Here is a 54,298-nt window from a genome sequence, read left to right as displayed (position 1 = left end):
TCTATTTTAAAAATTAGGAGTTTTGATTTTTTTGAATGCGGAAGATAATAATTTGTTTTTTAATGGTCTGATGGAACTCACATGTTGCTGAAAATTATTTTCATTCGTGTTTGTGTGCGGAGCAACATGTTCGTTTCATCAGCAGTGTTCTCCTTATTTTTTTGATGATTTGATGAGATACCTCCTAACTCCTCTTTCTGTCAGCTACTTACATCACATCATTTTCTCATCAATTCATCAGTTTTGATTTTCTGGTTTTAAGTAATCCTCATCACTTTTCATTTTGATGAGCCTTTGATGAGGTTTTGATGAGAGGTTATCTTATTTATTTTCAGCAGCATAATCTATTCTCTCATCAATTCATCAAAATTTTCAAGTAAAAAATCCTTTTTCACGGTATAGAAGCGCCCGGTGCTGGTTTCCCGGGTGATATCACCTTTATTCCAAATGGCAAATTTTTCATAGGTAAGTGAGTTTTCTTTCGGGCTTAATCTCCATTCGTTTTTCAGCAACCGCCTGATTTGGGTCAGGTCGGTTTTTACCCTGGTCTGGTTGACGGCGTACATGGCATCCAACGGGCAAAAATCCAGTTCGTCCAAGTCGTATTTCTCCATGACCATTAGCAGGATATTGGCCAGCTCCTTTTCCACCCGGCTCCGGTTGTGTTTCACCAGGTTCAGCAAAGCGCTGGTTCTGATTTTTGACGGAGGAAACCACATCCGGCTGCTTTCTTCGGTACTGAGTTTCCTGCTTTTTAGAAAGAACAGGAAAGCGGGGATTTCCCGGACCAGTTTGCGCAATAAACCGGTGTCTTCCGTTTTGAACTTTGGGATTTTCCTGACCCAAAACCGTTCTTCCGCTGCATCGATTTTAATGAAGTTGTCTTCGTTGTTGCTGCACAGGATAAACTTCCCGAAGAACTCAACTTCAACTTTGTCCTTGCCTTTGGCTTCCAGTTTATTGTAGTTGGTTGTGCTGAGGTATTTGATCCGTTCGGTCAGTTCTTCCTTGTTAAAGAGGACTTCATCGATGCAAATCAGCAGTTTATTGGTCCAATCCGAATTGAACTGGCTGCCAAAACTATCGTTTGTCAGGTAGGTCAGGTTGTTTTCGAAGATGGTTTTCAGCCACTTCAGGAACGTGGTTTTTCCTGTTGACCTTTCCTTTGACACCAGGCACAGGATCGGCAAAATCTGAACGGGCTTTTGATATAACAATTGCAGGTAATCCAGGCCCAGTTCTGATTGGCTTCCAAAAATGTGATTCAAAAAACGCAGAGAAACTTCAATTGGGCCTTCTTCAGGTTTATGACTGAGCGGAGAATAGCGGTTATAGAATCCCGAGCAAACCTGTTTGAAGTTGGTATGGCTGGGAATACAGGTAAAACCGTCATACTTGGGAATTTGCCCGATGAAATCCTTTCCGTAGTCCTGTTTGATGGTATCAATATTCCACGGAACAAGGATCTGGTTGAACTCGCCGGCAATGGTCGGTGCGTTCACTTGTTTGAAATAGGACGTCCCAACCCGGATGTATGCTACCTTTTCCATACGCTACAGGGATTGCCCGAATTTCCTGTTGCTGGAAAGGGACTGGTTAAAAGCTTCTTCTGTTTCCAGGTCTTCGCGGGAAAAGCCCATCAGCCACTCATCGATGTCCTTCTTATAGAAAAACTTCTGGCGGATGTTGGCATTGCTCCCCGTTGGGATGAGTTTCTGGCTAAGCAGCTTGTAGATTTTGCTTTTCGAAAGCCCGGTGTACTGCGAGAGATCTTCAACATTGAAAACCGTCTTGTTCTCGAATAGCAGGCTTTTGATCTGTTTGAGTTCATTTAGAACTGCTTTTGAAATAATTGCTTCATTTTCCATGGCAGATGTTTTTTGATGATTACTCATGTTGCCAGGTGCAACAAATTGTCATCAGCGAATATAGGCTCGCATCTGACTGATCATCAAGAAAGTATTTGCAGTTACGGGGTAATTACGGGAGAAATACCGTCTATTTCCGAAGTGCTTTTTGAAAAGGCTCCAGGTTATTTTGGAATTCCTGTTCCTTTTCGTTGACCAGTTCCGAAAACCGGGAATTAAAACTGGCCCGGTTCACCGGTGATCCATTCAAGGTGAAGTTGGCCTCCACGAATTTAAAGAGCAGTTCCTTTTGTTCCTTTTTGAAATCCCTGATCCCGCCAACAATCAGTAAATGAATAACTCGTAGAAGTTTTTTATAGTCTGCTGCAATCCGGTTGTCGGAAACCAGTTTGAAATCGATTTTACTTTTGGGCTGAAGGTTATTGAGCACAAGGTTCAGGTTTTCACGGTCCGTTTCTGAAAAGCCCAATTCTGAAATGAGGATGCCATTCATGTTGGAGCGGGTGAAATGAAAGCACGAGTTGAGTTCATTGGCTTGTAAGCGTTTTGCTTCGTAGTATGCCCCCATTAAAACCAGCATAATGAAGAACACAACGCTTAACCCAATGGAATACATAATCGCTTTTTCGGATGGATATCCCAGTCCCCACAATACCGTCAAAAAAATTACCGTCAGGAAAATCCAAATAAAAAGAATCATGGAGGTATGGTTTCGAAGGATCCTGTAATAAAGCAGCTTCCTGATCCTTAAATCCAACAGGTACAAAATCTGGCCGGCTTTGCGTATTAGTGCATCCATTTTCCTGTCATTTTTGTTTTCAACAGCCCTGGTTATGAAGGATTAAACTTAATAAATAAAATAAATGCAGTCAAATGAAAATTGCGCCGGTGTATGGTTTGGTGGATTTTGGGTTGAATTGGGTGGGGGGTGGGAAATTTGGAGAATAGGCAAGCTACAACCATACGAAGATCATCGCAGCGAGAATGATTTGATAATAGCCGAGAATCGTGAGACTATATTTGTTGATGAAATTATTAAAAACCAACAACGAATTGAATAAAAAAAATTGGGCCTTGGAAGCTACTTTTGAGGCTGTAAAATTAATCCTGAAAAAATAAGAAGGTAACCTCTGTTTTTTCACGTTAAATAACATATGATGCTTTTTTTATTCTTTTTGGTCGTCACGACTTCCAAACTGTTTGGAAAGAAACAAAAATTAAGTGTGCTATGTTTTAAAACACAGTAGTTTATGTCAAAGATATTAAGAGGCTTCTACTGTCCTTTAGCGCTTCTGCTACAACCTGATCCATATTGTAATACCGGTATGATCCAAGTCTTCCCCCAAAATGAACTTGTGGGAGCTTCTTCGCTTCTTCTTTGTATCGTTGATAAAGCGTATTGTTTTTTTCGTCATTTATGGGATAATATGGTTCAAGTCCGTCTTTAAAATCAGCTGAATATTCATAAGAGATGAAAGTGTCCTTCTGTGTCCCAAAGTCGAAATGTTTGTGTTCTATAATCCGGGTATACGGCACTTCTGCATCGGTGTAATTAATAACGGCATTGCCTTGGTAATTTGATGTTCCGGTTAAAAGTTTATGCTCAAACTGTAAACTTCGATATTCCAGCTTGCCTAATTTGTAATTGAAGAATCGATCTATTTCACCCGAGAAAATAATTTTCCTCGCCACCGTCATCCAATGATCCCGATTTTCCAGGAAATCGGTTTTTAGATGAACTGTAATATCCTCTAACAGTCTTTCTATAATCACATTATACCCACCTTTTGGAATTCCCTGAAATGGATCATTGAAGTAATTATTGTCAAAAATAAACCTTAAAGGAATTCTTTTGATAATAAAAGCCGGTATTTCAGTGGCCTTTTTTCCCCACTGTTTTTCAGTATATCCCTTGACAAGCTTGAAATAAATATCTTCTCCAACCATCTGCAAAGCAGCCTCTTCAAGGTTTGCCGGGAGGGCACCTTTATGTCGGGCTGTTTGTTCCTCAATTTTGAGACGGGCTTCAGCAGGGGTTTTTGTCCCCCAAAGTTGATAGAAAGTATTCATGTTAAAAGGAAGATTGTAGAGGTTTTCTTTATAAAAGGCCATAGGAGAATTAGTGTACCGGTTAAATTGAGCAAATTGATTCATGTAATCCCAGATCTCCGGACTGGAAGTGTGGAATATATGCGCGCCATACCAGTGAACCTCGATGTCATTGACATTTTTGCAGTAAAGATTTCCACCAATATGGTCCCTTCTCTCAAGAACAAGACATTTAAACCCCTTTTTCCTGCATTCGTGAGCGAAGACTGCTCCATATAAACCTGAACCTACAATAAGAAAATCAAACATTTCAATTTTGTTTATGAGTATAAACTTGTATTAGGATGTATTAGTTATCGAGAAACAAAGATTAAAAAAATATTTTTTATCATTCTGGTAGTATATAATATGACTGTTGTTTTTTATCCTAACTAAAGTTAACTATTTACGATGTATTTCTCTGTGCTAATGCCAACCTATAACCAAGCCTCTTTTATCCGACGTGCTATTGTCAGTCTGCAAGGCCAAACCTATGGCAAATGGGAGCTAATTATTATCAATGATGGCTCCACCGACGAAACGGAGTTTTATGTCTCGGATTTTCTTAGCGATAAGCGAATTCGTTATTTTAGAAATGAAAAAAATACGGGATTGGGAGCTGCCCTTAATCAAGGACTTATTCAAGCGAAATATGACTATATTGCTTACCTGCCTTCTGATGATTATTACTTTGAAAGTCATTTGGAAACATTGGCAGAAAAGTTTGCCGAGTCTCCCGATATTTCGTTGACATTTAGTGGCGTTAAATACGAGACTTCTGATACGATGTCTTTCTCTGCCAACCAATCGTGTATTACAATAAAAAAAGGTTATTGTCTCCAGTTGGTGCAAACATCACATCGAAAATCAAATCACAAATGGTTGGAGAGGAGTGAGTGGGTTACGGAAAACCTGGCTTCTATGTATTGGCATAAGTTACTTAGAGATGGAATATTTGCTCCAACCAGGAAGGTAACCTGTTATTGGACTAATCATCCCCATCAAAGACATAAAATTTTAGGTGAGAAATATGGTGGGGGCTTAAATTATTTCAGGAGCTATTATGGTGTATCAGAACCAATAAGGCTAAAGGTTTCAAAATATAAATTTGTTGATGAGGAAAAGCTCTATGGTTCTTTTAGAAAGCAGTCCCAAGCTATTGCACACTCATTAAAGATATTGATTGTTGGCGAACTGGCCTACAACCCGGAACGAATTTACGCATTGGAAGAGGCTGGTCATAAGCTATATGGATTATGGGTTCAAAAACCCTCTTTTAGCTTCAATACTGTTGGGCATTTGCCTTTTGGACACGTTGAGGATATTCCTTATCGCGACTGGAAAAACAAGGTCGAAGAAGTAAAGCCGGATATTATTTATGGGCTGTTGAATTTTGGAGCAGTCCCTCTTGCCTATGAGGTTCTTACAAGTTGTCCGCAAATCCCTTTTGTTTGGCATTTTAAGGAAGGGCCTTCAGTTTGTTTGCGACAGGGAACCTGGAATGAGTTACTTCATTTGTATAGCCATGCAGATGGGAGGATATATTTGAATGAAACCATTCGGATATGGTATGAACAGTTTATCCCCTCATCAAATGCGTCCTATATATTGGATGGCGATTTGCCGAAAGCCGATTATTTTACAACTAACTTCTCACCAAAGCTGTCAGCTAAAGATGGAGCCATACATACCGTAATTGCGGGAAGAATGGTCGGCATATCTACAAAGGACCTTCTGGAACTATCGAAAAATAACATCCACATCCATCTTTATACAGAGAATTATCATGACTCGAGAGAAAAGCAGATTAATGAATACAAAAGAGTGGCTCCCAGTCACTTTCATGTCCACCCGCATTGTTCCCATTCAAACTGGGTAAAAGAATTCTCACAATACGATGCAGGCTGGCTACATAGTTTTGAGAGTCAAAATCAGGGAAGCCTGATGAAAGCTTCATGGGACGACCTGAATATACCTGCCAGGATAAATACATATATGGCAGCCGGACTTCCTGTTATTCAAAAAAATAACAAGGGTCACATTGTTGCGACAGAAACAAAGATCAAGAAGTTTGACATTGGAATCTTATTTAAAGATTGCGAGGATTTATGTTTGAAACTCAGAGATCAGGATTTGATGGAGAAATTAGCATGCAACGTTATGGACAAAAGGATGCTATTCTCGTTTGACTATCACGTTCCTGCCTTAACTTCCTTTTTTAGAAAAGTTATCGAACAAAAAAAGAATTGACATGAAAAGATTATTACAGAAAATCGCCAATACATTAATGATAAATATTCAAGATATTTCTCAGGTTGGACTGTTTGAGGGGAGAATAGGCATAATTGTCTTTTTTTATCACTATGGTCGATTCATAAAACAGCCAATTTATACTAAGGTCGCAGATGAAATGCTTGACGATGTTTTCACGGAGATACAAGATAATAAGCTTCCTATCCTTTCGCACGAATTATTTGAAGTTGGCATCGGCACCAACCATTTAATCAAAGCAAATTTCGTAGAAGGTGATCCTGATGATATTCTTTATGACATTGACCAAAGACTACAAACCTCTGTTTCGAATAATAAACCACCCGAAAATACACAAATGCTTTATTGGTTATGTCGGTGGGACAATAGACAGTCTCAGCACGACTGGCTTCAGGATCTAATTGTTCAGGTGCTTGAAGGAATCAACAAACATCTGGATAATTCAACACAAGGTTTAGCCTATTACAACTGTGTTGTTTTCTTGCTGACTCGACTGTGTGTATCAGGCTTTGAAAATGAAATAGTTAAAAATGTCTTAGTCAAATCTCTAAAATGCTTGATTGGAAAAGACCTTTCCAGTTTTCCAAATGAAGATTTAATAATTTTCAGAAAGCTTTTGAAGAACGTAGATAGTTCAATAATAGAGCGATCAACTTTAGTGCAAAAATTGGAAACAATGATGAAACCCGAAAAGAAGGAATATGAAATAGAAAATATCTGGCAAAACCTACTCTATTTGCCAAATGAGAGTCCAGCAATCGACCTCAAAGTTGCCAATGAATATTTTAACGCTATTATTACTGATTTGACCGTATCTGATCTTTTTTTTAAAAGAGGCTTGACCGGTCTTGGTTTGGGGTTGATCAAAGATGCGATAATGTTTACCGAACATAAAGGAAGTGTAAAGAATTGGCTCTGCTTCTTTAAACTAAACGTTGAGTTGGAGAAGCAAATGAGTTAAAATTTTATATAGAATCATAAAAGAACCGGGTCAGGCTCGCCCCCTTCGCCGGTTCCATAAGCATAATAACCACAAATCAATGTAGTTGCCGGCAAAGATACACAAGAAATACGATCAGCAAACAGGAAGAATCTTTTTACCTATTTGTCATGGCTAAGCCTGGTGTGCCGTGTAGTCAACAGGCCGATTGGTTAACAAAGTCCTGCGATAGTGGAAATTAAAAAACGAATTATCAATCCATAAAAATCTTGTTATGGAAAAGAAAAAGTTGAAAAGATTAGAATTGAAGAAGCAGAGAATTGTAGAACTCAACGATGTTCAACAGTCAAATGTTGTGGGGGGTACTAGCCCTATTACAACAGTTACGTATTCTTCTAACTTGTGCGTAGCTACTATTTCTGCAATAGTCGGTTCTGTTATTGGCTATACGATCGGAGGTGGTGATGAACCACCAGCTCAACCATCAGATCAGTTAATCTATACCGGACCAAATGGAGAGCCGATATGTGAAATAACGGGAGTTGATGTTTATGGCTCTGCTCAATATTGTTAAATACGCATGACAGGGTGGAATATTCCATCCTGTTTTCATATTTCGAATCACACGTGTTATGAAAAAAAAGATATTATCTATCATTATATTTCCATTATCTGTATTCTTTTTGTCGTGTACCTTGAATGAAAATACTGATTTGTCTTTTCTCGGAAATTATAATGATAAAGAATTAGAGCATTTTATTATGACTGGATTCGTTAATGAAAAGTTTATCGTTAAATGGAAATCCGAAATGAGAATCGAAGCAGCCGGTCTCTTTTATGAAGAAGATATAAAAATGATCGATGATTTTATTGCGTTAATACATAGTTTAGTCCCTAAATTACCTATAATGAGAGTTAATTCTAACGGGAATGTCAAAGTTGACTTTAGTGATCCACCCAAAGGCTATTCGGCTTTGACTAGACGAAAATGGACTGCCCTGGGTTATCTTTACAAGTGTCATGTTTGGATATCCCCTATAAATAGTGGGGGCACTCGAAAGAAGCTTTTCTATCATGAAATGATGCATGTTTTAGGATTCGATGACCCCGATCCACTTATATACCACAACGGAGTTCTGGGTTTTCCCCCTGTAAAAACTTTTGAAGAACGAGATTCTTCATTAGAACATTTTGAGTTAAAAGAGCTGGCGAAGTCTGCAATAGAAATATTGTACAACGAGAATGTTAAGGGCAAAATGAATAAAAGAAGGTTTACAGGTGTCATAGAACACCTTCAATCGCAAAAATGTATGAAAAAGCCTCCTTCAACTAATAATGTCATTCATGATCAATAAAATCAGTGATATTGCTAACGAGGTGACGAAAGATAATTTGAGACAGATTGGGCTTCTTGAAGGGGAGATAGGAAAGATCTTGTTTTTGTCTGAGTATTTGAACTTTCAAGAAGATAAAAACATTACAAATTATTTAAATCAATCTATACCGAGGGTTATAGGGGAAATTGAATCCAGACCTTATACATATAATTATGCGAATGGTCTTTGCGGCATATTAACAGCATTTTGCCTGATAAACAAGACGTTGGAGATACCATTAGAGGTAACCTATGACACAGATAATCAAATGTTTTCAACTTTTAAAAAGTCGTTGAAGCCAAATAACTATGAATTCCTTTTCGGGGGACTCGGGTATATGTTTTATTTCTTGAATCGCCCTGATGACGTAGCAGTTCCATTTCTCGAAGAAATGATCAATGATTTACTAGCATTTCGCAACAAAAATGGACATGGTATATTTTGGAAATCATATCATAGGGTAACTTTTGATAAAAGCTACGTTAACCTCGGATTAGCACATGGAATGGCCGCAATAGTCGGAATTATGGCAGAGACTTACTTCAAATATCCCAATTTTTGGCACGCAAAAAGAATAGTCGAGCAAATCTACCAGTTTTACTTAAGTAACGAGAATCACACGAGTAAAAACACCTCTTTGTTTGCTTATGGTATATCTTCCAAAAATCGAATTGATAAAAATTGTCGTTTAGCATGGTGTTATGGAGATGCTGGAATCGGTATAACTTTCCTAATTTCCGGCAATAAAATAGGTAATACGGAAGTCTACGAATTCGGCAAAGAGATTCTTTTACATTCTGCAATCAGGAGAGATGTCTCGGACAGTCAGGTCGATGACCCATATTTTTGTCATGGAAGTGCTGGACTGGCTATAATATTCTTAAATGCGTATAAGCTTACTAAGGACAAACGATTTGAAGAAACAGCTTTTTACTGGTTAAATACTACGTTAAGGTTTCTTAAAGAGAAGAAGTATTCTCGCACCGGCTTTCTTACAGGGCTAAGCGGGGTAGGTCTCGTACTCTTAAGCTTTTTAAAGAATGACCATCTACAATGGGAAAAATTAATGTTGTTAAAATAGTAATTATGAATAATATAGTGATTTGCAGTAACAATGTGGTTGAGGGTTCCGTTAAATATCTTGACCATTTCTTTTTAGAGAAGGTAAGGATACCCATCGCTATTGTAGACCAGAAAGAGCCTATATTCTTAGGCGAAGAAAATGGTGGCAATCTTGTTCTGTTAAAAAAGAATGCCTTTTCTCTTAACTACAGAGACAAAGCTCTTCTTTTTGAATTCTTGAATAGGATGAAAAAACAAATGAGCGGTGAGGATGCCATGTATAGTGCTATAGGATCTGAATTTGTTGGCACAGTTATAAAAAAGGGAATTAATGTAACAGAGATAAATGTTGGTGATAGAGTAATACCCGTTGCACCCTATCCATTTCACTTTAATAAAAGTTTACTTCCTGGAATACCATCAAATACATCTTCTAAGCGCTATCAACTTTTTCATAAGGACCAGTTAATCAGAATTCCAGAACATATGCCTGATGAAATAGCGGCTGCTTTTACCATAGCGGGACATACGATCTATAATATTAGAGAGAAAGCTCAAATAAGAGAAAAGGAAAATATATTGATAACATCATTGAAATCAAACACATCACTCATATTTGCTGAAGCTATAAAAAACTTGGACTGCAATGTATATGGGCTAACGACAAGTGATAATTTTGGTGAAGAATTTGAAAGGCTAGGGGTCAAAAAAGTTTTTAAGTTGGAAAAACATCTTACAAACCTGATGCACTCTCAGGAAATTACACAGTTTGTAAGACAAACTGGAGGTTTTGATGTTGTCTTTGATCCTTTCTCTGATTTGCATTTCGGGAGACTGATTGATTGTATGGGCTTTAATTCTAGGTATTTGACATGTGGTTTCTCAGGTCAGTGTAAAACAGTTGAGCAAAATAACAACGAATATATTGGGAAAACACTACCCGAAGCTATTCCGTATTTAATTATAAAAAATATATCACTCATTGGGAGTTGCTTAGGAGAACGTAGGCACCTAAAGCAAGCTATTAATGATTATATATCTGGCAATTTTAACATTCCAGTCGACAGTGTAGTGTCTGGTCCGGAATTGTCATACTTTTTTGACCGTACATTTAATGACCCTGCCCGATTTGGCAAGGTAGTATATAAATATGATGACTAATCCAAATTACTGATATGACAAGCGTAAGCGAGAAACTGTTTACCGTCGATCTTATAGATCATCGGTGTTTTATAGAAAGTATGAGTCATAAACTCACAAGCAGTTTAATCCTCTTAATGATGGGTGGTTTTTTATCGGTATAGCTACTATTTCTGAAATGTAGCAAATATATTGAGATCAAAAATCAGAGATGCGAACTAAACAATATAACTTTTATTCTTTTTATTTGAAAACAATGAGTGGCAAATTTAAAGCAACTTTTCAAAAATTTCATTCATTCATTTTTAGAACATCTATTTGTCCTTTGAATATTTTGAATGAAGAATGTACTACAGTTGACTCTTCATGGGCAAACAATAGCATATTTCACGAAGCCACATTTTTAGCTTCACCAGTATTGACTAACGAAATTCAACCGGAATTAGTAAGAAAGAAGGCAAGTATTAAACTTCTAAAATCGCGAATTTCCTTATTAAAATATTATGTACGCATGCATACCCGTTGTACACCTTTTGGTCTTTTTGCTGGATGTGGCGTTGGAGAAATTGGACAACATAGTTATATTGAGCTTGCAGAACTGAATAAATTCAAGAGCAGCACCCGCCTGGATATGAGCTATCTTTGCGCTTTAATTCAGGATGTCTCCAAAACTGAATTGATAAAAAATCAAGCCCGATACTATCCTAACACCAGCCTTTATGAATCGGGTAAAGATTTGCGCTATACGGAATATCATTTTTTTAAAGCCAAAAGGAAATTTACTTTGTCACAAGCGGAGCAGACTGAGTATTTGCAGAAAGTTCTGCAAAAAGCAGCAAATGGGGAAACGATTGACGGCATGGCGAATTTACTAGTTGATGAAGATATTACCATTGAATACGCCAGGGAGTATATTAATGAGCTAATCAATAACCAGATTCTAGCCAGTGAATTGGATCCGTCTGTTACGGGAGATGATTTGTTGACACAATTCATTGGTAAGCTGGAAGATTTTGATGGAACAGAAGAAATAATCTCTTCGTTAAAGGAGATTGAAGCTTCATTACAGAATATAGATAACAACCCTATTGGCAGACCGATTGCCCTTTACGAAAGCGTAAAAGAACAGCTTAAACCATTCGAAACCAACTATGATGAAAAATACCTGTTCCAGTCAGATTTATTTGTAGCACCCAAACAAGCATCGGTCAGTGATACGATATGTAATACCGCTTATCAGGCTATCAAAGCCTTTAACCGTTTAACCCCTCCATATGAAAATCCATTGTTAGAAAAATTTCGGAAAGACTTTTATAAGAAATACGAAGATGAAGAAATATCTCTACTTCAGGCCCTTGACGTTGAAGCCGGGGCTGGATTCGGAAAAATAGACGGACAGAACGGAGATATAGCGCCGTTATTGGAGGGAGTATTTTTTGCCGGTCAGCAATTCATTGTACAGGACATAAAAATCACACCGGTACAACGGATGCTTCTAAAAAAATACGATGATTTTCTAAAAGATGGTCAGACGAAGGAGATTAGAATTACCGATCAAGATTTAGAACCTTTTCCTGAAACTTGGGATGATTTGCCTGATACGATTTCCGTCATGATCGAGGTGATTCGAACAGAGGAATGCTTTGAAGACCCACTTATTACAATGGGACAGGCAGGAGGATCATCCGCATCCAGCTTGCTGGGGCGCTTCTGCTATTTGGATGAAAAAATTCATAAGCATGTAAAACAAATAACAGAAAAAGAACAGGAACTAAATCCGGATAAGGTTCTGGCGGAAATTGTCCATCTGCCAGAATCCCGGATAGGCAACATATTAATGCGTCCCGTGTTACGGGAATACGAAATCCCATATTTGGCTAATCCTTCGGTTGGAAGCAATGTTATCCCGTTAGCGGACTTGATGGTCTCAGTTCCCCACGGCAAATATATAAAATTGTGGTCAAAACGATTGAATAAAGAAGTTTTACCCAGACTTTCCTGTGCACATAACTTCCCTAGCAATTCATTGCCCGTTTATCATTTTTTATGTGCGATGCAAACACAAGGGTTACGAAGCTGGATTGGGTTTAACTGGGGCCCAATCTTGGAAAGTAAACCCTTTCTGCCACGAGTTAGATACGAGAACAGTATTTTCTCTCCCGCGATATGGAATATAGTTCCTGATGATACAAAACAAGTTCCGAAAATAGCAGATAAACATTTCCACAAAAGAGCTTTAGAGTTCAAAAAGAAAAGAAACATACCGGACAAAGTTTTATTGGTTCAAGGTGATAATAAACTACTGATCGATTTTAACCATGAATTATCTGTTCAGATGCTATTCTCTGAGGTTAAGAAAAAACCTTTCAGGCTCGAAGAGTTTTTATTTGATGACCAATACCCATTGGTAAAAAGGGATGAAGAGGTATTTACCAACCAGGTGATTTTGAGTTTTTACAAGGACAAAAAGCCGACCAATGAATAATGAAGTACAGAGAAGGTTTATTTTAGGTGATCAATGGGCATATTTTAAGATTTATTCAGGCCCTAAAACTCTGGAAACCATTTTGACTCGGGAATTACATCAGGTTGTGACGGAGTTGTTTCAAACTAAAATAATTGATAAATTCTTTTTTATCCGATATACAGATCCTGATTATCATTTGAGAATCCGTTTTCATTTGCGGGATGTGTCTAAACTAAATGTGGTGATCAGGCTTTTAAATAACAGTTTAAAATATTACTTGGACAACAGGTTGGTCTGGAATGTTTCTGCTGATACCTATAGCCGAGAACTGGAAAGATATGGGAAACTAACCATAACAGAAATGGAAAGCCTGTTCTGCTTGGATAGTTTAGCAATCGTTAATTTTTTAAAGGAAACCGAAGAAGCTGGAAATGATCTAATCAAGTGGTTGTGGGGTGTAAAGTGTATGGATGTATTACTGGAACAATTTGGTTTATCATTATCAGACAAGATAAAATTCTACAAAATGCTCAATGATGGTTATTCCTCGGAATTTCAAATAAATAAGTCCATGAGAATACAACTGGATAAAAAGTACAGGAAGGAAATAAAACACATAACCAATATTATTGATTTAGAAAATGGGAAAAACTTTCCGGGGTTAGGACATATTTCGGGATATATGAGTAGTGCCCAGCCAATAATCCAAGACATTGTGAAGATATCTGATCAAGGGAAAATAGAAATGCCCCTGAATAACTTGTTGTCCAGTTTGGTTCATATGCACTTTAACCGTTTGTTTCGGACCAAACAGCGGATGCATGAACTGGTAGTATATTATTTTATGTGCAAGTTTTATAGTTCGCAGGCAGCCAGGTTACAGTATGGAGTTGAAAACAAAGTTAATAAATGAAAAGGTTCCCTCACTATAAACAACCTGATGCCATGGACTGTGGTCCGACTGCCTTGCGGATTGTGGCCAAATATTATGGGAAACACTATAATCTGCATGTTTTACGAGAGCTGACGTATAAATCTCGCGAAGGAGTTTCTTTATTGTCGTTAAGCGACGCTGCTGAAAAGATCGGATTTCGAACGCAGGGCGTGCGCCTAGGATTTGAGCAGTTAGAAGAAGCAACATTTCCTTGCATTCTGCACTGGAATCAAAACCATTTTGTCGTAGTCTATAAAATTAGATCAAACAGAAGTGGAGCTGTCGTATTTATTTCTGATCCGGCTGTCGGGTTGTTACAATATTCCAAAGATGAATTCCTGAGATGTTGGGCCAGCACTAAAGAGGACGGAGAACAAAAGGGGATTGCCCTGTTTATGGAACCAACGCCTGATTTTTATAGTGAGAAGGGGGAAAAAGTGAATAAAGCGGGGTTTAGGTACCTTTTGAAGTATATTAAACCTTATCGTAGATTAATTTTGCAACTCATACTCGGTTTTCTGACCGGAAGCCTGCTGAGCCTGATCCTGCCTTTTCTTACACAAGCCATCGTTGATGTGGGGATTGCAACCAATAATCTGAATTTTATTGTGCTGGTACTGGTTGCACAATTAGTCCTAACTATAAGCCAGACAGCAGTAGGATTCGTCCGTAGCTGGATTATGCTCCATGTCAGTGTGCGGGTTGGCATTTCTTTGATTTCAGACTTCCTGATTAAACTTATGAAGCTCCCCATCCGGTTTTTTGACACAAAAATGATAGGAGATCTCAGGCAGCGGATAGATGATAACCAGCGGATCCAATCTTTTTTAACGGGTAATCTGATCAGCATGTCATTTGGCGTGTTCATGTTCATCATTTACAGTTTCATCATGGCATACTATGACTTGCGGATCCTGTTAGTTTTTTATGCCGGTAGCATCCTGTATGTCACGTGGATTCTATTGTTCCTGAAAAGAAGAAAAGAGATTGACTATAAACGCTTTGCTGTTTCGGCTGACAACCAGAGTAATATTTACCAGCTTATTACCGGCATGCAAGAAATTAAGTTAAACAGTTGCGAAAAACAGAAACGCTGGGAATGGGAACGAATACAAACAAGTATGTTCCGGGTCAGTATAAAGGGATTAATGTTGCAGCAAAACCAGCAGGCAGGATCGGTGTTTATCAACCAGGCCAAGAATATTCTAATCTCTTTTATATCAGCCAAGGCTGTGATCGAAGGCGATTTGACCCTGGGAATGATGGTGGCGGTTCAATACATTATAGGACAACTGAATTCCCCTATCAATGAATTTATCGGATTTATCCAAACCGCCCAGGATGCAAAAATAAGTCTGGAACGTTTAGGGGAAATTCATGAACGCGAGGAAGAGGAACCTGCTGATATGCAAAAGATAGAAGAACTCCCTGTGCAATCGCAACGCACACTGAAAATTGAAAACTTATCGTTTCATTACGAAGGTCCCCGATCACCCCGGGTATTAAAGGATATCAACCTGACTATTCCCGAAAATAAAATCACTGCAATTGTGGGCGCGAGTGGGAGTGGTAAAACTACATTATTGAAACTCCTTTTGGGTTTTTACCCGCCCAATGAGGGGAAAATCAGTTTGGGGGACATCGAATTTCAACAATTCAGCATGGATATGTGGCGAAAGAAGTGTGGAACGGTCATGCAGGACGGCTACATCTTTTCTGACACCATTGCCAATAACATTGCAGTCGCTGATGATATCCCGGACAAGGACAGACTTTTTCATTCCGTAACAACAGCAAATATCAGAGAATATATAGAAGGATTGCCACTTAGGTATAATACGAAAATAGGGCAGGAAGGGGTTGGTTTAAGCCAGGGACAGAAGCAGCGGATATTAATAGCAAGGGCAGTGTATAAAAATCCTGAGTTTCTTTTCTTTGATGAAGCAACTAATGCGCTGGATGCCAATAATGAGAAGGAAATCATGAGTAACTTAGATGAGTTCTTTCAAGGTAAAACTGTAGTTACTGTTGCCCATCGGTTAAGTACTGTAAAAAATGCAGACCAAATTATTGTGTTGGACAAAGGTGAAATTACTGAAATAGGTACCCATAGCGAACTAGTTGACCGAAAAGGTACATACTATAATCTGGTAAAAAACCAGTTGGAACTGGGAAGTTGACAAGTTCTATCGATGCCAAAATTAAACCATGAATTTGAAAAGCAATAGGAAATGTCAGAGAATAACAATATAGAACTACGAAGTGAGGAAGTCAGGGAGATTCTGGGTAGTCCGCCGGGATGGATTGTGCGAAGTTCAATATCTGTTATTCTGTTGATCGTACTTTCCTTGTTGTTGGGAAGCTTCTTTTATAAATATCCTGATATCATTTCTGGTCACATTACTATTGTTTCGCAAAACCCGCCTATTCCCATTGTAGCGAGAAGTAGTGGGCGATTGGAGTTGTTATTTGTTACCGATGGAAAGAATGTGAAGAAAGGGCAAGCTGTTGCGGTTATAGAAAACCCCGCTATCTTTGATGATATGGTGATACTAAAAAGTCTACTGGACAGCATAAGTGTTTCTTTTAGTTCAACAGATCGATTGAGAGCTTTTAGTTTTCCCAAAACATTAGCACTAGGTCAATGTCAAAGCTATTATTCTTCACTCGTCAGTCAGTGGGAAGAATATTTAAACTATGTCCGGCTTAATCATTTGGGGCAACAGATGGAGTCTTTATCACAGCAAGTCATTGATTATAAAAGATACCTGGTTCAACTTGAAGAACAAACCAGTATATTGAAAAGAGACCTTGATTTAAATGAAAAACAACTTAAAAGGGATTCTACTTTATATGCGGGAAAGGTCTTGTCAGAAGTGCAATATGAACAGTCCCAACAAATTTTTTACAAGCAGAAATATAATTACAGGAGTTCGGTCTCGGGAATATCAAATACGCGAATACAGATTAACCAATTAAAGCAGCAGATATTGGAACTAGATATCCAGAAAAATGAGCAGGAAAGCAGATTCCTGTCTACCTTGAAAGAACGCAGTGACAATCTCAAGGCGCAGTTTGACACATGGGAACAAACCTATGTGCTGACAGCTCCCATTGATGGGAAAGTGGCATTCACTGATTTGTGGTCGGAAAAACAGCCTGTTCTGGTTGGTAACAGTATTTTTACTATGGTTCCGGAAACGGAGCAAGAAATAATCGGTAAAATGGTTATTCCTGTTTCAGGGTCAGGTAAGGTAGAGGTAGGGCAAAAAGTAAATATCAAACTCGACAATTTCCCATACATGGAATACGGACTCCTGGAAAGTACGATAACTAATATTTCCATGGTTCCGGTAAAAACACCCGAAGGAGGAGGATATTATACCGCAGAAGTGCGACTATCGAATGGTCTGGTAACCAATTATAGCAAGGAATTGCCTTTCATTCAGGAAATGCAAGGAGTTGTTGAAATTATTACAAACGACAGGAAGTTAATTGAACGATTGGTTCAGCCTCTTGTAGCAATCTTTAAGAATAATGTTGAATAGATTTGATCTTTAAAATATCATAGAGAATCGAATTTGTTGTACCTATGTTGTACCCGCCTCAAAAACACCAAGGCACCTTCATCGCTGAAAGTGCCTTGTTTATTGCTGTGGGCCCACCTGGGCTTGAACCAGGGACCACCTGATTATGAGTCAGGTGCTCTAACCAACTGAGCTATAGGCCCTAAAAACCTTTTTTATTTCGACATTCCACTTCATGAAAGCATGAAACGACCTGTCGAAATTCGGATTGCAAGTTTACAACATTAGCTTAAAATACACAAGCAAAAACAAATATTTCTATGATCTACGATTCTTGCTCTGAGGGAGTTTCAGCAAGCTCTTCAGCTTGTTTTTCCTTGTGCTCCAACTCGCTGAACAGTTGCCGGTAGAACAGTAAAATGCTGAAGATTCCGATGGTGATGGCCGAATCGGCGATATTAAATACGGGCCGGAAAAACAAAAAATCATTACCACCCCAAAATGGTAACCACTCGGGGTATCGGCCTGAAAACAGCGGAAAATAAAACATATCCACTACTTTACCATGCAAAAAAGAGGAGTAGCCACCTTCCTCGGGAAGCAATTGGGCCACCTGCCCGTAACTTTCGTTAAAAATAAGCCCATAAAAAGCACTATCAATAATGTTTCCGATGGCACCTGCAAAAATCAAAGCAATACAGAAGATGAATCCCATGGGTACCTCTTCCTTTTTGATCAGTTTAATCATATACCAACCAATTCCGGCCACAGCAACAATCCGAAAGAGACTCAAGAACATTTTTCCATATTCACCTGCAAATTCGATCCCAAATGCCATTCCGTTGTTTTCAACAAAATGAATTAGAAACCAATCGCCCAGAACAGAAAACTCCTGCCCGAGGTACATATTGGTTTTGATCCACACCTTTAGCAACTGATCGACCAAAAGAACAATAAAAACCAACCCTAAGGACTTTGTTAATCTTGACATGTTTTCAACTTCATTATAAAAAAATGATTGGAAGCTAACGACCCCCAATCATTCAAATATGGTTGTTTTAGCGGGTTAACCCTGACTGTTTTTTGCCTCAATGCTCAAGGTAGCATGTGGAACGGCACGCAGGCGTTCCTTAGCAATCAACTTTCCGGTTTCACGGCAGATCCCGTAAGTTTTATTCTCAATACGCACCAAAGCGGCCTGCAGGTGTTGAATGAACTTCAGCTGGCGCTGGGCCAATTTTCCTGCTTCCTCCTTCGAAAGCGTGGCGGCACCTTCTTCCAACACTTTAAATGTGGGCGAAGTGTCCTGCGTATCGTTGCCATCGCTCTGCGTAATCGAATTCTTATAGATCTCGTAGTCCTCTTTCGCTTTTTCAAGCTTCCCCAAAATCAGCTCTTTAAATTCAGCCAACTCTGCATCTGTATATCTCGTTTTTTCTGCCATAACCGAAAAATTTTTGCGATCCCAAAAGGGAATCAAGTGATCATCAATGTGGACCCTAAATTATAAAAATATTTTTAATTGTATCAGGTCTTAAAACATACTAAACGCGCGTCGGTTCAACTTATTTTATTTAGCTGAATCAAGGCCGAAACATCCTGATCGATCTCCACCCGGGTAGCCGCTGTATCGCTTAGTTTATCTACCAGTTCCAAGCTTTCTGCCAAGGTTTGGTTGCCGATATATTCTCTGAAACTCAGAACGGATTCATTGAAAAAATCATGCTTTTCGATTTTTATGGTAATCCGGTCGGTCACTTCAAAGTTGCTTTCTTTTCGTAAATTCTGAATTTTGTTGATAAATTCCCGGGCAATTCCCTCTTGCTTCAATTCTTCAGTCAGATGAATGTCCAATGCGATGGTCATGCCACCTTCAGTCGAAACCAGCCATCCCGGAATATCCTCAGTCATGATTTCTACATCTTCCGAATTCAGCACAATCGTTTCAGCCCCCACCGTCAATTCGTAACGGCCTTCTTTTTCGAGAGTGTCAATTTCTTCTTGCCCAAACTGCGCCACAGCACCGGCAATTTGCTTCATCATTTTACCAAACTTAGGCCCTAAAGTCTTGAAATTTGGCTTGATTTTCTTTTTGATGATTCCAGCGGTGTCGGTCAGGTATTCCACTTCTTTCACATTCACTTCGGAAAGAATGATGCTTTCGACTGCCTCAAACTGCTCTTTAAAATGAGCATTCAGAACCGGCACCATAATTTTGGACAGCGGCTGACGCACTTTCAGCTTCTCTTTCCGGCGTAAACCCAGGATCATGGACGAAGCCTTTTGTGCAATCGCCATCTTTTCCTCCAAGCCAGCATCGATTAACGATTCGTTGGCTGTTGGAAACTCAGCCAGGTGAACACTTTGGTCAGGCTCAAGACCTGTCAGCTGATTCAGATCGGAATAAAGCTGATCGGCATAAAATGGCGCCATCGGAGCGGCCAGTTTAGCTACAGTAACCAAACAGGTGTACAGGGTTTGGTAAGCCGACAGCTTGTCCTGGTCGTACTCGCCACCCCAGTAACGTTTGCGGCTGAGGCGCACAAACCAGTTGCTCAGGTTTTCAGTTACAAACTCGGAGATGGCCCGGCCGGCGCGGGTTGGTTCATAAGTTTCGAGGCTGTCGCCCACTTCTTTGATCAACGAATTGAGCAAGGAGATGATCCAACGATCGATTTCGGGACGCTCACTAACCGGAATTTCCGCTTCTTTAAAGCGGAATCCATCGACATTCGCGTACAAAGCAAAAAATCCGTACGTATTGTATAAAGTTCCGAAGAATTTGCGGCGCACCTCGTCAACTCCACCCACATCAAACTTCAGGTTATCCCAGGGCTGCGAGTTGGTGAGCATGTACCAGCGCAGCGGATCGGAACCGTACTGCTCGATAGTCTCAAACGGATCGACCGCATTGCCCAGTCGTTTCGACATTTTATTTCCGTTTTTGTCGAGCACCAAACCATTTGAAATGATGTTGCGGAACGCTACCGACTCATCAATCATGGTCGCGATGGCGTGCAAGGTAAAAAACCAGCCGCGTGTTTGGTCAACGCCCTCGGCAATAAAGTCGGCGGGGAACACACCTTTCCCTTTTTCAGGGCTGTAACGCTCCGCGTTTTCAAACGGAAAGTGGTTCTGTGCATAAGGCATCGCTCCCGAATCGAACCAAACGTCAATCAGGTCGGGCTCGCGGAACATTTTCTGGCCATCATCGCTCACCAGGAAAATATCGTCAACATAAGGCCGGTGCAGATCTATTTTGTCGTAGTTTTCGGAGTCAAACTTTCCGGCCTCAAACCCTTCAAAAGGATTCTTCGTCATCACGCCGGCGGCTACCGCTTTCTCAATCTCAGTCATCAAATATTCAACCGAGCCAATGCACTTGGTTTGCGAACCATCTTCGGTACGCCAAATGGGAAGCGGTGTTCCCCAAAAGCGCGACCGGCTCAGGTTCCAATCCACCAAATTCTCCAACCAGTTTCCAAATCGGCCAGTGCCGGTTGATTTGGGCTTCCAGTTGATCGTATTATTCAGCTCAATGAGCTTGTCTTTTACCGCCGTGGTTTTAATAAACCAACTGTCGAGCGGGTAGTAGAGAATTGGTTTGTCGGTACGCCAACAGTGCGGATAGCTGTGTTCGTGTTTTTCGATTTTGAATGCCTTGTTCTCCTTTTTCAGCATCACCGCAATGTCCACATCAACCGTTGAATACGACTCATCTAACAGGTCGTCGTATTCATTTTTGACATAACGACCGCTAAACTCGGTGTAAGTTTCCTGATTGACCTGGGCTGCAACAAAGCTGGCATCCATATTTTCAATTTTGAAGAAGCGGCCTTTGCGGTCAACCAGTGGCTGGTTTTTCTTTTCCTGATCTTCAACCAGCAACGGAGCAATGTTGTTTTGCTTGGCTACCCGGTCATCGTCGGCACCAAAGGTTGGCGCAATATGCACGATTCCGGTTCCATCTTCGGTGGTGACAAAATCACCGGTGATGACGCGGAACGCCTCGCCTTTGGGTTGCACCCAGTTGATCAGCTGCTCGTAATTGACGCCGGCCAATTGGTCGCCGGTATACTCACCAAGTACTTCAAACGGAATTTTCTTGTCGCCCGGTTGATATTCGTCAAACGGCAGCCCGGCATGTTTTGGGTTGAAGTGGGCACTCAGCAAATCCTTGGCTAAAATCAACGTTGCCGGATCGCCTGTGTATGGATTGAAAGACTTCACCTTCACGTAGGTGATTTTCGGGCCGACACATAAGGCCGTGTTCGACGGCAAAGTCCAGGGCGTGGTGGTCCAGGCCAGGAAATAAAGGGGTGAATCCACGCCTTCGTATAAAAATTCCGATTTCTCATCACGAACAACGGAAAACTGGGCAACAGCGGTGGTATCTTTCACATCGCGGTAGCAGCCCGGCTGGTTCAGCTCGTGCGAGCTCAAGCCGGTCCCGGCAGCCGGCGAATAGGGCTGAATGGTGTATCCTTTATACAACAGGCCCTTGTCGAACAGCTTTTTGAGCAACCACCAAACCGTTTCAATATAGCGGTTATCGTAAGTCACGTAAGGATCATCCATGTTCACCCAGTAGCCCATCAGGCGGGTCAGATCCTCCCACTCCCTGGTGTATTTCATCACCTCCCGCCGGCAAGCAGCATTGTATTCTTCAACGGTAATTTTACTGCCAATATCTTCCTTGGTGATTCCGAGCGATTTTTCCACGCTCAACTCAACCGGCAAACCATGCGTATCCCAGCCCGCCTTACGGTGAACCCGGAAGCCTTTCATGGTTTTGTAGCGGCAAAAGGTATCTTTTATGGCACGCGCCATCACATGGTGAATTCCCGGCATTCCGTTGGCCGATGGTGGTCCCTCGTAAAACACAAAGGTCTCATTCCCCTCGCGGGTACTGATGCTTTTATGAAAGGTATCATCGGTTTCCCACTTTTTCAGAACATCCTTGTTTACCTGAGAAAGGTCTAATTGCTTGTATACCGGGAATTTATTGCTCATTGGATTCCTTTTTTATCGTTCTTTTTTTAAGAGGTACAAATATAGAAATTTTTTGGGCTTGGGCAGGACATAAAACCGGAAACACGGTAAGCCTTCATTTCACTAAGAGTCAAGGAGAAAATGAGGAGCCGATCACGCCTTCGGCTAAAAGGTCACCGCAAGCACTTCAAATCCATTGATCCCTGCCATTCACGAGCTTAATCCGATCTACACCGTTTTGGGGACACTCCTCTTTAGCTTGTGTCATTATCCACTTCATCCGCCTTTTCGGTTTTTTTGCGCTTGAAACCGTCTTTGGGTTCTTCAATGGCTAGGTGCCCGGTTTGTGACCCAGGTCAGAGAGGCTGTAACTTGGGTCAGCGTGATGGTAACCCGGGTCACAGCCTTGCCAACCCAGGTTGTCGATCTTCTGACCCGGGTCAGGACGACAAAAACCCAGGTCAGAAACATGATGACCCGGGTCAGGATGATAAAAATGCAGGTCAGCGTCTTGCCAACCTGGGTCAGGATCATGCTGACCTAGGTCAGGAACGTTCTGACCTGGGTCAGGAAGGCAAAAACCCAGGTCAGGAACACGCTAACCTGGGTCAGAACGATGAAAATGTGGGTCAGCACCTTGCCAACCTGGGTTAGGATCATGACAACCTGCGCCACTGCCTAACCTCAAGACCTTAAACATCCAAATAAATCCGGATAATCAGTATGATGTGGGGATGTAGAGAAAACCGACAGACGCTATCTTGCAGTTTCCGGCTCCGGCATCACAATCGCCAGGATGATATACACCACCAGCATTAAGGGATTGAAAACCCCCAGCACCACGAACCCAATTCGCACTAAAATGGGGTCGAGCTCGGGATTGAAATATTCGGAAATTCCGGCGCAAACGCCGGCTAATTTTTTATCGTATGACTTTGTTAATCGTTTCATGGTTGTCTGTTTTGTCAGTTAAAAAATTGAACGGAGGTTTTTTACTTCTACCTGCTTACTTGTCAACAGATAAACTTAATCCGATTTCACGCACTCCGTCAAGATCATCAATATCGAAATCACCGTAAAAAGAGATTAAGAACTGGTTGTCATCGGCGGATTCATTCCGGACAAAAATATGAAACTCCAAAGCCTTCCGCTTATTCCCCAGCATCCAGATCTCCGCATTGTTCTCGCTGTCAACCTCCAAGATCCGATCGTAGGTACCGGGCAGCAAACCAGCCGCTTTCGTGATGAAATCCGGGCCATTCAAGTTCCCTTTCCGGGGATTGTAGGACAGGAAGCGGATTTCATTCAAATCGCCTTGAATGGTTTTTCCTTCATCGTCCAAATCAATATTGAAGGCGTCGGTCATGCTTTTTGTGAAAGCAAAGTAGCTGACCCCCGGCTTGTTCCTGAAAGTATCGAATAATTTATCTGATTTGCTTTGCCCCATCGCAACCGTGCTGACCAGGATTGTAAAGCTCAAAAGTATGGTTTTTAATGCTTTCATGTTTTTGTCTTTTTTTGATTGAATTGCTCCGACTTTGATGATACCTATCGGTTCTCCTCTTCCAGTCCCAGTTCGGTCATTTTCCAGTATTTGCCAACCATGTCGCCATCCCAGGTGTTCGACACGTTCTCGATGTCGTAGATAATTTTGATGAGTTTTTCGCCCAGGTAAACGCTTTTTCCTTCTGGCACTTTGATGGTAATATCCACTTCCTGTTGCAACCAACGCGATCCGTCTTTGAGGCGATAGTACGGGTCAAAATAAACCGTCGAATCGCTGACATTGAAGTTGTATACAATTTCTTCCACATACTCCTTGGCCACTTCCTGGCTGCTGCCCCGCGATTTTTTGCGGGTTAAAATCACAAAGTCGTTGGTGTTACTGCTTTCCACATCCAGTCGCGGACTGCCCAGCAACAGGGTTTTACCACCTTCAGACACCACTTTCATCCGATCCAGATCCATTGAGTAGTTGTGGCTGTTGCTGTAGTTATCGTTCCCCAATTCAAGATACAAGGTCTGGCAGCTATCGCAGTCAACTACCTGGCTTTGGCTTACCGTGGTGCTTTTGCTGTAGTCGCCAACTTGCGACAGCGATACAACAATGGCGACCACCAGCGCCACCAGCCAAACACCCAGCGAACCTAAAAAGATTAACTTGTTGTTGGTTTGAAAGCGGAACACCATTTTTGTACCCACAAACAGAATCGCCAGCAGCGGAATACCCACCAAAAAGGCCGAGGCAATCATCAAGGTGGTCAATGAGCCGGAGCTGATGAAAAAGTGTGCGATTTCGGGCATATGAAATTCGGGGCCCCAGTGACCAAACCAAGGGGCAGCTTCCATGACCGAATGGCCAACAATCATCGAGGTCAAAAAGGTCAGCAAGCCCACAAACCCAAACAGGATCAGGGCTACTCCAACCAATATCACGACTACTTTCAGAGCGACACGCAGCACGCGGTAAACCACCTCGCCAAAGCGCGATACCTGTTCGCGGCCTTTGTTGTAGGAGTCGGAGCTGCGAAACTGGTTGTAGCTCTCCTTCACTTCCTTCACTTCTTCGCGAATTGATTTTTCAATATTGGACACGGTGGCTTCCTGCCCGCGCATTTCGAGCTTTTGAGCTGTGGTTTTGGCTTTTGGAACGGCAATCCAGAGTAGCAGGTACACCGGAATCATCACGCCACCAGTCACCCAAATCAACACAAAGCAGATGATACGCAGCACCAGCGGCTCGATACCAAAGTAAGCACCCATGCCCGAGCAAACACCGCCCAACACCCGATGGTCGGGATCGCGGTACATCCGGCGTTTTGTTTTGCCGGTGGTGGTGTACCCGGGCTGACTGGCTTCTCGTCCGGCAGTGCTTTCTTCTTCCTCCTCTTCTTCACCTTCCATAAAGTCTTCGGGCTTACCCATGCGGGCAATCACTTCATCAACCCAGGTTTCAAGGATCACATTCTTTTCATCTTTGCTCATCTTTTCGTTGAAAAGTTCGGCAATGCGCGTTTCAATATCCTGCAAAATCTCGCGTCCTTCTTCGCCCGAACCAAAATGGGCATTCAGCATTTGAAGGTAGGTTTGAAGCTTTTGGTAAGCATCCTCGTCGATGTGAAAAACGCTTCCACTAATATTGATTGTAAATGTCTTTTTCATCTCTCTTTGTTTTTGTTCGTTTGTGCTTTCTTTTTGTCTTGACGCTTACGATTTGCTTGATTTGATTGTTCCTACCGCTTCAACCAGTTCATCCCAGGAGTCTCCCAGTTCAACGACAAACTGCTTACCGGTGTCGGTCAGTTCATAGTATTTGCGCGGTGGTCCTTGGGTCGATTCTTCCCATTTGTAGGCCAGCAGTCCGGCATTTTTCAGCCGGGTAAGCAGTGGGTAGAGTGTTCCTTCCACAACAATCATCTTCGAGGTTTTCAGCTCATCAATGATGTCGCTCGCATATAGGGGCTTGCCATCCAGCACCAGTAAAATGCAATACTCCAATACCCCTTTGCGCATTTGTGCTTTTGTATTCTCGATCTTCATAATTTGTTCCCTCTCTCTTCTCTGTTTATACTCAATGCTTCCCGCTGCCTGCCCAATTCAGGCTTACATTCTCCAGTAGCTGGCGTCGGTCATCCAAGCTTCCAACTCCAGTTCCTTTTCTTTTTCTTCAACAGTTAGTTTATTGCTGAAGTAGCTTTCATCTTTCATCCACTCTTCCAGTTCCAAATCGGCTTCGACTTCAGGCACTGCCATGTTTGTATAGGCTCCGAAGTAAGCATCATCGGTCATCCAGCTTTCAATTTCCAGTGCCTCGTCGGAGGCTTGTTCAAAATAAAAAGACAATCCGGCTGATTCGGCTGGCAACGCTCTTTCGGTTGCAACATCGGCTGTCACCGATTCTTCAACCATCAAAAGGGCGACTTTGCCAAAGCTGTTGTTGGTTAATAACTGCTTCCAGAATCCCTGGGCACTGACGGTAAAACTAATGAGCACAAAGCTAATAATTACTGCTGCACTTCTTAAAATCACTTTTTCAACTTGATTGTTGTTGTTTCCTGTTTTTGTGTTTTGTGTTTTCATGATTTGGCCTCCTGTGTTTTTGTTCTAGTTTCTGTTTTCTGTTTCTGTCTAATTGTTTTGTTTTCTGATTTGCTCATTTGGCTTTGAGACTTCTTATTTTCTGTTTTCTGTCTTTAGGACGACTGATTTTTCTTTTCGTTACACTCTGTATAGAACTTTTTTTAAACTATTTCTATTTTTTACCTTGAATTTGGTATTACAAATATATGAACATTAAATGGAACTATGCAATACAAAGTACTAAATTTTTTGAGTTTATTTTTGATAAAAACTTCAAACAACTGAATACTTGCACATTACATCAACAAAAAAAATTTACTCCTTCGATAAGTATTTTTTCAGAAAGCCTAAAATTCAGGAAAAATGGGGCAAAAAGAACAGGTAATAAAAAACTGAGAAAGGCTGATTTAGTATGAAAATACACCTACTGATGCAAACAAGGGTACAAGAAAAGAAACAATTGCGTCAGGGGTCAGGCCATCCAGGTTGTTGTTCAACCACGAATGCAGCCATGTAACGAGCTACCTGTTTTCCCCACCTTGTTTCATCATCTTCTCACTTACCAGAAAGATAACCGGCTTGTTCGAATACGGATTAGTGCGGGTAATAACTGGGGTTTTATAAACTTTTTCGATGGTGTCGAAAGTAAGCACCTCTTCGGGAGTTCCCTGCGTAAACAAGCGTCCTTCATTAAATAAAACAAGCTGATCGCAATATTCGGAGGCCAGGTTCAGGTCGTGAATAACCATGAGCACGGTTAGTCCCATCTCCTGGTTGAGGCGGTGCAGCAAATCCAATATGCGTACCTGGTGGGTAATGTCGAGGTGAGAAGTCGGCTCATCCAGCAGCAGCAGTTCGGGCTCCTGCGTTAACGCCCGGGCAATGGCTGCGCGCTGTTGTTCGCCGCCGCTCAGTTCCGTCATTAACTTGTCTTTGTGTTTGAACACATCGGTTAGCTGCATGTATTTGTGTGCTTTCTCGACATCGTTTTTGGACTCAAAAAACTGAAAGCGATGGTGATAAGGCATGCGTCCCATCAGCACGTAATCTTCTACTGAAATTTGATCAGTATCTGTAAACTGGGTAACAATGGCCATCTTGCGGGCCCGCTCTTTCAGCGAAAACAACTGCAGATCTTTTCCTTTCAGAAAGATCCTTCCTTCGAGCGTAGCAATGGAACTGGTAATTCCCCGGAACAGGGTGGTTTTTCCTGAGCCGTTGGGCCCAATAATTCCGCTGAAAGAACCTTTTTCAAGGCTAAGGTTAATCCCGCTCAATTTGAAGCCGGGATATCCGCAGGAAAAATTTTCAATATGAAAAAATGACGGTTTCATACTACTTTCCCTTTCGTTTTTGACTCATCAGCAGCAGAAAAACCAGTCCGCCAATGATTCCGGTAATTACACCAATGGGCAGTTCGTTGGGCGAGATAATGGTTCGGGCGACCACATCGGACAGCACCAGGAAAATGCCGCCCAACAAAAAGGATCCGCCCAACAGAAAGCGATAGTCTGACCCAAACAGCAGGCGAAGCACGTGCGGAATAATCAATCCGACAAAACCAATAACGCCCGAAACCGAAACACAAATGCCGGCCAGTAAGGAAGCCAGTATAAAAAGCACCCGGATCACCACATTGGTGTTAAAGCCCAAATGAAGCGCTTTTTCTTCACCCAGACGCAGGGCATTCAGCGGCTGCACAAAAAGGTAGGAAATGACCAACACGACCAGGCTAACAATCAAGGTCAAATTGATGAGTCCGGTATTAGGCTCGTCCAGCGAACCCATGATCCAGAAAACAATGCCATGCAAGTTGTCGGAGCTGGTGGTGGCCATCAGAAACATCATGGCCGACGAAGCGATAAAGCTAATCATCACACCGGTAAGCAACATGTTTTGAATGTTGATGGCGCCCCTTCGCGAACTGATGGTGTACACCAGAAAGATGATGACAAAAGCACCAATAAAGCCCGACAGCGGCAACATAAATGAGCCCAGTGACAGGTGCAGTCCCATGACAATGGTGAAAGCAACACCAAGCGAAGCCCCTCCGGAAATGCCCAGCGTGAAAGGTTCGACCAACGGATTGCGGTAAATGCCTTGCAAAATAACACCTGCCAAACTGAGCGAGCCACCAACAGCAACCCCCAGTACGACCCGCGGCAGCCGAATCCTCGAAATGAGCAGGTACTCCATACTCCCATCGTCGCCCCCAAACAAAAGCATGCGCAACACGCTGCCAGGACTCAAGTTCAGCTCGCCCACCGACAGGCCCAGGGCCACGGCAGCCAGCAACAAGCCCAGCATAAACAGCAAGCCCAGCATCCATTTGATGTATTTTCCCTGTGCGATCAAGATTTCCTTTATATTTTTGCACTCATGCACTCCTGTAATTCCTTTTAAAACTCAATTCCCTTTCGGCTTGCCATGCCTTCATCATACGGGTGCTTCACTTTATTGATTTCGGAAACATAGTCGGCTTTTTCAATCAAGCCCCTTGTCGCACCCCGTCCGGTTAGTATCAGCTCCGTTGATTGGGGCTTCAATTCGATAAAGCGAATCAAATCGGCCTCGTCCAGAAAGCCATCCCGGACACAGATCAGGATTTCGTCCATAATCAGCAGGTCAGGTGCTGAAGTTACACAATAGCCCGACAAATAAACAAGCGCATCTGCCACCTGTTTTCTCAAATCTTCTGGCTTCAGCGTCTTGTTAAAATGTGGATGGCCATCGGTGAAGCCCAAAACAGTCGCACCCAGCGCCTTCAAGCTATCAATTTCGTGATACCCATACAACTCAGGCCGTTTCATAAAATGTGCATAAACGACGGTGAACCCCTGCCCCTGCCCCAAGGCGCGGGCAGCCAAACCCACGGAAGCAGTGGTCTTTCCTTTGCCTGTTCCCGTGTAGATGTGAACCAGTCCTTTCTTCATCGCAGGTAAATTTGAGTGATTAATTCATCCAATGTCTCAACAAATGACAACGGCGTAGGGCTGCAAGCCTTGTCGGCATTCATAATGAAAATCTGGTTTTTTTTCACTGCGCTTAGGCTGGCATAACTCTCCCACTGCTTTTTTTCTTCCTCGCCAATCAGTCCCATCAGTACCACCACGATGATGTCGGGATTACGCACAAGCACCGTTTCGCGGTTGATGCTGCCAACCGCCAGATCGGCCGCGATATTTTCAGTTTCAGAGAACCGCACAAAATCATTCATAAACGTGTTTGGAACGACGCCGAACAGTGGATTGGCGCCAATCTGCATAAATATTTTCTGACGGGGAGCATCAGCAGGAATCTTTTCTTTTATTTTTTCCTGGCGTTCCTTGGCATCTGCAATCGTCGCTTCGGCCTCTGTCTTTTTGCCTACCTGCTCACCCAAATCGATAAACTGGCTGCAAATGGCATCGAACGATTGGGGCGTTTCGAAAACCAGCACTTCGACCCCCAGTTTTTTAAAGGTATCGATGGTTTTGGGCTTGGTCAGGGTTGTGGTAATGACCAGGTCGGGCTTAAGCATCACGGCCTTTTCATAATTCACCTGGATGGCTGAGGCCACCACTTCGGCATCCGTTTCGCTTTGCAGCGTACAGTAGCTGGTGCAACCCACCAGGAGGTCTCCGGCTCCAAGCAAATACAGGTTCTTGGTTAATGAAGGAGCAAGCGAGATAATACGCTGCGGCGTTTTTCCATACGTTGTGAACACGACCAGGCATAGAAAAACAAGGGTCAGAATAGAAATACCAAACTTTTTCATCATTCAAATGGGCTTTCGCCTCAGAGAAATCAAATTGGCAGGAAACGGAGTTCCCGACGATCTTTTTTCCCGAAGATCCGGTTAAACAATTGATGTTGCTGGCAGGTCTTCTGGCTCACCCTTCTTCGGGCCTTCCCACCCCGAAAAATCGGGACAGTGGCGTTTATTTCCGAAGAAGCTTACAGGCTTACAGCAGCGGGGACTGCTCCGGTTTTGCACCGGATTCCCTTATTAAGGCACTTCCCGGTAACGGGAAGAAAGCCACCACAACACACGCAAAAGTAGAAAAATATTTCGGGAATGCGGAAAACGGTCGAGCCTGCCCCCAGAAAAAAACATTGCCCTCCGGAGAACACATCATGATCTTCCTCTTAAAACTTATACGCCACACTTATTTTGATGAAACGCGGAGTTCCGGGGATAAAATGAATTTCTTCAACCGGGTTGGCTTCGTTTTGGAGCCGGGTTTCGGTCGCAAACTGGGTTTCATTCCATTTGGTGTCGAGCAGGTTTTGAATGCTCAGGCTGACATCAAAAACCGGCCATTGGTGCCCCACATTAAAATCGATGACCGAATAGCCCGCCGCTACAATCGAGTTATCTTCGTTGGCCGGCCGGTCGTTGATATGCCGAAGCTTCAGTCCGCCGTACCATCCTTCGGGATGGACAACGCTCAGCCCGCTGATTAAGGTGAAATCGGGTGCCAGCGGAATGTAATCTTCACCATCGGCTTCTTCGGTTGCGCGGGCCAGGGTGTAATTGGCATCCAAATCCCAGAACAACCACGAAAGCGGCTGGTAGCGTAAACTCAGGTCGAGTCCGGTGCGCCGGGTTTTGCCGCTGGGTTCCACCACACCTTCGTCGCCTACGTACACAAATTCCTGTTCCAAAAACAAATACCAATAAGCCAGGTTCACCATCATGCTCGACATGGGTTTCCATATCAGGCCGAGATCGGATCCGTAGGCTGCCGGTAGAATTTCCTGTCCGTTTTGTGCCACTACCCCACGGGTATCATTCGAATGAAAACCTTTGCCAAACTTGGCGTAAAGCTGAAGCCAGTCGGACGAATGATACAGAATATTCAGTTTGGGACTGACAATAGCCTGCGATTCGGCCTGCTTGAGGTAACTGTCTTGCAACTCATCGTTGTAGTTGAATTTAAAATAGTCAATCCGGATTGCCGGGTTGATGGTCCACTTTCCAAAATCAAAGGCCGCGTTGATGTATGCATTCAGGTTGGTTTCATGGATTTCACCTAACTTTAGCTGCTCAATTGTTTCGCGCCGGTTGGCAGTGTGCGACAACTCATTGCCGGAACTCTGGTCCTTGCGCAAGCCAACACCAGCCTGCAAGCGGCCCTGACTGTTTCCCCAATCAAACTGCTGGTTGAACTCGCTGTTCATTCCAAACAACTTGCGGCTCTCCTTCTGTTTGATCTGGTCGCCATTGACCGGGTCAGTCAGGAAAAAGGTAAAATTCGAATACAGTTCAAAATCATAACTCGAAAAATAAACCGAGTTTTTGATGAAAGCATCTGGCTTAATGGTGTGAACATGATCGGCCAGTAGATTGGTTCGACTGGTTTGTCCGCCTTCCGTGTCGTCAATCGCTCCAAAGCGGCTGATGCTGCCATCATCGACTGCCCGTTGTGGAATTTGCCCCGATGCGTCCCACTGGCTGGTAAAATAGGAGGCCAACACCGAAAGTTTGTCGTTATTGGGCAGTCGGCTGGTATATTTCCCCATCAGGTTGATGCGGTCGAAATACTGCGGGCTATCAAAAGGCCCGTCGGTAGCCAGGTATTCGGATGCCAAGTATACCGTTTGCCTTTCTGTGTCCAGCACATTGAACATTCCAAGGAGGCGCTGCGTATCAAACTCGCCCACCTCCAGCTTCAGCTGACTGTTGTCCAGCCGGTCTTTTGTTTTGAAAGCTACAAACCCGGCGGTCGCAAAATTTCCCTGGCTGGCGTGGTACGGCCCTTTGCCAAAACTGAGGCCATCCACAGTTTCGGGAATCAGAAAATGCAGGTCGGCATAGCCCTGCCCATGAGCATGCGATACCATGTTCACCGGCAACCCATCTACCGTGATGTTGATGTCCGTACCGTGGTCGATATCAAAACCGCGTAGAAAAATCTGCTCCGCTTTTCCGCCCCCGGCATGTTGACCAATAATAAGGCCCGGTACTTTACGCAAAACTTCCTGCGAAGAATTAACCGGGTTGGTTTGAATGTCGATGGTGCTAAAAAGTTCCAGGGCTTCGATGGTTGGCGAAATTTGAATTTCATCCAAGGAAACAAAAACCTGCTTCATACGCACAATCAATTCACTTGTCAAATCCTCAACAAGCACCTGTTGCGTTTGGTAACCCAAGTGACTCACCTGAAGCGTATCGCCTGTTTTTACGCCAACAAACACAAACTCGCCGGTCAGGCTGGTGTGCACATGGTTTCCGGTTTGAACGTGGAGAATGTACGCTCCTTCGATTCCTCGCTTTTGATGATCAGTAACGATCCCTTTTAAGCTTTGTCCAAAGGCTAGGCAAAGCCCAACGAAAAAGATTAGGATGGTCAGGTAAAATTGCTTCATCATCTTGAATTAAAAAAGATTGGGGATTTAAAGGCAACCGGCCAATAACCAAGGTTAATCAATCGATTGAGCTTATTTTTTAAACGAAAAAGTGGTGGTTCCGATGTTATTGCCATCGGCAAAAATATCGATGGTGTATTCGCCCGGAATCAAAGGCGGCTCGCCCGCATTGTCCCAAAAAATATTCACCGGCAAATCGTTGCCCTCATAAGTCACTTCGCGCATGGCCGAGTAGGGTATGCGCAGGTCTTCGAAACGAAACAGATCATTGCTCGACTTGAGTAGCAAAATCTGGTCGGGCCGCTGAATACGGACATAGATATTTTTTGCGCCTCGCTGTGCGGTGATATTTTTTGCGAGGGTGAAGTTGACTTGTATTTTCTCGGCTTTTGAACTGTTATTGACCTCGTTGCCGCGGGAGTTGATTCCGAAGGCAGATAGTCCCTGTGTTTCCAAGGTCGCGGCTTTCTCCACGCGCTGCGACAAGCGTTCCTTGTCTTTTTCGAGCTGGGCTTTTTGACTCTCAATTTGGGCGTATTCCTGCTTTACCTGGGCGTTTTCCTCCATCAGTTGCTGGTTCCTGCGGTTCAGCGAATCGACCTGCACAATGTAGTTCCGCATAATGCGGCGTAGCGATCCCACTTCTTCACGATACTGCTCAATTTGTGCGTAGCTGGCTTTCTTTACCTGGCCAATCTCCAGCATCAGGTCTTTCACCTTGGTCTGTGCGACAAACAATTGTGAGTTGACCGTGTCATTGTCGGTTTTCAGGCTATCGTAACTTTCAATCATCTGGGTCAGTTCCTGCTCGATCGAATTTTTCTCCGCATTCAAAGCTTGCACAATTTGTTTATGCTCACCGCGCTGCATAACAAACAAGACCACCACCACAATCAAAATAACGGCAAGAAAAATCACAATCAGGTTATTGCGTCTCTCTTTATCGGTACTGCCCAGTGAAAATTTCTTCTTTGTATTCATTTCCGAATCACCCATATTCCAGATTTAAAGCTCTATAAACAACGCCCACAAAATTAGTATTATTTTGTGGGCGGTCAAATATTGAAAAGCGATCAAGCGTATGGTTTAAAAGATATTCCCCAGTTTGATTCCAAAGTAGATGGTGCGGGGCGACAGCGGCCCGTAAATGTATCCGGGGTCACGATCAATTCCAAAGTCGAAATCGTTTTGGTAAGCATCAAACAGATTTTTGGCACCAGCGTACAGCTGCACCGAAAAGTCATCCGAAAGTTTCAGGTTTTGACTCACTTTCAGTCCAAAATCGAAAAACGGGTCCACCTTGTTCAACTGCCCGGCTTCCGGGTTGTCGAGGGTGTTGCCGAAATACGGAACCAGCATCTTGCCAGTGTAGTTTCCGGTAAGCGAAGCCTTAAATGATTCTGTGGGCGAATAGCTCAGGGCCAGGTAACCATAGCTGTTTGGTGTGCGGAAAAAGCGCCGCTCATCAAATTCCTGCGGACTTTCGTACTTGCTTTGCTGAAGAGTAAAGCCCGATTGCAACATCCAACGGATTCCCGGCGAAGCATTGAACTCCAGATTGATGCCCTGCACTTTGGCACCATCTTCGGCATTGGTGCGGGTATAAACCACTCTCCCATTTTCGTCGGCTGCCCCATACTGGTTGGTGAAAGGATTTTCGAGTGCCGTGTAAAAGCCCTCGGCCAGCAACTGGGTTTGCCAGCGTCCGAAAGCTTGCGAAAGATCGATCGAAAAAGTAGCACTGTGCGAATTCTCCTGCTCCAGATCCGGGTCATTTTCATGAATGACTTGGCGTGCGCCGGAAGTTTCAATGTGTAAATCCTCGTCGAAAATCTGCGGCGCACGGTAGCCTTTAGCAAAGCTGGAACGCAGCTGAACGCTCTCCGACAAGTTGTACAATACGCTGGCCCGTGGGCTGAACACATTGCCTGAAATATCGCCATTTGAATCGGCCTGATCAGTAATGGCGTAGTGCTCGGCCCGGAAGCCTAACGACAAACGCCACTTGTTGGTCACCCACTCGTTCTGCGCAAAAAACCCAAACGTTTTCACCGATTGATCCGTGATGGTCGTGGTACCAACATGCTCCATTGTTTCTAAATCGAAGTAGCCCAGCTTCTGGTCCGTCAGGTCGTCGCTGGACATCTCCACCCCCATCACCAGTTCAGATGGTGAAAACAAGAACTGATCGATATCGCGATGATACTGTGATCCCACCGAATAGGCCAGGTCTTTGGTGTGCCCATAGGCCGACAAATCCTTCTCCGCACCATAGTACGATCCACGGTCGACATGCTGCATGGCCGCAAAAAAACTGAGTTTGTCGTGGTCGCGCATAAACTGGTCGAAGGTCAGGTTCACCGAGTTAATCTCGTGATCCACCGCTTCGGATATATCTGCTTCGTGATTGGGAACATCAAAATCATTGCCGCCCCGGCGCGATTCGTTGATAAAAAAGTAATCGAGATTCAATTTTGAACGAAGCCCCATGCGCTTAAAAAAACTGGCCCCAAAAGTACCGTTCTCAATGGTCGACATCTCTGAGAAGCCATCGTCATTGGCATCGTACGGATCGCGCTGCCGCTTAAAACCATAAAAGCTCATGCCCGAGCGGTAATCTTCGCTCACAATGGAGCCATTCATGCTCAAATTGAAATCGGTATCACCATTATTGCCAATGACTGAAATGGAACTGTTGATGCTGTATATATCCTGAACCGGCTCCTTGGTAATCAAGTTAATGGTGCCGGCAATGGCGTTGCTGCCAAACAAGGCCGAACCGCCACCACGAACGACTTCAACGCGGTCGATCATGTTGGCCGGAATCAGCTCCAGCCCGTACACGCCGGCCAGCCCGCTAAACACCGGCCGGCTGTTGATCAAAATTTGCGAGTAAGGGCCCTCCAGTCCGTTCATGCGTACCTGGGTGAAGCCGCAATTCTGGCAATTGTTTTCCATACGCAGGCCAGGCGTAAAACTCAATCCCTCGCTTAAAGTCACACTCTGTGTACTTTCAAACAATCTTGGGCTGATGGTGCTCACGATAGTGGAAGCTTCGCGCCGCGACTTTTCACTTCGGTCGGCGGTAACCACCACCTGCTCCAGGCCGATATCGTCCGTCTCCAACTCAGCCAGCAAGGTGACAGCTTCGCCAGTCTTGAAACTCAGCTCATACGATCGGGGCTGAAAACCAACAGCCGAAACCACAACCTGCTGGGTGCCTTCAGGAATTCCCACCAGTTTGTAGTGCCCACTGGCATCGGCTGCCGTCCCCACGGTGGTTCCTTTCACCATGACGGTGGCAAACGGAATGTGCTCATCTCCGGAGCGCACATCGCCAAACAACATGGTATCCTCTAACTTTTCATTTGGAATATCTTTGGCCTGAGCCAAAAAACAGGTCAGCGACATAAGCGCCATAAAAAATAACTTCTTCATAATGAGTTGATGCGGTTTTTTACGTTTTTCCATTCCGAATGAAATTGAAAAACGATCAAGTGATTTTTCGGGTTGAATTCTTTAAGGGCAAAATTATCTTCATCAAACCGATCCGGCAATCCCAATTAGTTGGTATATCGGAAGGCCAAAAATCAACTTATTGACATAAAACAAGACAATTCCCCTGAAAAGTTAGGAGTTGGGAGGACCACGAAGAAAATTCGGATTGGTATGTTGAAATGAATAATGAAGTACCGCTGGCTGCACCAGTATTTCGGCTATTGACAGGTCTGCAATAAGCGGATGCACGGGCTCCGCCGTATCAAAATAATCCAGAAAAAACGCCTGATAGTAGCAAGTTTCTGCATCGGAGTGCGAATGGTGCTCCTGGCTGTCTTCCTCTCGATCAAAGGGATGTGCGTGCTTGACAACCATTCCGTTTGAAAGTACGTGCAGGTGCATGTTACTCATGGAGTTGCCCAGCAAAACCAAGTAAACTGGCAACAGCAAAAGAATAAATAGTTTTATATATTTGCGCAAGTGCATCATTCCAGGCACAAATATAAACACAGTTTTTTATTTGGAATCATTCTTAATTGGAAGAACTAAAAATTTAACATACCCTTGGCAAAAAAAAAGGTCGATATTATCTTACACAGTTATGGTCAATATACAAAATGGGACCGTGAGAGCCGTGAACTTCCAAAGATTTTGGAGATCGCCCATACGATTCAGGCTGAAATTGGGACTGAATTTGGCTACCTGCTGAAAATACGGAAAGGCAAGGGAAAAAAGCTGGAGTTTCGGATCATTCATCCGCCTTTTAAAGATGAGCAGGGGAATATCGCACCGGATTTTACCGGCGAATACTATGTCAACAGCAACGACTACAGTTTCTTTTTGGGCGACTGCGTTTGGGAACCCCTTGAGGACAAATTGGGGCCATGGCGATTAATCACCTACCTCGAAGGGCAGGTGATTGCGGATAAAACGCTTGAGCTTGTTCGTAAAATCGACTAAGCTTGTTTCTCAATTAGCTGGGCCAGTTCGGCGTAAGCATGGTCGCAAACAGCCAGCAAATCTTCGCCAATTTTTCTGTAGTGTTGCTTAATCAGCTTGGGGTTGTCTTTTCCATCCGGATGATTGATGCGCTTACGCAAATCCGAATGTTTGGCCATCAGATCCTCAACAATTTTGTAAGCCCCTTCCTTGTCCGCATTTTCAAAATAATTGGTGTACTGAAAACAGTCAACCAACACCATCGATACCAAGTAATCAACGTCTTTTTTAAGATCCCGAATGCTTGCCATAATTAGTTTATTTCAGAAGTTAATGGATATTTGATATTCTCTAAATTTGTTAAAATTGCGTTGACTGAGCCCACCAGGATTTTCGTTTCCACTTTCACCGGAATCCGGTTTCGGTCGGCGGTGAACCATACGTGCATGTATTCACCATCGGGGAAAAAATCGCCACCCAGCAAAGTAATCAGCACGTGGTGGCATCGAAACTTTCGCCCATTGCGGGTCTTCACGTCTTCCTGCCCCAGGTAACGAAAGTACAAATCTTCTGTCTTGTTATCAACGAGCATGCTAAAATTAACTTTCTCACCCTTTTTTAGCCGGTCAAACTCATACGCCCGGAATTCGTACACCGTGCTCAGCATGTCGCGGGTGGCAGGTTTCCACGCCAGCGTATCCCGAAAGGGAGGCCCTTTTTCACGCTTCACGTGCGAATAAACCTTGCGCTGTGCAGCATCAAATGTGTATTCGTGCAAGGTGGAACTTTTCGCATGGTTCACACTTCGGAAAAAGTAATCGGGCTGAAAATTATCATCGAGCACACGGCTGTAAAAGGTATCGCGCACGGTATAGAAAAGATCGTAGGCCTTAAAGCTTTTCCCGATCGAGGTAAGACTCCATTTTCGAACTTTATTTTGGTTGACGGTGTCGGCTACAAAGACAACTTCGCCAGCATTGACCCACAAAAAATGCCAGTTGTAGTAGGCTCCGTAGGTCAGTTTTTCGCCCGGCAAAAACACGCGGTTCTGCTTTTGAGCCACCGTTTGCCATGGAAACAATAAGCCTGACAAAAGGAAAAGCAGGCTAAAAACCACGCGAACCAGTCCGTTGCGATTGGGTATTGCGGCTTTTATTTTTGGCATCCTCTTTTTGCTTGTCTTCATCAATTAATTCCTTCTCATACTGAATTAGCGGCAGCGCCCAAGCCTCGCGCACTTCAAAGTTGGAGCGAAGTTTCAGGATCTTTGGAAAATACATGACCTGTTCCGGCTGAATTCCTTCATCCAGATCTCCGGTATCCCACACGCCATTGTTGTTTCGATCCAAAATCAGGCGGATCTTGTATTTATCAGGTTTTAGGTACGGAAATTCGATTTCGCTGTCCTCGGCTATTCGGATTTGCTGCAGCACTTTTTCGTTGTCTGTATTTTCCAAAAGCTGAATAATACCATCACCTGCCAAGCCACTAATGTTTAAAATGATTTTTGCATAAAAACTTTCTTCCTGAATCCCGATGCGCTGATTAAGCATGTTGTTCGGATGCCCGGAGTAATTGTAGGCGGCCGCCGAATCAACCTGAAGCCGGTATTCCTCTTCAAACTCCCAGGGATAGCGGATATAGAACTTTCGTGCCGACAGGGAATCCTGCCACATTTCAAAGGTCCGTGCTTCCTCCAGCGTGTCCACTTTCTGGTACAAACTGATCATGGACCAGTCGAAAGACGAAAGTGGCTCCGGAGCCTCCAGTGCAATATCGCGGTAAACATCAAAACCATTGCTTTTCGCATTGTGTTTGAAAGCGATATGCGGAATGGGTTCGGGCTGGTCTTCTGCTTCTTTTTTAGCTCGGCGCCTGCCAGTCACTTCGGGTTTGGTATAGACCAGTTCCAGCGTATCACTGGTCATCACGAGGTTTTGAAGGCTGTCGGCCACCTGGTAACTCAGCTTCAATTTGAGTGTGTCTGAATTCATCAGCACCGTGTCGGTCAACCAAAGCATCAGCGAATCATGTGTGGTGTTATATTCAAGGTAGTTCCAGTCGTCGGCCATTGGCGTAGGTTGAAGCAACTCGAGCCGCAGCGAGTCGCTTACAGATTCGGGAAAATGGAATCGAACCAGGTTGGCTCGTTCGCGCTTGTATTCGTCCAGGTACTGGTCAAAATATTCTTCTTCAAAAAGCATCAAAAAGAAAGGCGTTTCCAGAGCATTCTGTCGCTTATCCTTGATGCTGAGCGTATCTTCGGAATTAAGCTCCGACTCGTAATCCGGCAAGGCCAAATCCTGCGGAACAACCAACGAATCGAAAAAAGCGATTTGCTCCAATTCCTGATTATAGGTCAAGGTGTTATCGGCATCGAGCAAAGCATACAAGCGGTAGTTACCCTGTGCAATGTTGCTGATCACATAAAAGCCTTCTTTGTCGGTTTTGGCAATATAATCCGGAATACTATCCTTAAAAGCCCCAACGTCCGTCATGGCGTGCAGCATAACCACGGCTCCTTCAATAGGTTCCAGGTTTTTGGCGTCCTTCACATAACCGCCAATCATGAGACTGTCAAAATCAGGCCCGGTGCTAAACGAAAATCGAAAATCCTCCAGCGGATTCTTTTCATTGTTATCGGCAATGGCATCCTTAAAGTCAAGCGAGTAGGTCTGGTTCTCCTTCAGCTCATCGCCCAAATCAATCATCAGGGTCTTTGACTTTGTTCGGATCATGGGTCTTTTCGCCAAGGGAGGAGAAACCACCAGCGCTTCCCTAAGCTGATCGCTGATCACAAATTCGTCGAAAGTGAGGCTCACTTCCGTTCCTTTGTAATTTCGCCCGTTAAATTCAGGAACTGTCCGCACCACGACTGGTGGAATGGAATCTTTGGCTCCACCTGTTGGCATTCCGGGGTTGGCGCACGAAGTGGTGAACACCAGGTACCCGAGGTAGGCAAAAAAAAGTATGGGAAAGATTTTTCTCATGTTATCAACGTCCGTACAAACATACACATTTCACTTCGATTGGCAGGCTCTGCAACTATTTTGTCAGAAGAAAGCCAGGTGCGGCTACCACTACTCCACCGTAACTGATTTGGCCAGGTTCCGGGGCTGATCCACGTCGCAACCACGCATCACCGCAATGTAATAGGCAAACAGCTGAAGCGGAACTACCGTTAACAAAGCTGCCACAGCCGGGTGCGACTCCGGCACTTCAAACAGGTCATCAGCCATTTTGCGCAAGCCGTTGTCGCCTTCGGTAACTACCGCAATGATATTTCCCTTGCGGGCTTTCACTTCCTGAATGTTGCTGACTACTTTCTCGTAGTAGCTGTCTTTGGCGGAAACAACCACCACCGGAAGATTGTCGTCGACCAAGGCAATAGGGCCGTGCTTCATTTCGCCGGCGGCATAACCTTCGGCATGAATGTAGGAGATTTCCTTCAATTTTAGCGCGCCTTCCAAAGCCACAGGAAACAAATATCCGCGTCCGAGATACAGCGCATTGACAGCATCTTTGTACTTTTCGGCCACCGTTTTTATGTAAGGATGCCCCACCAAAATCGTCTCCAGCTTTTCGGGAATGGCCAGCATTTCACCAATCAGCATTTCGTAAAACTCCTGGTCAATCTCGCTCCGCTCTTTGGCCAGTTTAAAAGCCAACAAGCTTAAAACCGTAACCTGGGCCGTGAAAGCCTTGGTTGATGCCACGCCAATTTCCGTTCCGGCATGCGTATAAACGCCGGCATCGGTTTCGCGGGCGATACTCGAACCAACAACATTGCATATTCCCAAAATCAGGGCTCCTTTTGATTTGGCCATCTTCAGGGCAGCCAGTGTGTCGGCAGTTTCCCCACTTTGGCTAATGGCAATCACCACATCGCCTTCGTGGATAATGGGTTTGCGGTATCGAAATTCGGAAGCGTATTCCACTTCGACGGGTACACGAGCATATTCTTCAATGAGGTATTCGGCCACCAAAGCGGCGTGCCACGAGGTTCCGCATCCAATAATAATGATCCGGTTGGCAGCCGTTATTTTCGGAAAAACATCGATCAAGCCACCCAACACAATGTCGTTTTGGTTGGGCCTGATTCGACCACGATACGTGTCGGAAATGGTTTTGGGCTGCTCAAAAATTTCTTTTAACATGAAGTGGTCAAAATCACCCTTGTCCAAATCTCCAATGCTCAAATCTACTTTGGTGATCTTAAAATTGGCAGGAATGTTTTGTAGCGTCTTCAAGGTCAGACTATTTTTCTCAACAATGGCCACATCGCCATCATTCAAATAAATCACACTGTCGGTGTACTCCACAATCGGGCTGGCATCCGAAGCCAGAAAATATTCGCCTTGCCCAATGCCAATAACCAAAGGGCTGCCCATGCGAGCGGCAATCATCCGGTCGCGTTCGGCCTTGCAAATCACCACAATTCCATAGGCTCCAACCACCTTCGACAGTGCTAATCGAACAGCCGTTTCGGCATCTTCAACTTCTTCCATCAGGTAGAAGTACTCCACCAAATTGGCCAGCACTTCGGTATCGGTGTCCGATCGGAACTCAAAACCTTTGGCTGTCAGATCCTTTTTCAATCGGGCATAATTCTCGATGATGCCGTTGTGAACCAGCACAAAATTTCCATGCATAGACTGATGTGGGTGTGCGTTCACATCATTTGGCTCGCCATGTGTAGCCCAACGGGTATGGCCTATGCCCAGGTGCCCTTGTATGTTCTTGTCGGCAACAAAAGCTTCCAACTCACTCACTTTCCCTTTTCGTTTATACACGTTCAGTGAGCTGTTATAAATAGCAATACCGGCGGAATCATATCCCCGGTATTCTAATCGTTGCAATCCTTTGAGCAGGATTGGATATACATTTTTATCGCCGATATAGCCTACTATTCCGCACATAATGTGATGCTAATTTTGAAGTTTGAACAGGTTGCTTCTTTAATTCAACTTGGTATAAGTCACTTCCAGACGAATTCCTGCATGGCTTGATGCCCCTTTCAATACCACCCGACGCGCTCTTTCATTCCGGAAAGAAGGAGCCAGGTAGAACCCGTAATTCTCCACTTCGCCATCAATCAGATTCTGCAAATGGTGGGTAATATTGAAAGTGTAAGTTGCATTGGTTGCATTGTAACGTCCACCATACAGGCTGGATGAAAGGGAGAAATCCGCTGGCAAATATTCTTTTTCTTTTTCTTCAATGATATCAATGCCAGTAAGTATCAATCCGGCTGGGATCCGGTATTGGCGGTAATCCGATGCCACCGTGTCAACCTGAAATACCAATGCGGCTTTGTTAATGATAATCCTGTCATCACCTAAAACAGAATCTCTCCAGTTATCCAAAGTTGGAATATCGATCTTTGCCCGCAGTCCTCCCATGGTTTGAAGGTAAATCAAACTGTCGGGCGATTCCGGTTGCTCTACCAACTGATCAGCAAACACCGTGGTTGAATAATCGTGCCGGAAGCTGCTAACCCGGGCCGAGTTGGCATTGATCCGATAGACAAAACGGAGCGAATCGGTGACCAAAGTATCGGTGACCTTGGTATAGTGCATGGTCAGGTTTGAACCTGTTGCCAGGGTGTACAGACTCAGCATGGCACCACCACTGCTCACATCTTGCGACTCAACATACAACCCTTTGAAGAAATTCACAAAAGCATCGTTGTTAATCATATCCAGCGAGTCAGCCTGGTACAGCTTTTCAGCCACGCTATCATCCAGCTTAATGGCCAGTTCCTGAATCAGCGTGTCGGTTTCTGTTGAATCCAGGCGGAAAACCGGATAATAATCCAATTCACCAATTGGCGTTGCACTAGCCAAAGCTTTCAAATCGACATCCTGGTAGTACGGATAGTCGCCTGTGCCACTGGCATCGGTTGTATCCAGAAAGACATCTTCGACCAGTTCGTAGACTTTCAGCGATTGCATGGTGGTTGTATCACCATAAACTTCTTTGTATAACAAGTATAAAACCAAGGAGTCCACCTGAATGGTCTCATCGAAATTCGGATAGCTGGCCAAACGCACATGAACGGCCAAATCGGCAGTCGTCTTTCCAAAAACCGGATCATTGAATGTTCCAAACAAATTGAAATTTGGCTCATCGGTACGAAGCCGGAGATCATGTTGGGTGAAAGCCCCAATCGACTCTTTTTCAATCGACTGTCCTACGGTATTTAAATCCGATCCGGGTAGCAACTCCATTCCGGTACTATTCGGATCTTCCTTGCAGTTCCACAATACAAAAGCCAACACGGTAAAAACTATCGCTAGTTTTCCTGATTTTTCTAGTTTTCTTCTCACGTAAATATTGTTTTTAATTCTGTTTGCAAGCTTACATCACCTGGTCATAAAGGTCATTGTAAGCATCAATGTAAGTGTCTTCTGACTGATAATCTAAAAATAGTTTTTCTTTGGCCTGAATAAATGCCGCCAAATCCGGGTTAATCTGCTCACTACCTTGAATAACAGCATCGGCATATTCAATCCCAATTTTACTCATGTTTTGATAGGTCGGCTCATCCAGCAGTCTTAAATCATCGTCAGTAACTCCTTCCAACATCGCATTACGTTTGGTATTTGGACTTAACGAATTTTTGAAGTTTTCATTGTATACCGAATAGACCACTTTTGAATTAGAAAACAAGGGGTCATCTCGATAGGCCCTTTTTATGTAGAGTGGTACAAGAGAAGCTAACCAACCATGACAATGGATCAAATCGGGAGCCCAACGGAGTTTAATCACCGTTTCCAACACTCCCCGTGCAAAAAACACGGCACGTTCATCATTATCTTCAAATTCCTTTCCCTTCTTATCTCTCAATATCTCCTTTCGATGAAAATAATCTTCATTATCAATAAAATACACTTGCATACGGGCTGCCTGAATAGAAGCCACTTTGATAATTAAGGGGTGATCGGCATCGTTTATAACCAGGTTCATCCCAGATAAACGAATCACCTCATGGAGCTGATTTCGGCGTTCATTCACATTACCATACCGTGGCATAAATGTCCTGATCTCACGGCCCTTTTCCTGGATGCCTTGGGGTAAAAACCTCGATTTGACCGACATTTCTGATTCTGGAAGGTAAGGTGTAATTTCCTGAGAGATAAATAATACTCTTTTCTTTTCCATTGAAAAATAGCTGAATTTGAATATGCAAAATTAGTAAAAATATCGCGAATATTCAATTTTAGGCTGTTACGGGTGTCTTAAAAAAACTTAAGAAGTCAGACTGTCATTTGTTTTGAATTATTTATTTACTTTGCACCTCTAATTTTGGCCCTGCATGCTGGTAGTAAAGGAAATAACTGAGTTACAAGAACTGATTGAACGGAAGAGAACAGCGGGTAAAACCATTGGTTTTGTTCCCACCATGGGTGCCTTACATCCAGGGCACCTCTCGCTGGTTGAAAGCGCTGGACAACAAACTGATTTTGTAGTGGTTAGCATCTTCGTCAACCCCACCCAGTTCAATGATAAAAATGATTTAATTAATTATCCCAGAACCCTGGATCAGGATCTGGAACTGTTGAATCAGACCGCCTGCCAACTGGTTTTTGCCCCCGAAGTGGACACCATGTACCCCGAACCCGACACGCGCCAGTTCAATTTTGGCAAGCTCGAACAGGTCATGGAAGGTCAGTTTCGTCCGGGACATTTCAACGGCGTGGCGCAAGTCGTTAGCAAATTGCTGGATATGGTTAAACCCGACAAGGCTTTTTTCGGATTAAAGGACTTTCAGCAGCTCGTCATTATCAAAGCGTTGGTAAAACAATTAAATTTGCCAGTCGAAATTGTGGCTTGTCCAACGATGCGCGAACACGACGGACTGGCCATGAGCTCGCGCAACCAACGACTAACCAGCGAACAACGCGAAAACGCAACACACATACGCCAAACGCTGTTGGCCGCGCGGAACAAAGCCGGAGACATGAGCGTAAAAGACCTTAAAAAGTGGGTCATTGACACAATTAATCAAAATATTTTCCTGAAAACAGAGTACTTTGAAATAACTGACGATGAAAACCTTAACCCAATATCCAGTTGGGAAAGCTCACTAAACAAAGTCGGCTGCGTAGCTGTTCATTGTGGTGAGGTCAGGTTAATTGACAACATTGTATTTGAATAAAAAAAGTGACAACATGTTTATTGAAGTTTGTAAATCGAAAATACATAAGGTAAGTGTTACCGAAGCGAACCTGCAATACGTAGGAAGCATCACCATTGACGAGGACTTGATGGATGCTGCCAACTTAATCGAAAATGAAAAAGTTCAGGTGGTGAACATCAACAACGGGGAGCGGCTTGAGACATACGTCATCAAAGGAGAGCGGAACTCGGGCGTGATTTGCCTGAATGGGCCTGCTGCACGAAAAGTGGCCGTGGGCGATGTGGTGATTATTATTTCGTATGCCACCATGGATTTCGAAGAAGCCAAAACCTTCAAGCCCAGCCTGGTATTTCCCGACATCGAAACAAATAAAATCGTTTAAACCGGTTTGAAACCATATTTAAAACCCCGGAGCTTTTTTTAGCCTCGGGGTTTTCTTATTTTTACTGAATAAGCTTCAGTTAAATCATGAACGATATTTCCGCGAAAATCTACCCCTCTTTCGAGGCTTTTTTTGAAAAGCTAAAAACATGGAAAACGAGCAACTATAAGTTGGTTTTCACCAATGGCTGCTTCGACTTGCTGCATCGCGGACATGTCGACTCCCTGACAAAGGCAGCCCGGCTGGGCGACAAACTCATTGTCGGCCTCAACACCGACCCATCCGTCAGTCTATTAAAAGGCGCAAACCGCCCCATCATGGATGAACAGTCGCGGGCACTGTTAATTGCCGCCATGCAGATGGTTGATGCGGTGGTAATGTTCAACGACGAAACGCCCTACAACTTAATCAAAGCTATACAGCCCAATGTCTTGGTAAAGGGCAGCGAATACACCATTGAAGAAATTGCCGGGCACGATTTGGTTCTTGCCCGCGGTGGCAGCGTTGAAACCATCGAAATGACCAAAGGAATTTCCACTTCAGCCTTAATTGAAAAAATAAAAAACCTCTGACATGGCCAAAATAAAAACCGTTTATACCTGCCAAAACTGCGGCAGCCAGTCGCCCAAATGGGTAGGCCGATGCACCAACTGTGGCGAGTGGAATACCTATGTTGAAGAAGCAGTGGTCAAAGAAACCAAAAGTCCGTTGAGCTCGCGGACAGCCAGTGGTGCCAAACCTCAAAAGCTGACCGAGGTAAGCGCCGAGCAAATTCAGCGGATCGACTGTCACAATAAAGAGCTGAACCGCGTTTTGGGCGGTGGCCTGGTTCCCGGGTCGCTGGTGCTGGTGGGCGGTGAACCCGGCATCGGAAAATCAACACTGGTGTTGCAGGTGGCCCTTGATTTGAAATCGAAGCGGATTTTGTATGTGTCGGGCGAAGAAAGCATTCAGCAAATAAAAATACGTGCCAACCGCCTGAAGCGTGAAAATGACAACTGCTACTTTCTAAGCGAAACATCGCTCGAAAATATACTCACACATTGCGAACACCTGGAACCGGAAGTGCTGATTATCGACTCCATCCAAACTGTTTCAACGGCTTACATCGAGTCATCACCCGGATCAGTCAGTCAAATCAGAGAATGCACCAACGGTATCCTCAAGTTTTCCAAAGAGCGGCAGATTCCGGCCATCCTAATTGGTCACATTACCAAGGAAGGAAGCCTGGCCGGCCCCAAAGTGCTGGAGCACATGGTGGATACGGTTTTGCAGTTTGAAGGCGAAAACCAATACCTCTACCGGATCCTGCGTTCCATCAAAAATCGTTTTGGCTCCACTTCCGAGCTGGGTATTTTTGAAATGAATAACGAAGGCATGCGCGAGGTGAGCAATCCCTCGGAGTTGCTCATCAACAAAGACCACGAAGGCTTGAGTGGTACCGCCATTTCGGGTGCCATTGAAGGCAACCGCCCGCTGATGATTGAAATTCAGTCGCTGGTGAGTACGGCGGCCTACGGAACCCCGCAACGTTCGTCAACCGGGTTCGATCTTCGCCGGCTGAACATGCTGCTGGCTGTGTTGGAGAAACGCGCTGGCTTCAAGCTGGCTTCCAAAGATGTGTTTCTGAATATTGCCGGCGGGCTGAAGGTTGATGATCCGGCCATAGATTTGGCAGTGATCACCGCCATCCTCTCATCCAACTTCGACCTGGCTGTTGACAACAAACTATGCTTTACGGGCGAAGTGGGTTTGTCGGGCGAAATTCGCGCGGTAAACCGGCTGGAGCAACGCATTGCGGAAGCTGAGAAGTTGGGCATGCAGAAAATCTTTATCCCCAAAGCAGGCAAAGGACTGGACCGTAGCAAATTCAAAATCCAAATAGAACCGGTGGACCGGGTCGAAGATTTTTTTAAAAAGCTGTTTCGAAAATAACATGAAGCAGTTAAATTTGAATCTACTGAACAGTTAAGAATCCCTATAAATCTCAATCAAGCTCATGGATCAGCATTACATCTTACTCGGAGCATTATTTGTCGCTGTCCTTTTCATCATTCTGGGCACCACCAAACTAAAAATGCACCCTTTTTTGGTTTTGCTCCTGGCCACCTATGGCGTCGGTTTTATGGCCGGCATGCCAGCCGTAGAAATTGGGAAAATCATTACCGATGGATTTGGAAGCATCATGGCTTACATCGGCATTGTCATTATTCTCGGAACCATCATCGGCACTATTCTTGAAAAATCGGGAGCTGCCATCAAACTGGCTGAATTGGTTATCCGTCTGATCGGAAAGAAATACCCGGCACTGGCCATGGGAATCATTGGCTACATAGTTTCCATTCCGGTATTTTGCGATTCCGCTTTCGTTATTTTATCCTCCCTAAAAAGGTCGCTTATCCAGAAGACGGGAAAGTCGGCCATTGCCATGAGCATTGCTTTGTCTACCGGACTTTACGCGACGCACACTTTGGTGCCGCCAACCCCGGGCCCGATTGCTGCAGCAGGTAATCTGGGTATTGACAAGCAATTGGGGATGGTGATTCTTTTGGGTTTGCTGGTGTCAGCTGTAGCCATGACTACCGGTTACCTTTGGGCAAACTACGCCGGAAAACATTACAAAAGTGAGGAGGATCGTGAACTGAAGGTGGAAGCAGACGAGCCGTCCCGCCAGCTGCCGTCAGCGTTTTTATCCACGCTTCCAATTTTCCTCCCTATTCTGTTGATTGCGGCACGATCGATTGTGCTCTTGGCAGCCGAAAGCGAAAAAAGCATCGGTTACCAGCTCATCAACTTTTTAGGCGATCCGGTCAATGCACTTTTTTTAGGCTTGTTTGCTTCTTTTTTGTTGCTGCAAGGAAAAGGGAAGGGAAAGTTAACCCATTGGGTGGGCGACGGCATTCAAGCATCGGCTTCGATCCTGATTATTACAGGCGCTGGCGGGGCTTTTGGCGCCATGCTAAAAGCCACGCATATTGGCGATTCACTGGGCGCACTGCTGGCTGATTATCAGCTGGAGATTTTCCTGCCTTTCATCATTGCGGCTGCATTAAAGACCGCTCAAGGGTCATCAACCGTTTCGCTGGTGGCCACTTCAGCACTCATTGCTCCCTTGCTTCCAGGCCTTGGCTTGGACTCGTCGACCGGCAAGGCACTAGCAGTTATGGCTATTGGCGCTGGTGCCATGACCATTTCGCATGCCAATGACAGTTTCTTTTGGGTGGTGACCCAATTCAGTAAGATGTCGGTTTCAACCGGATATAAAACACACACCGTAGCCACCTTTTTCCAAGGCGTGGTGTCTATACTTACGGTTTATTTATTGAGCCTTTGGCTGTAGACTTTTAAGCACCTATGATGAGCGGATTCATCAATAATTCGGACGGTACGATTGGTTGTTAACATACGGGGACTGGTTATAAAATGGCTCTCTCAAACAAACGATAGCCAAGCCCAGTTCAATAGCAGAAAATACCAGCCAAACGAAATTCAAATTTCCTATGTTTGCCATAAATCCCAAGGCCGCAAATACGATGGTGACGAAAACTGCCCATCGCTTTCCCTTAAAAATACCAATGGTTACGGCCACTTTCAATATGAAAAGCGGCAAGCCGATAAACAATAGCAAAAGAATAACCACACCAATTGCAAGCGAAGGAATCATCGCACCCAGGTCAGGAATAGCAAATGATGAAAACAGTCCCCCAATGGCAATCCCAAACAACGCGATAAAGAGAAACAGGATGGAGAACAAAATTTCGACTACGCCAATGATGCCCAATACGGTGCCCTGCCACGGGATCAGAGGTCTTGAAGGCGGATAAAGAAGTTCCATAAATGTTGAATTAAATTTTAGAATGAAGATAAGACATTCTTATTTATTTTACAAAAATCAATTTTATTCACGCGGACACACTTGGCAAATGAGTGGCAGGATTCAATTTTTTCCTTTTACTTTGCCTCGAAAAAAACACCAATGACCAATTTTTCTCACCTTATTTTTGACTTGGACGGCACACTCATCAACTCCAAACCCGGCCTTGTAAAATCGCTTAACCACATGCTGAGGCAAATGGGCATTGATCTGGACGGCGAGCTGATCATCGATCAACTTATCGGACCCCCCATTCAGGATGGACTAAAGAAAGTGCTGGGTTTTAACAACAAGCAGGTTGAACTCGGCATCCGGCTTTTCCGCGAATATTACAGCCAACAAGGACTATATGAAGGAGAATTGTACGCAGGCGTACTTGAGTTGCTCGAAGAATTACAGCAGCAAGGCAAGCAGCTTTTTGTTGCCACTTCGAAAAAAGACCAGTTTATGATCACCGTTTTGCGGCACTTCGAGCTGGACCGCTATCTGATTGACGCACAGGGCGCCGGCGATGGTGGCCGCCACACCAAAGCCGGACTGATTACCGAACTGATGAACCGAAATCAAGTTATCCCTTCTGAAAAAGTAGTGATGATTGGCGATACCAAATACGACATAATTGGCGGACAAGCCAATGAAATCAGCACCATTGCCGTAGGTTACGGGTTCGGAAACAGCGCAGAGCTTCAAGAACTCGAACCAGATTATTTTGTAGATGAAGTGGAAGAGTTGTTTGAATTGCTGGTGTAATCAATCGTTAGTACGTCCCTTCAAACTGACGCAAAAACCGCACGTCGTTTTCAAAGAAATGGCGGATATCTTTGATGCCATATTTTAGCATCGTGATGCGTTCGATTCCCATTCCAAAGGCGAAGCCGGTGTATTTTTTCGAATCGATTCCACATAAATCAAGCACGTTTGGATCGACCATGCCACAACCCAGAATCTCGAGCCAGCCGGTGTATTTACACACATTGCAGCCTTTTCCTCCACAAATCGAACAGCTCACATCCATTTCGGCCGATGGCTCGGTGAACGGAAAATAAGAAGGGCGCAAACGGATTTCGGTATTTTCGCCAAACAACTCACGCGAGAAATACAGCAAGGTTTGTTTCAGATCGGCAAACGATACGTTTTCATCCACATACAGACCTTCAATTTGATGGAAGATGCAGTGGGCACGGGCCGAAATGGCTTCGTTACGAAACACACGTCCGGGAAATATCGCCCGGATTGGCGGCTGTGTTTTTTCCATCACACGCGCCTGCACGCTCGACGTGTGCGTCCGCAACAACACGTCGGGATCTCTCTGAATGAAAAACGTGTCCTGCATATCGCGGGCCGGGTGTTCCGGTGGAAAATTCAGGGCAGAAAATACATGCCAGTCATCTTCTATTTCGGGGCCCTCTGCCACGGTAAAACCAAGGCGGGCAAATATTTCAACAATCTCGTTTCGAACAATGGCCAGCGGATGGCGGGTTCCCAGGCGCATGGGTTCTCCGGGCCGGCTCAAGTCGGTTCCGCCGGCTCCCTGCTCCGCATTCTCAAAACTTTCCTTCAGCTCGTTAATTTTGTCAAGCGCCTTATTTTTCAACACGTTGATCGCTTGTCCAACAGCTTTTTTCTGCTCACCCGGAACATTTTTAAAATCAGCAAACAGTTGGCTCACCAAGCCCTTTTTGCTAATATACTTAATGCGAAGCTCTTCCACTTCTTCTTTGGTTGAAGCGCCCAGAGCTTCAATCTCGTCCTGTAACTGCTTAATTTTGTCTAACATCGTATCTGCTGTTGAAATAGATCGACAAAGATAATGATTCCGAAGGAAAACCTAAGCTTGATGTTGGGAAATGCGGTGAGACTATTCGAGGATGGTAATTTTCTTCACCCGTATATCCTTCAAAGGTCGAAAATCCGAATCGGTTTCCACCTGTACAATCCGGTCGGCCACATCCAGCCCGCTGGTCACTTCGCCAAAAATGGTGTAAGTCCCGTCAATGTGGGGCGCACCACCTCTGATTTTGTATTCCCTGCGCTGCTCTGCCGTAAACTGGTGTCCGGTTTCCTGCTCAATTTCATCCAGCTCGCGGTCGGAATAAACCCGCCCGGTGACGATGTAAAACTGCGAACCGTCGGACCGCCGTTTGCTGTTTCCACGGTCGGGTTTACGCGGCGAGCCAATCATGCCCCGTTTATGAAAAAACTTCGGTACGACATGGGCCGGCAAAGTGTAGCCCGGCCCTTTCCACCCGACGACATCATCGGGCCCGGCATAACGCGTATCGGCAGCACCCGACTGGATTCCAAAGCCTTTAATGACCCGGTGAATCAACAAGCTGTCGTAATAATTTTCGCGCACCAGCCGGATGAAATTATCACGGTATTGCGGCGTTTCATCAAACAGGCGAATATCAATATTCCCCAAATCCGTTTCAATCCGCAAACCACGTATTTTCCTGTTCGCCTCGCTCATCGCCGTTGAAGTTGTTGTTTGCAGGTTCTCCAGTTTCTTCGGATCATCTGCCTTTTTCTCCAGCAAGGCGGTAATATAGGTTGAAGGGATAACCATATTCTGATTCTCGTACGACACGACTTCGGCAAAACCTAAACCAATACACTGGTGATTGGATACGAACACGGGGGTTCCGTAAATTGTCGACCGAAACTGATTATCCACGCGGTAGAGCCTGACTCCTGAAATGGTACTGAAATCAAGCACTTTTCCCGTATGCAGCGGCAAGGTGTTGCTTTGTGGCCTGGTGAGATAAATACTTTTCGCGGTATTGGGAGCAATTCCGGAATACAAGGGAATGGGCTTGCGCCGGATTTCTTCTACTTTTAACAGGGCCAGGTTGTTGATCCGGTCAACAGCCAGATAACCCGAAATTGCATAGGCTTTATCTTCATCGTATGGCGTAATTCTCGCGTTGGTTGCATTGTCGAGCACGGAAAGACGGCAAACAACTTCCTGTTCGCCAACAAAAAAAGCCGTTTCACTTTCAAGAATCCGTCCCCCATCAAAAGTCTCAATTTTAACAATTGAAGGGATGAACGCCGCAAATGACTGGTTACGCTCCTCCGGCACCTGCACTTCTTTCTCTTCTGAAACGGCCTCCTTCTTTTTTTCTGAAGGAGAACAACTGAACAGCACGGAACTGAGCAGAATCGCAACAAATATCGAGGCTGACCGCTTCATTCAATTACATTTACTTCAATTTTAACATCCTGCAATGGGCGGTTGTTTTCGTCCGTTTTCAGGGCAGCAATCCGGTCAATCACCTCGAAACCGGAAATGCATTGGCCAAAAATGGTGTATTTTCCATCCAAGTCAGGGTAGCCGCCAACCGTGGTGTAAGCCTGGCGTTGAGCATCCGAAAATTTCAGCTTGCCGGGGTGAAGTTCATAACGCGACTCAATGTCGCTTTTCACGTTTCGCAACAGGGCATTAAACGCTTCAGCCTCACCGGCCGCTTTTAGTTCCTTTAACTTTTGTTTGATTTCGGGAGTATAGTACTGGCTTGTAATCTCCTGACGGATTGGCCTGTTCACGGCGAGCTCCAGGGTGTCGAGATAGCCCGAAGTGAACACCTGCCCTTTTACGATATAAAACTGCGAAATATCGGATTGCTTAAATGGGTTCACCTCGTCGGGTTGCCGGGGAGCGCACAAAGCGCCTTTTTGATGAAAATAATGACTCCGGATTTCGTCGTCGACCGTGTGGTCGGGATCGCCGTAGCCAATGCGCTTCCCGGGAGGTGCATTGCGCGATGATTTGGAACCACCCTGGATCAGGAAGTTTTCGATGACCCGATAAAACAAAGTGCCATCGTAATAGCCTTCGCCGGCCAGTTTGATCAAGGCATCGCGATGTTTGGGCGTATCGTCGTACAGCTCAAACCGCATCGCCCCAAGGTTGGTTTTCACCTCAACAATACGCTGCGCCACAACCACTCCACTCAAAAACAATCCGAATATTATCAATAGAACAATTCGCTTCATCAATCCAATACTTTCACTTTCATTTTAATATCGTTCACCGGGCGGTTAAACTGATCTGTTTCCACCGCTGCCAACTTGTCCAAAACATCCAGCCCTTCAATTACTTCGCCAAAAATGGTGTACTCATTGTCAAGCGAAGGGTAGCCACCGACTGTTGTGTAAACTTCACGACGCTCGTCCGAAATTTTCAGGGGTGCCATTTGGCTGATCTTTTGGTTGGCCATTTCTCTGATTTCGGCCATCCGAAGATTCAGCTTTTCCTCTTCTCCGGCCTGTTGTAATTGAGCCAACTCGTCTTGTCCCTGGCTAAAAAGCTGTTGCATCACTTCTTTCTGCCTTTGTTGATTTATCTTCATTTCCATGGTATCGA

At 44.2% G+C, this 54,298-nt stretch carries 49 protein-coding genes, 1 tRNA gene and 1 riboswitch; of the genes, 18 read left to right on the top strand and 32 right to left on the bottom strand.

The genetic code is table 11. From position 1 onward, the window contains the following. Positions 1 to 344 precede the first annotated feature (344 nt). The 3 genes from NC99_RS17935 to NC99_RS17925 form a co-directional block, all read right to left on the bottom strand. The gene (locus tag NC99_RS17935; protein ID WP_053187035.1) at positions 345 to 1,550 is read right to left on the bottom strand and encodes a primase-helicase family protein; all 1,206 of its coding nucleotides are present in this window, start codon (positions 1,548 to 1,550) and stop codon (positions 345 to 347) included. Between the two features lie 3 nt (positions 1,551 to 1,553). Then, positions 1,554 to 1,868, bottom strand: coding sequence for a helix-turn-helix transcriptional regulator (locus NC99_RS17930; RefSeq protein WP_162231255.1), 315 nt, complete (start codon positions 1,866 to 1,868; stop codon positions 1,554 to 1,556). 130 nt (positions 1,869 to 1,998) lie between these two features. Further along, positions 1,999 to 2,667 carry a hypothetical protein gene (locus NC99_RS17925; protein WP_053187029.1) on the bottom strand — a complete coding sequence of 223 codons (669 nt, stop codon included), beginning with the start codon at positions 2,665 to 2,667 and terminating at the stop codon, positions 1,999 to 2,001. Positions 2,668 to 2,731: 64 nt separating this feature from the next. On the opposite strand from NC99_RS17925, the gene NC99_RS21990 reads away from it, so the two are divergent. After that, positions 2,732 to 2,929: a hypothetical protein gene (locus tag NC99_RS21990; RefSeq protein ID WP_157625050.1), complete on the top strand. Its 198-nt coding sequence runs from the start codon at positions 2,732 to 2,734 to the stop codon at positions 2,927 to 2,929. Positions 2,930 to 3,116: 187 nt separating this feature from the next. On the opposite strand, the gene glf is transcribed toward NC99_RS21990, so the two are convergent. Continuing rightward, positions 3,117 to 4,226, bottom strand: a complete 1,110-nt coding sequence (gene glf / locus NC99_RS17920; RefSeq protein WP_053187025.1) for a UDP-galactopyranose mutase — start codon at positions 4,224 to 4,226, stop codon at positions 3,117 to 3,119. Positions 4,227 to 4,385: 159 nt separating this feature from the next. Here glf and NC99_RS17915 point away from each other — a divergent pair, with 159 nt between their 5' ends. From NC99_RS17915 to NC99_RS17870, 10 genes are all read left to right on the top strand, one after another. After that, positions 4,386 to 6,206 carry a glycosyltransferase family 2 protein gene (locus NC99_RS17915; RefSeq protein WP_204375048.1) on the top strand — a complete coding sequence of 607 codons (1,821 nt, stop codon included), beginning with the start codon at positions 4,386 to 4,388 and terminating at the stop codon, positions 6,204 to 6,206. A gap of 1 nt (position 6,207) precedes the next feature. After that, positions 6,208 to 7,188, top strand: a complete 981-nt coding sequence (locus tag NC99_RS17910) for a glycoside hydrolase family protein (protein ID WP_053187019.1) — start codon at positions 6,208 to 6,210, stop codon at positions 7,186 to 7,188. Between the two features lie 253 nt (positions 7,189 to 7,441). Further along, positions 7,442 to 7,741, top strand: a complete 300-nt coding sequence (locus NC99_RS17905) for a class I lanthipeptide (protein ID WP_053187016.1) — start codon at positions 7,442 to 7,444, stop codon at positions 7,739 to 7,741. 58 nt (positions 7,742 to 7,799) lie between these two features. Then, complete coding sequence (locus NC99_RS17900) at positions 7,800 to 8,522, top strand: hypothetical protein (RefSeq protein ID WP_053187013.1); 723 nt, start codon at positions 7,800 to 7,802, stop codon at positions 8,520 to 8,522. Next, a complete protein-coding gene (locus NC99_RS17895) occupies positions 8,512 to 9,624 on the top strand; it encodes a lanthionine synthetase LanC family protein (protein ID WP_162231254.1) in 1,113 nt (370 codons plus the stop codon). Before NC99_RS17900 ends, NC99_RS17895 begins: the two co-directional genes overlap by 11 nt. A 5-nt stretch (positions 9,625 to 9,629) precedes the next feature. Beyond that, positions 9,630 to 10,766: a quinone oxidoreductase family protein gene (locus tag NC99_RS17890; protein WP_157625048.1), complete on the top strand. Its 1,137-nt coding sequence runs from the start codon at positions 9,630 to 9,632 to the stop codon at positions 10,764 to 10,766. 190 nt (positions 10,767 to 10,956) lie between these two features. Further along, on the top strand, positions 10,957 to 13,230 hold the full coding sequence (locus NC99_RS17885; protein ID WP_082326559.1) for a lantibiotic dehydratase family protein: 2,274 nt from the start codon (positions 10,957 to 10,959) through the stop codon (positions 13,228 to 13,230). Continuing rightward, entirely contained in the window at positions 13,223 to 14,125 is a 903-nt protein-coding gene (locus NC99_RS17880) for a thiopeptide-type bacteriocin biosynthesis protein (RefSeq protein ID WP_053187001.1), read from the top strand. Before NC99_RS17885 ends, NC99_RS17880 begins: the two co-directional genes overlap by 8 nt. Further along, the gene (locus tag NC99_RS17875; RefSeq protein ID WP_053186998.1) at positions 14,122 to 16,326 is read left to right on the top strand and encodes a peptidase domain-containing ABC transporter; all 2,205 of its coding nucleotides are present in this window, start codon (positions 14,122 to 14,124) and stop codon (positions 16,324 to 16,326) included. Before NC99_RS17880 ends, NC99_RS17875 begins: the two co-directional genes overlap by 4 nt. Before the next feature lie 51 nt (positions 16,327 to 16,377). Then, the gene (locus NC99_RS17870) at positions 16,378 to 17,694 is read left to right on the top strand and encodes an HlyD family efflux transporter periplasmic adaptor subunit (protein ID WP_053186995.1); all 1,317 of its coding nucleotides are present in this window, start codon (positions 16,378 to 16,380) and stop codon (positions 17,692 to 17,694) included. Between the two features lie 108 nt (positions 17,695 to 17,802). Here NC99_RS17870 and NC99_RS17865 read toward each other — a convergent pair. The 17 genes from NC99_RS17865 to NC99_RS17770 all read right to left on the bottom strand — a co-directional run bounded on the left by NC99_RS17865 (position 17,803) and on the right by NC99_RS17770 (position 37,104). Next, positions 17,803 to 17,876: transfer RNA gene (locus NC99_RS17865), tRNA-Ile, on the bottom strand. Between the two features lie 122 nt (positions 17,877 to 17,998). Next, on the bottom strand, positions 17,999 to 18,664 hold the full coding sequence (locus NC99_RS17860) for a lipoprotein signal peptidase (RefSeq protein ID WP_053186993.1): 666 nt from the start codon (positions 18,662 to 18,664) through the stop codon (positions 17,999 to 18,001). 75 nt (positions 18,665 to 18,739) lie between these two features. After that, positions 18,740 to 19,117 (bottom strand): TraR/DksA family transcriptional regulator, encoded by a 378-nt coding sequence (locus NC99_RS17855; RefSeq protein WP_053187050.1) that lies wholly within the window; start codon positions 19,115 to 19,117, stop codon positions 18,740 to 18,742. Positions 19,118 to 19,233: 116 nt separating this feature from the next. Next, a complete protein-coding gene (ileS, locus tag NC99_RS17850; RefSeq protein WP_053186990.1) occupies positions 19,234 to 22,686 on the bottom strand; it encodes an isoleucine--tRNA ligase in 3,453 nt (1,150 codons plus the stop codon). Positions 22,687 to 23,421: 735 nt separating this feature from the next. Further along, entirely contained in the window at positions 23,422 to 23,616 is a 195-nt protein-coding gene (locus tag NC99_RS17835) for a PspC domain-containing protein (protein WP_053186981.1), read from the bottom strand. Between the two features lie 55 nt (positions 23,617 to 23,671). Continuing rightward, positions 23,672 to 24,169 (bottom strand): DUF4252 domain-containing protein, encoded by a 498-nt coding sequence (locus tag NC99_RS17830; RefSeq protein WP_053186978.1) that lies wholly within the window; start codon positions 24,167 to 24,169, stop codon positions 23,672 to 23,674. A 44-nt stretch (positions 24,170 to 24,213) separates the two neighbouring features. After that, positions 24,214 to 25,827 (bottom strand): PspC domain-containing protein, encoded by a 1,614-nt coding sequence (locus NC99_RS17825; RefSeq protein ID WP_053186975.1) that lies wholly within the window; start codon positions 25,825 to 25,827, stop codon positions 24,214 to 24,216. A 45-nt stretch (positions 25,828 to 25,872) separates the two neighbouring features. Then, positions 25,873 to 26,205 (bottom strand): PadR family transcriptional regulator, encoded by a 333-nt coding sequence (locus NC99_RS17820; RefSeq protein WP_053186973.1) that lies wholly within the window; start codon positions 26,203 to 26,205, stop codon positions 25,873 to 25,875. Positions 26,206 to 26,268: 63 nt separating this feature from the next. Then, positions 26,269 to 26,745: a hypothetical protein gene (locus NC99_RS17815; protein WP_053186970.1), complete on the bottom strand. Its 477-nt coding sequence runs from the start codon at positions 26,743 to 26,745 to the stop codon at positions 26,269 to 26,271. 521 nt (positions 26,746 to 27,266) lie between these two features. Then, on the bottom strand, positions 27,267 to 28,079 hold the full coding sequence (locus tag NC99_RS17805) for an ABC transporter ATP-binding protein (RefSeq protein ID WP_053186965.1): 813 nt from the start codon (positions 28,077 to 28,079) through the stop codon (positions 27,267 to 27,269). 1 nt (position 28,080) lies between these two features. Continuing rightward, complete coding sequence (locus tag NC99_RS17800) at positions 28,081 to 29,130, bottom strand: FecCD family ABC transporter permease (protein WP_204375047.1); 1,050 nt, start codon at positions 29,128 to 29,130, stop codon at positions 28,081 to 28,083. 14 nt (positions 29,131 to 29,144) lie between these two features. Beyond that, on the bottom strand, positions 29,145 to 29,678 hold the full coding sequence (locus NC99_RS17795) for a cob(I)yrinic acid a,c-diamide adenosyltransferase (RefSeq protein ID WP_053186963.1): 534 nt from the start codon (positions 29,676 to 29,678) through the stop codon (positions 29,145 to 29,147). Next, positions 29,675 to 30,505 carry an ABC transporter substrate-binding protein gene (locus NC99_RS17790; RefSeq protein ID WP_053186960.1) on the bottom strand — a complete coding sequence of 277 codons (831 nt, stop codon included), beginning with the start codon at positions 30,503 to 30,505 and terminating at the stop codon, positions 29,675 to 29,677. Before NC99_RS17790 ends, NC99_RS17795 begins: the two co-directional genes overlap by 4 nt. An 80-nt stretch (positions 30,506 to 30,585) precedes the next feature. Next, a riboswitch (cobalamin riboswitch) is annotated at positions 30,586 to 30,786 on the bottom strand. A gap of 87 nt (positions 30,787 to 30,873) precedes the next feature. Further along, complete coding sequence (locus NC99_RS17785; RefSeq protein WP_204375046.1) at positions 30,874 to 33,099, bottom strand: TonB-dependent receptor; 2,226 nt, start codon at positions 33,097 to 33,099, stop codon at positions 30,874 to 30,876. A 69-nt stretch (positions 33,100 to 33,168) separates the two neighbouring features. Next, positions 33,169 to 34,092, bottom strand: coding sequence for a coiled-coil domain-containing protein (locus NC99_RS17780; protein ID WP_053186957.1), 924 nt, complete (start codon positions 34,090 to 34,092; stop codon positions 33,169 to 33,171). A 90-nt stretch (positions 34,093 to 34,182) separates the two neighbouring features. Beyond that, positions 34,183 to 36,534, bottom strand: coding sequence for a TonB-dependent receptor (locus NC99_RS17775; protein ID WP_239684476.1), 2,352 nt, complete (start codon positions 36,532 to 36,534; stop codon positions 34,183 to 34,185). A 192-nt stretch (positions 36,535 to 36,726) separates the two neighbouring features. After that, complete coding sequence (locus NC99_RS17770; protein WP_157625046.1) at positions 36,727 to 37,104, bottom strand: hypothetical protein; 378 nt, start codon at positions 37,102 to 37,104, stop codon at positions 36,727 to 36,729. A 54-nt stretch (positions 37,105 to 37,158) separates the two neighbouring features. Here NC99_RS17770 and NC99_RS17765 point away from each other — a divergent pair, with 54 nt between their 5' ends. Next, positions 37,159 to 37,554 (top strand): DUF3859 domain-containing protein, encoded by a 396-nt coding sequence (locus NC99_RS17765; protein WP_053186948.1) that lies wholly within the window; start codon positions 37,159 to 37,161, stop codon positions 37,552 to 37,554. On the opposite strand, the gene NC99_RS17760 is transcribed toward NC99_RS17765, so the two are convergent. The 6 genes from NC99_RS17760 to NC99_RS17735 all read right to left on the bottom strand — a co-directional run bounded on the left by NC99_RS17760 (position 37,551) and on the right by NC99_RS17735 (position 44,697). Further along, positions 37,551 to 37,844: a hypothetical protein gene (locus NC99_RS17760; RefSeq protein ID WP_053186945.1), complete on the bottom strand. Its 294-nt coding sequence runs from the start codon at positions 37,842 to 37,844 to the stop codon at positions 37,551 to 37,553. The genes NC99_RS17765 and NC99_RS17760 overlap by 4 nt on opposite strands. Positions 37,845 to 37,846: 2 nt before the next feature. After that, positions 37,847 to 38,698: a DUF3108 domain-containing protein gene (locus NC99_RS17755; protein WP_053186942.1), complete on the bottom strand. Its 852-nt coding sequence runs from the start codon at positions 38,696 to 38,698 to the stop codon at positions 37,847 to 37,849. Next, a complete protein-coding gene (locus NC99_RS17750) occupies positions 38,640 to 40,523 on the bottom strand; it encodes an Ig-like domain-containing domain (RefSeq protein WP_053186940.1) in 1,884 nt (627 codons plus the stop codon). The genes NC99_RS17755 and NC99_RS17750 overlap by 59 nt, the downstream gene beginning before the upstream one ends. Positions 40,524 to 40,613: 90 nt before the next feature. Continuing rightward, positions 40,614 to 42,452: a glutamine--fructose-6-phosphate transaminase (isomerizing) gene (gene glmS / locus NC99_RS17745; RefSeq protein ID WP_053186937.1), complete on the bottom strand. Its 1,839-nt coding sequence runs from the start codon at positions 42,450 to 42,452 to the stop codon at positions 40,614 to 40,616. A gap of 39 nt (positions 42,453 to 42,491) precedes the next feature. Then, on the bottom strand, positions 42,492 to 43,862 hold the full coding sequence (locus tag NC99_RS17740; protein WP_157625042.1) for a DUF4270 domain-containing protein: 1,371 nt from the start codon (positions 43,860 to 43,862) through the stop codon (positions 42,492 to 42,494). Positions 43,863 to 43,893: 31 nt separating this feature from the next. Further along, positions 43,894 to 44,697 carry a glycogen/starch synthase gene (locus tag NC99_RS17735; protein WP_053186930.1) on the bottom strand — a complete coding sequence of 268 codons (804 nt, stop codon included), beginning with the start codon at positions 44,695 to 44,697 and terminating at the stop codon, positions 43,894 to 43,896. 154 nt (positions 44,698 to 44,851) lie between these two features. Here NC99_RS17735 and panC point away from each other — a divergent pair, with 154 nt between their 5' ends. The 5 genes from panC (at position 44,852) to NC99_RS17710 (ending at position 49,398) form a co-directional block, all read left to right on the top strand. Next, positions 44,852 to 45,694, top strand: a complete 843-nt coding sequence (gene panC, locus NC99_RS17730) for a pantoate--beta-alanine ligase (protein ID WP_053186927.1) — start codon at positions 44,852 to 44,854, stop codon at positions 45,692 to 45,694. A gap of 13 nt (positions 45,695 to 45,707) precedes the next feature. Next, on the top strand, positions 45,708 to 46,058 hold the full coding sequence (gene panD / locus NC99_RS17725; protein WP_053187038.1) for an aspartate 1-decarboxylase: 351 nt from the start codon (positions 45,708 to 45,710) through the stop codon (positions 46,056 to 46,058). Between the two features lie 86 nt (positions 46,059 to 46,144). Next, a complete protein-coding gene (rfaE2, locus tag NC99_RS17720) occupies positions 46,145 to 46,630 on the top strand; it encodes a D-glycero-beta-D-manno-heptose 1-phosphate adenylyltransferase (RefSeq protein ID WP_053186924.1) in 486 nt (161 codons plus the stop codon). A 1-nt stretch (position 46,631) separates the two neighbouring features. Beyond that, the gene (gene radA, locus NC99_RS17715; protein ID WP_053186921.1) at positions 46,632 to 47,993 is read left to right on the top strand and encodes a DNA repair protein RadA; all 1,362 of its coding nucleotides are present in this window, start codon (positions 46,632 to 46,634) and stop codon (positions 47,991 to 47,993) included. Positions 47,994 to 48,057: 64 nt separating this feature from the next. After that, positions 48,058 to 49,398 carry a GntP family permease gene (locus NC99_RS17710; RefSeq protein WP_053186918.1) on the top strand — a complete coding sequence of 447 codons (1,341 nt, stop codon included), beginning with the start codon at positions 48,058 to 48,060 and terminating at the stop codon, positions 49,396 to 49,398. Between the two features lie 30 nt (positions 49,399 to 49,428). Here the strand turns inward: NC99_RS17710 and NC99_RS17705 are convergent, their stop codons facing one another. Then, the gene (locus tag NC99_RS17705; protein ID WP_053186916.1) at positions 49,429 to 49,893 is read right to left on the bottom strand and encodes a hypothetical protein; all 465 of its coding nucleotides are present in this window, start codon (positions 49,891 to 49,893) and stop codon (positions 49,429 to 49,431) included. 141 nt (positions 49,894 to 50,034) lie between these two features. Between NC99_RS17705 and NC99_RS17700 the strand changes: the two genes are divergently transcribed. After that, positions 50,035 to 50,682: an HAD hydrolase-like protein gene (locus NC99_RS17700; RefSeq protein WP_157625040.1), complete on the top strand. Its 648-nt coding sequence runs from the start codon at positions 50,035 to 50,037 to the stop codon at positions 50,680 to 50,682. A 7-nt stretch (positions 50,683 to 50,689) separates the two neighbouring features. Here the strand turns inward: NC99_RS17700 and pheS are convergent, their stop codons facing one another. The 4 genes from pheS to NC99_RS17680 form a co-directional block, all read right to left on the bottom strand. Beyond that, positions 50,690 to 51,709 carry a phenylalanine--tRNA ligase subunit alpha gene (gene pheS / locus NC99_RS17695; protein WP_053186910.1) on the bottom strand — a complete coding sequence of 340 codons (1,020 nt, stop codon included), beginning with the start codon at positions 51,707 to 51,709 and terminating at the stop codon, positions 50,690 to 50,692. 81 nt (positions 51,710 to 51,790) lie between these two features. After that, on the bottom strand, positions 51,791 to 53,125 hold the full coding sequence (locus NC99_RS17690; protein ID WP_053186907.1) for a peptidylprolyl isomerase: 1,335 nt from the start codon (positions 53,123 to 53,125) through the stop codon (positions 51,791 to 51,793). Next, a complete protein-coding gene (locus NC99_RS17685) occupies positions 53,122 to 53,928 on the bottom strand; it encodes a peptidylprolyl isomerase (RefSeq protein WP_053186904.1) in 807 nt (268 codons plus the stop codon). The genes NC99_RS17690 and NC99_RS17685 overlap by 4 nt, the downstream gene beginning before the upstream one ends. Further along, positions 53,928 to 54,298, bottom strand: a 371-nt coding sequence (locus NC99_RS17680) for a peptidylprolyl isomerase (protein WP_204375045.1), incomplete at its 5' end; no start/stop codon positions are given. The genes NC99_RS17680 and NC99_RS17685, both read right to left, overlap by 1 nt.

Origin of the sequence: Sunxiuqinia dokdonensis (assembly GCF_001270965.1) — a bacterium.
Classification (GTDB): domain Bacteria; phylum Bacteroidota; class Bacteroidia; order Bacteroidales; family Prolixibacteraceae; genus Sunxiuqinia; species Sunxiuqinia dokdonensis.
This window is presented reverse-complemented; position numbering and strand designations above follow the sequence as displayed.

What these genes read in the sequence shown, in the direction of transcription:
- NC99_RS17935 (WP_053187035.1), bottom strand. Translation starts at nt 1,550, where the DNA reads ATGGAAAAGGTAGCATACATCCGGGTTGGGACGTCCTATTTCAAACAA.
- NC99_RS17930 (WP_162231255.1), bottom strand. Translation starts at nt 1,868, where the DNA reads ATGGAAAATGAAGCAATTATTTCAAAAGCAGTTCTAAATGAACTCAAA.
- NC99_RS17925 (WP_053187029.1), bottom strand. Translation starts at nt 2,667, where the DNA reads ATGGATGCACTAATACGCAAAGCCGGCCAGATTTTGTACCTGTTGGAT.
- NC99_RS21990 (WP_157625050.1), top strand. Translation starts at nt 2,732, where the DNA reads ATGCAGTCAAATGAAAATTGCGCCGGTGTATGGTTTGGTGGATTTTGG.
- glf (WP_053187025.1), bottom strand. Translation starts at nt 4,226, where the DNA reads ATGTTTGATTTTCTTATTGTAGGTTCAGGTTTATATGGAGCAGTCTTC.
- NC99_RS17915 (WP_204375048.1), top strand. Translation starts at nt 4,386, where the DNA reads ATGCCAACCTATAACCAAGCCTCTTTTATCCGACGTGCTATTGTCAGT.
- NC99_RS17910 (WP_053187019.1), top strand. Translation starts at nt 6,208, where the DNA reads ATGAAAAGATTATTACAGAAAATCGCCAATACATTAATGATAAATATT.
- NC99_RS17905 (WP_053187016.1), top strand. Translation starts at nt 7,442, where the DNA reads ATGGAAAAGAAAAAGTTGAAAAGATTAGAATTGAAGAAGCAGAGAATT.
- NC99_RS17900 (WP_053187013.1), top strand. Translation starts at nt 7,800, where the DNA reads ATGAAAAAAAAGATATTATCTATCATTATATTTCCATTATCTGTATTC.
- NC99_RS17895 (WP_162231254.1), top strand. Translation starts at nt 8,512, where the DNA reads ATGATCAATAAAATCAGTGATATTGCTAACGAGGTGACGAAAGATAAT.
- NC99_RS17890 (WP_157625048.1), top strand. Translation starts at nt 9,630, where the DNA reads ATGAATAATATAGTGATTTGCAGTAACAATGTGGTTGAGGGTTCCGTT.
- NC99_RS17885 (WP_082326559.1), top strand. Translation starts at nt 10,957, where the DNA reads ATGCGAACTAAACAATATAACTTTTATTCTTTTTATTTGAAAACAATG.
- NC99_RS17880 (WP_053187001.1), top strand. Translation starts at nt 13,223, where the DNA reads ATGAATAATGAAGTACAGAGAAGGTTTATTTTAGGTGATCAATGGGCA.
- NC99_RS17875 (WP_053186998.1), top strand. Translation starts at nt 14,122, where the DNA reads ATGAAAAGGTTCCCTCACTATAAACAACCTGATGCCATGGACTGTGGT.
- NC99_RS17870 (WP_053186995.1), top strand. Translation starts at nt 16,378, where the DNA reads ATGTCAGAGAATAACAATATAGAACTACGAAGTGAGGAAGTCAGGGAG.
- NC99_RS17860 (WP_053186993.1), bottom strand. Translation starts at nt 18,664, where the DNA reads ATGTCAAGATTAACAAAGTCCTTAGGGTTGGTTTTTATTGTTCTTTTG.
- NC99_RS17855 (WP_053187050.1), bottom strand. Translation starts at nt 19,117, where the DNA reads ATGGCAGAAAAAACGAGATATACAGATGCAGAGTTGGCTGAATTTAAA.
- ileS (WP_053186990.1), bottom strand. Translation starts at nt 22,686, where the DNA reads ATGAGCAATAAATTCCCGGTATACAAGCAATTAGACCTTTCTCAGGTA.
- NC99_RS17835 (WP_053186981.1), bottom strand. Translation starts at nt 23,616, where the DNA reads ATGAAACGATTAACAAAGTCATACGATAAAAAATTAGCCGGCGTTTGC.
- NC99_RS17830 (WP_053186978.1), bottom strand. Translation starts at nt 24,169, where the DNA reads ATGAAAGCATTAAAAACCATACTTTTGAGCTTTACAATCCTGGTCAGC.
- NC99_RS17825 (WP_053186975.1), bottom strand. Translation starts at nt 25,827, where the DNA reads ATGAAAAAGACATTTACAATCAATATTAGTGGAAGCGTTTTTCACATC.
- NC99_RS17820 (WP_053186973.1), bottom strand. Translation starts at nt 26,205, where the DNA reads ATGAAGATCGAGAATACAAAAGCACAAATGCGCAAAGGGGTATTGGAG.
- NC99_RS17815 (WP_053186970.1), bottom strand. Translation starts at nt 26,745, where the DNA reads ATGAAAACACAAAACACAAAAACAGGAAACAACAACAATCAAGTTGAA.
- NC99_RS17805 (WP_053186965.1), bottom strand. Translation starts at nt 28,079, where the DNA reads ATGAAACCGTCATTTTTTCATATTGAAAATTTTTCCTGCGGATATCCC.
- NC99_RS17795 (WP_053186963.1), bottom strand. Translation starts at nt 29,678, where the DNA reads ATGAAGAAAGGACTGGTTCACATCTACACGGGAACAGGCAAAGGAAAG.
- NC99_RS17790 (WP_053186960.1), bottom strand. Translation starts at nt 30,505, where the DNA reads ATGATGAAAAAGTTTGGTATTTCTATTCTGACCCTTGTTTTTCTATGC.
- NC99_RS17785 (WP_204375046.1), bottom strand. Translation starts at nt 33,099, where the DNA reads ATGATGAAGCAATTTTACCTGACCATCCTAATCTTTTTCGTTGGGCTT.
- NC99_RS17780 (WP_053186957.1), bottom strand. Translation starts at nt 34,092, where the DNA reads ATGGGTGATTCGGAAATGAATACAAAGAAGAAATTTTCACTGGGCAGT.
- NC99_RS17775 (WP_239684476.1), bottom strand. Translation starts at nt 36,534, where the DNA reads ATGAAGAAGTTATTTTTTATGGCGCTTATGTCGCTGACCTGTTTTTTG.
- NC99_RS17760 (WP_053186945.1), bottom strand. Translation starts at nt 37,844, where the DNA reads ATGGCAAGCATTCGGGATCTTAAAAAAGACGTTGATTACTTGGTATCG.
- NC99_RS17755 (WP_053186942.1), bottom strand. Translation starts at nt 38,698, where the DNA reads ATGCCAAAAATAAAAGCCGCAATACCCAATCGCAACGGACTGGTTCGC.
- NC99_RS17750 (WP_053186940.1), bottom strand. Translation starts at nt 40,523, where the DNA reads ATGAGAAAAATCTTTCCCATACTTTTTTTTGCCTACCTCGGGTACCTG.
- glmS (WP_053186937.1), bottom strand. Translation starts at nt 42,452, where the DNA reads ATGTGCGGAATAGTAGGCTATATCGGCGATAAAAATGTATATCCAATC.
- NC99_RS17735 (WP_053186930.1), bottom strand. Translation starts at nt 44,697, where the DNA reads ATGGAAAAGAAAAGAGTATTATTTATCTCTCAGGAAATTACACCTTAC.
- panC (WP_053186927.1), top strand. Translation starts at nt 44,852, where the DNA reads ATGCTGGTAGTAAAGGAAATAACTGAGTTACAAGAACTGATTGAACGG.
- panD (WP_053187038.1), top strand. Translation starts at nt 45,708, where the DNA reads ATGTTTATTGAAGTTTGTAAATCGAAAATACATAAGGTAAGTGTTACC.
- rfaE2 (WP_053186924.1), top strand. Translation starts at nt 46,145, where the DNA reads ATGAACGATATTTCCGCGAAAATCTACCCCTCTTTCGAGGCTTTTTTT.
- radA (WP_053186921.1), top strand. Translation starts at nt 46,632, where the DNA reads ATGGCCAAAATAAAAACCGTTTATACCTGCCAAAACTGCGGCAGCCAG.
- NC99_RS17710 (WP_053186918.1), top strand. Translation starts at nt 48,058, where the DNA reads ATGGATCAGCATTACATCTTACTCGGAGCATTATTTGTCGCTGTCCTT.
- NC99_RS17705 (WP_053186916.1), bottom strand. Translation starts at nt 49,893, where the DNA reads ATGGAACTTCTTTATCCGCCTTCAAGACCTCTGATCCCGTGGCAGGGC.
- NC99_RS17700 (WP_157625040.1), top strand. Translation starts at nt 50,035, where the DNA reads ATGACCAATTTTTCTCACCTTATTTTTGACTTGGACGGCACACTCATC.
- pheS (WP_053186910.1), bottom strand. Translation starts at nt 51,709, where the DNA reads ATGTTAGACAAAATTAAGCAGTTACAGGACGAGATTGAAGCTCTGGGC.
- NC99_RS17690 (WP_053186907.1), bottom strand. Translation starts at nt 53,125, where the DNA reads ATGAAGCGGTCAGCCTCGATATTTGTTGCGATTCTGCTCAGTTCCGTG.
- NC99_RS17685 (WP_053186904.1), bottom strand. Translation starts at nt 53,928, where the DNA reads ATGAAGCGAATTGTTCTATTGATAATATTCGGATTGTTTTTGAGTGGA.